Annotated in this window: 49 protein-coding genes and 1 pseudogene (1 of these 50 running past the window's edge); 40 read left to right on the forward strand and 10 right to left on the reverse strand. The window is 49.8% G+C overall.

From position 1 onward, the window contains the following. Positions 1-179 precede the first annotated feature (179 nt). Positions 180-365 carry a 50S ribosomal protein L28 gene (gene rpmB / locus LSE01S_RS04315; RefSeq protein WP_020088997.1) on the reverse strand — a complete coding sequence of 62 codons (186 nt, stop codon included), beginning with the start codon at positions 363-365 and terminating at the stop codon, positions 180-182. Positions 366-598: 233 nt separating this feature from the next. Here rpmB and LSE01S_RS04320 point away from each other — a divergent pair, with 233 nt between their 5' ends. The 25 genes and pseudogenes from LSE01S_RS04320 (at position 599) to LSE01S_RS04435 (ending at position 27,679) form a co-directional block, all read left to right on the forward strand. Continuing rightward, the gene (locus LSE01S_RS04320; protein ID WP_061776403.1) at positions 599-961 is read left to right on the forward strand and encodes an Asp23/Gls24 family envelope stress response protein; all 363 of its coding nucleotides are present in this window, start codon (positions 599-601) and stop codon (positions 959-961) included. A 32-nt stretch (positions 962-993) separates the two neighbouring features. Then, a complete protein-coding gene (locus LSE01S_RS04325; protein WP_061776404.1) occupies positions 994-2,679 on the forward strand; it encodes a DAK2 domain-containing protein in 1,686 nt (561 codons plus the stop codon). Positions 2,680-2,754: 75 nt separating this feature from the next. Further along, positions 2,755-4,788 carry an ATP-dependent DNA helicase RecG gene (gene recG / locus LSE01S_RS04330; RefSeq protein WP_061776405.1) on the forward strand — a complete coding sequence of 678 codons (2,034 nt, stop codon included), beginning with the start codon at positions 2,755-2,757 and terminating at the stop codon, positions 4,786-4,788. A 23-nt stretch (positions 4,789-4,811) separates the two neighbouring features. Next, positions 4,812-5,846 carry a phosphate acyltransferase PlsX gene (gene plsX, locus LSE01S_RS04335; RefSeq protein WP_061776406.1) on the forward strand — a complete coding sequence of 345 codons (1,035 nt, stop codon included), beginning with the start codon at positions 4,812-4,814 and terminating at the stop codon, positions 5,844-5,846. A 75-nt stretch (positions 5,847-5,921) separates the two neighbouring features. Further along, the gene (gene acpP / locus LSE01S_RS04340; protein ID WP_061776407.1) at positions 5,922-6,173 is read left to right on the forward strand and encodes an acyl carrier protein; all 252 of its coding nucleotides are present in this window, start codon (positions 5,922-5,924) and stop codon (positions 6,171-6,173) included. 248 nt (positions 6,174-6,421) lie between these two features. Next, on the forward strand, positions 6,422-7,117 hold the full coding sequence (gene rnc, locus LSE01S_RS04345) for a ribonuclease III (protein WP_061776408.1): 696 nt from the start codon (positions 6,422-6,424) through the stop codon (positions 7,115-7,117). A 12-nt stretch (positions 7,118-7,129) separates the two neighbouring features. Next, a complete protein-coding gene (gene smc / locus LSE01S_RS04350; RefSeq protein ID WP_061776409.1) occupies positions 7,130-10,684 on the forward strand; it encodes a chromosome segregation protein SMC in 3,555 nt (1,184 codons plus the stop codon). Further along, complete coding sequence (gene ftsY, locus LSE01S_RS04355) at positions 10,684-12,018, forward strand: signal recognition particle-docking protein FtsY (protein WP_061776410.1); 1,335 nt, start codon at positions 10,684-10,686, stop codon at positions 12,016-12,018. The genes smc and ftsY overlap by 1 nt, the downstream gene beginning before the upstream one ends. Before the next feature lie 42 nt (positions 12,019-12,060). Then, positions 12,061-12,756, forward strand: a complete 696-nt coding sequence (locus tag LSE01S_RS04360; RefSeq protein ID WP_061776411.1) for a hypothetical protein — start codon at positions 12,061-12,063, stop codon at positions 12,754-12,756. 421 nt (positions 12,757-13,177) lie between these two features. Continuing rightward, entirely contained in the window at positions 13,178-13,369 is a 192-nt protein-coding gene (locus tag LSE01S_RS04365; protein ID WP_061776412.1) for a hypothetical protein, read from the forward strand. 23 nt (positions 13,370-13,392) lie between these two features. Continuing rightward, entirely contained in the window at positions 13,393-13,536 is a 144-nt protein-coding gene (locus LSE01S_RS10915) for a hypothetical protein (protein ID WP_156470471.1), read from the forward strand. Between the two features lie 148 nt (positions 13,537-13,684). Next, entirely contained in the window at positions 13,685-14,026 is a 342-nt protein-coding gene (locus LSE01S_RS04370) for a putative DNA-binding protein (protein ID WP_061776413.1), read from the forward strand. A 19-nt stretch (positions 14,027-14,045) separates the two neighbouring features. Then, positions 14,046-15,488 (forward strand): signal recognition particle protein, encoded by a 1,443-nt coding sequence (ffh, locus tag LSE01S_RS04375; protein WP_061776414.1) that lies wholly within the window; start codon positions 14,046-14,048, stop codon positions 15,486-15,488. 355 nt (positions 15,489-15,843) lie between these two features. Then, positions 15,844-18,489, forward strand: a complete 2,646-nt coding sequence (locus tag LSE01S_RS04380; RefSeq protein ID WP_061776415.1) for a cation-translocating P-type ATPase — start codon at positions 15,844-15,846, stop codon at positions 18,487-18,489. A gap of 32 nt (positions 18,490-18,521) precedes the next feature. After that, positions 18,522-19,703: pseudogene (locus LSE01S_RS04385) on the forward strand (ATP-binding protein). Further along, positions 19,703-21,052 carry a vWA domain-containing protein gene (locus LSE01S_RS04390; protein ID WP_061776416.1) on the forward strand — a complete coding sequence of 450 codons (1,350 nt, stop codon included), beginning with the start codon at positions 19,703-19,705 and terminating at the stop codon, positions 21,050-21,052. The pseudogene LSE01S_RS04385 and the gene LSE01S_RS04390 overlap by 1 nt, the downstream one beginning before the upstream one ends. A 2-nt stretch (positions 21,053-21,054) precedes the next feature. Further along, positions 21,055-21,348, forward strand: coding sequence for a hypothetical protein (locus tag LSE01S_RS04395; protein ID WP_061776417.1), 294 nt, complete (start codon positions 21,055-21,057; stop codon positions 21,346-21,348). 87 nt (positions 21,349-21,435) lie between these two features. Further along, positions 21,436-21,711: a 30S ribosomal protein S16 gene (gene rpsP / locus LSE01S_RS04400; protein ID WP_061776418.1), complete on the forward strand. Its 276-nt coding sequence runs from the start codon at positions 21,436-21,438 to the stop codon at positions 21,709-21,711. Between the two features lie 9 nt (positions 21,712-21,720). Then, positions 21,721-21,981 (forward strand): KH domain-containing protein, encoded by a 261-nt coding sequence (locus LSE01S_RS04405; RefSeq protein ID WP_061776419.1) that lies wholly within the window; start codon positions 21,721-21,723, stop codon positions 21,979-21,981. A gap of 112 nt (positions 21,982-22,093) precedes the next feature. Next, positions 22,094-22,612 carry a ribosome maturation factor RimM gene (rimM, locus tag LSE01S_RS04410; RefSeq protein ID WP_061776420.1) on the forward strand — a complete coding sequence of 173 codons (519 nt, stop codon included), beginning with the start codon at positions 22,094-22,096 and terminating at the stop codon, positions 22,610-22,612. Then, entirely contained in the window at positions 22,612-23,391 is a 780-nt protein-coding gene (gene trmD, locus LSE01S_RS04415; protein ID WP_061776421.1) for a tRNA (guanosine(37)-N1)-methyltransferase TrmD, read from the forward strand. Before rimM ends, trmD begins: the two co-directional genes overlap by 1 nt. Positions 23,392-23,503: 112 nt before the next feature. Beyond that, positions 23,504-23,866 carry a 50S ribosomal protein L19 gene (gene rplS, locus LSE01S_RS04420; RefSeq protein WP_061776422.1) on the forward strand — a complete coding sequence of 121 codons (363 nt, stop codon included), beginning with the start codon at positions 23,504-23,506 and terminating at the stop codon, positions 23,864-23,866. 385 nt (positions 23,867-24,251) lie between these two features. Next, a complete protein-coding gene (locus LSE01S_RS11120; protein WP_061776423.1) occupies positions 24,252-25,034 on the forward strand; it encodes a hypothetical protein in 783 nt (260 codons plus the stop codon). 180 nt (positions 25,035-25,214) lie between these two features. After that, positions 25,215-25,541, forward strand: coding sequence for a MazG nucleotide pyrophosphohydrolase domain-containing protein (locus LSE01S_RS04430; RefSeq protein WP_061776424.1), 327 nt, complete (start codon positions 25,215-25,217; stop codon positions 25,539-25,541). Positions 25,542-25,684: 143 nt separating this feature from the next. Further along, positions 25,685-27,679, forward strand: a complete 1,995-nt coding sequence (locus LSE01S_RS04435; protein ID WP_061776425.1) for a KUP/HAK/KT family potassium transporter — start codon at positions 25,685-25,687, stop codon at positions 27,677-27,679. Positions 27,680-27,984: 305 nt separating this feature from the next. On the opposite strand, the gene yjeM is transcribed toward LSE01S_RS04435, so the two are convergent. Beyond that, positions 27,985-29,496, reverse strand: coding sequence for a glutamate/gamma-aminobutyrate family transporter YjeM (gene yjeM / locus LSE01S_RS04440; protein WP_061776426.1), 1,512 nt, complete (start codon positions 29,494-29,496; stop codon positions 27,985-27,987). Between the two features lie 53 nt (positions 29,497-29,549). Further along, the gene (locus LSE01S_RS04445) at positions 29,550-30,965 is read right to left on the reverse strand and encodes a C69 family dipeptidase (protein WP_061776427.1); all 1,416 of its coding nucleotides are present in this window, start codon (positions 30,963-30,965) and stop codon (positions 29,550-29,552) included. Between the two features lie 285 nt (positions 30,966-31,250). Between LSE01S_RS04445 and LSE01S_RS04450 the strand changes: the two genes are divergently transcribed. From LSE01S_RS04450 to LSE01S_RS04470, 5 genes are all read left to right on the forward strand, one after another. Further along, a complete protein-coding gene (locus tag LSE01S_RS04450) occupies positions 31,251-32,135 on the forward strand; it encodes a YitT family protein (protein WP_061776428.1) in 885 nt (294 codons plus the stop codon). 22 nt (positions 32,136-32,157) lie between these two features. Beyond that, positions 32,158-35,286: a type I restriction endonuclease subunit R gene (locus LSE01S_RS04455; RefSeq protein ID WP_061776429.1), complete on the forward strand. Its 3,129-nt coding sequence runs from the start codon at positions 32,158-32,160 to the stop codon at positions 35,284-35,286. Beyond that, positions 35,283-36,932, forward strand: coding sequence for a type I restriction-modification system subunit M (locus tag LSE01S_RS04460; RefSeq protein ID WP_061776430.1), 1,650 nt, complete (start codon positions 35,283-35,285; stop codon positions 36,930-36,932). Before LSE01S_RS04455 ends, LSE01S_RS04460 begins: the two co-directional genes overlap by 4 nt. After that, positions 36,929-38,119 (forward strand): restriction endonuclease subunit S, encoded by a 1,191-nt coding sequence (locus tag LSE01S_RS04465; protein ID WP_061776431.1) that lies wholly within the window; start codon positions 36,929-36,931, stop codon positions 38,117-38,119. Before LSE01S_RS04460 ends, LSE01S_RS04465 begins: the two co-directional genes overlap by 4 nt. A gap of 156 nt (positions 38,120-38,275) precedes the next feature. After that, positions 38,276-39,193 carry a site-specific integrase gene (locus LSE01S_RS04470; RefSeq protein WP_061776432.1) on the forward strand — a complete coding sequence of 306 codons (918 nt, stop codon included), beginning with the start codon at positions 38,276-38,278 and terminating at the stop codon, positions 39,191-39,193. Here the strand turns inward: LSE01S_RS04470 and LSE01S_RS04475 are convergent. Continuing rightward, entirely contained in the window at positions 39,186-39,725 is a 540-nt protein-coding gene (locus tag LSE01S_RS04475; protein WP_156470472.1) for a restriction endonuclease subunit S, read from the reverse strand. The two genes, LSE01S_RS04470 and LSE01S_RS04475, sit on opposite strands and share 8 nt — an antisense overlap. Positions 39,726-39,807: 82 nt before the next feature. On the opposite strand from LSE01S_RS04475, the gene LSE01S_RS04480 reads away from it, so the two are divergent. From LSE01S_RS04480 to LSE01S_RS04495, 4 genes are all read left to right on the forward strand, one after another. Then, positions 39,808-40,311, forward strand: coding sequence for a restriction endonuclease subunit S (locus LSE01S_RS04480; RefSeq protein WP_082622346.1), 504 nt, complete (start codon positions 39,808-39,810; stop codon positions 40,309-40,311). 326 nt (positions 40,312-40,637) lie between these two features. Continuing rightward, entirely contained in the window at positions 40,638-40,826 is a 189-nt protein-coding gene (thmT, locus tag LSE01S_RS04485; RefSeq protein WP_061776434.1) for a 2-hydroxymuconate tautomerase, read from the forward strand. 175 nt (positions 40,827-41,001) lie between these two features. Then, positions 41,002-42,504 (forward strand): glycerol kinase GlpK, encoded by a 1,503-nt coding sequence (glpK, locus tag LSE01S_RS04490; protein ID WP_061776435.1) that lies wholly within the window; start codon positions 41,002-41,004, stop codon positions 42,502-42,504. 118 nt (positions 42,505-42,622) lie between these two features. After that, complete coding sequence (locus tag LSE01S_RS04495) at positions 42,623-43,786, forward strand: ArgE/DapE family deacylase (protein WP_061776436.1); 1,164 nt, start codon at positions 42,623-42,625, stop codon at positions 43,784-43,786. 45 nt (positions 43,787-43,831) lie between these two features. Here LSE01S_RS04495 and LSE01S_RS04500 read toward each other — a convergent pair whose 3' ends face one another. Continuing rightward, on the reverse strand, positions 43,832-44,644 hold the full coding sequence (locus LSE01S_RS04500; protein WP_061776437.1) for a Cof-type HAD-IIB family hydrolase: 813 nt from the start codon (positions 44,642-44,644) through the stop codon (positions 43,832-43,834). Between the two features lie 214 nt (positions 44,645-44,858). Here LSE01S_RS04500 and LSE01S_RS04505 point away from each other — a divergent pair, with 214 nt between their 5' ends. After that, positions 44,859-46,223: an RsmF rRNA methyltransferase first C-terminal domain-containing protein gene (locus LSE01S_RS04505; RefSeq protein WP_061776438.1), complete on the forward strand. Its 1,365-nt coding sequence runs from the start codon at positions 44,859-44,861 to the stop codon at positions 46,221-46,223. 54 nt (positions 46,224-46,277) lie between these two features. Here LSE01S_RS04505 and fni read toward each other — a convergent pair whose 3' ends face one another. The 4 genes from fni to mvk are packed head-to-tail and all read right to left on the reverse strand — an operon-like array spanning position 46,278 to position 50,357. Beyond that, positions 46,278-47,315, reverse strand: coding sequence for a type 2 isopentenyl-diphosphate Delta-isomerase (gene fni / locus LSE01S_RS04510; RefSeq protein WP_061776439.1), 1,038 nt, complete (start codon positions 47,313-47,315; stop codon positions 46,278-46,280). A gap of 10 nt (positions 47,316-47,325) precedes the next feature. After that, positions 47,326-48,399 (reverse strand): phosphomevalonate kinase, encoded by a 1,074-nt coding sequence (locus LSE01S_RS04515; protein ID WP_061776440.1) that lies wholly within the window; start codon positions 48,397-48,399, stop codon positions 47,326-47,328. A gap of 24 nt (positions 48,400-48,423) precedes the next feature. Beyond that, positions 48,424-49,407 carry a diphosphomevalonate decarboxylase gene (gene mvaD / locus LSE01S_RS04520; RefSeq protein ID WP_061776441.1) on the reverse strand — a complete coding sequence of 328 codons (984 nt, stop codon included), beginning with the start codon at positions 49,405-49,407 and terminating at the stop codon, positions 48,424-48,426. Further along, positions 49,407-50,357: a mevalonate kinase gene (gene mvk / locus LSE01S_RS04525; RefSeq protein ID WP_420843292.1), complete on the reverse strand. Its 951-nt coding sequence runs from the start codon at positions 50,355-50,357 to the stop codon at positions 49,407-49,409. The genes mvaD and mvk overlap by 1 nt, the downstream gene beginning before the upstream one ends. A 231-nt stretch (positions 50,358-50,588) precedes the next feature. On the opposite strand from mvk, the gene LSE01S_RS04530 reads away from it, so the two are divergent. The 5 genes from LSE01S_RS04530 to LSE01S_RS04550 all read left to right on the forward strand — a co-directional run bounded on the left by LSE01S_RS04530 (position 50,589) and on the right by LSE01S_RS04550 (position 57,283). Continuing rightward, a complete protein-coding gene (locus tag LSE01S_RS04530; RefSeq protein ID WP_061776442.1) occupies positions 50,589-53,429 on the forward strand; it encodes a helicase C-terminal domain-containing protein in 2,841 nt (946 codons plus the stop codon). 48 nt (positions 53,430-53,477) lie between these two features. Next, positions 53,478-53,981 carry a cell wall elongation regulator TseB-like domain-containing protein gene (locus LSE01S_RS04535; protein WP_061776443.1) on the forward strand — a complete coding sequence of 168 codons (504 nt, stop codon included), beginning with the start codon at positions 53,478-53,480 and terminating at the stop codon, positions 53,979-53,981. A 21-nt stretch (positions 53,982-54,002) separates the two neighbouring features. Beyond that, positions 54,003-55,184, forward strand: a complete 1,182-nt coding sequence (locus tag LSE01S_RS04540) for a pyridoxal phosphate-dependent aminotransferase (protein WP_061776444.1) — start codon at positions 54,003-54,005, stop codon at positions 55,182-55,184. A 31-nt stretch (positions 55,185-55,215) separates the two neighbouring features. Further along, the gene (gene asnS / locus LSE01S_RS04545) at positions 55,216-56,511 is read left to right on the forward strand and encodes an asparagine--tRNA ligase (protein ID WP_061776445.1); all 1,296 of its coding nucleotides are present in this window, start codon (positions 55,216-55,218) and stop codon (positions 56,509-56,511) included. 73 nt (positions 56,512-56,584) lie between these two features. After that, positions 56,585-57,283 carry a DnaD domain-containing protein gene (locus LSE01S_RS04550; RefSeq protein WP_061776446.1) on the forward strand — a complete coding sequence of 233 codons (699 nt, stop codon included), beginning with the start codon at positions 56,585-56,587 and terminating at the stop codon, positions 57,281-57,283. A 146-nt stretch (positions 57,284-57,429) separates the two neighbouring features. On the opposite strand, the gene LSE01S_RS04555 is transcribed toward LSE01S_RS04550, so the two are convergent. Continuing rightward, positions 57,430-57,671: the end of a transglycosylase domain-containing protein gene (locus LSE01S_RS04555; RefSeq protein WP_061776447.1), read on the reverse strand. The gene runs 2,038 nt beyond the window's last position; only the last 242 of its 2,280 coding nucleotides appear in the window; the start codon falls outside the window, past its right edge; the stop codon is at positions 57,430-57,432.

Raw genomic sequence — 57,671 nt, forward strand, 5'->3', positions numbered from 1 at the left:
AGGTTTCCATCAACACCAAATATTGTAGAGCCCGATTAATGAAAAGGACCACTCGCGAACGCCTCATCGGCGTCTTCGAGTGGTCCTTTAAAATTCTAGAAACGAAAAGTGCTAGGCAACAAAAAAAGGCCCAAACCGATTTCCCGGCTTGGGCTTTCCTTTTATAACCGTGGCTATCACTAGACGCGGGTTACTTTACCTGATTTCAAAGTCCGAGCAGAAATCCAGACCTTCTTTGGCTTACCGTCCACTAAGATGCGAACTTTTTGTAAGTTCGGCTTCCAAGCGCGACGACTTGAATTCAAAGCATGAGAACGCTTGTTACCGAAGCGCGTCCGCTTACCGTTGATAAAATCCTTTGCCATGGCGTAAACCCTCCTTTGTGGATTCATTACTTTTTAAAAAAGCAGTGCTTTTTACTCACCTGAATAATTTACCATACAATTTCCGTGAAATCAATGTTTTCTTTCAAGGAAATTTACTTGACACTTGTTTACCGTTAAGACGTGGTTTTTAGTCATCCTATTTCTATTTTGGGTCGGGTTGTGGTAAGATTAATCTCTGTTAAGATTCTAAATCAGACAAGGAGGCTATTTTCATGGCCGTAAAGATTAAGACTCAGTACGGAACAATTGATATTACCAATGAAGTGATTGCGACCGTAGTTGGGGGTGCCGCGACTGATAATTATGGTGTCGTGGGCATGGCAAGTAAAAATCAAATTCGTGACAACGTCAACGATATTTTACGCCGGGAGAACTATGCCCGTGGGGTCGTTGTTCGCCAGGAAGAAAACGGCGTGGCCATCGACGTCTACGTGATCGCTAGCTACGGAACCAAGATTTCCGAAGTCTCACGTAGTGTTCAATCTAAAGTTAAATACAACCTAGAAACAATGCTGGGGGTTACCGCAAACTCAGTCAATGTCATTGTGCAAGGGGTGCGGGTGTTGGCTGACTAGCCAGACGTACTGAAATCAAGGAGGATACTTAGTTGAAAGTAACAGAAATTACTAATCTTGAGTTTGGTAAGATGGTCCAGGCAGCCTCGCAAAAGCTAAACCAGAACGCAGATTTTATTAACTCATTAAATGTTTTCCCTGTGCCCGATGGGGATACCGGGACCAACATGAGTCTTTCACTACAAAGTGGGGCCAAGTACGAGCGTGATGCCGATACGGAGGCCGTTGGTGCCCTAGCGACAGCCTTGGCCAAGGGCTTATTAATGGGTGCTCGGGGAAACTCTGGGGTTATCTTATCCCAAATTTTCCGCGGTTTTTCCCGCAAGCTAGCTGATCTGAACACGTTGAGTGCTCAAGATTTGGCTGATGGCTTTGCAGCAGGGGCTGAGACGGCCTATAAGGCCGTTATGAAACCAACCGAAGGAACAATTCTTACGGTGGTTCGTGAAGGGGCTCAGGCCGGTTTAAATGCTGCTAAGAAGTCCGAAGATGTTTTGGTCGTCATGGATGCCGTTTACGAAGCCGCTAAGCAGGCTTTAGCAACGACACCAGACCTCTTGCCGGTTTTGAAACAGGTGGGGGTTGTGGATTCCGGTGGCCAAGGGCTGACCTTTGTCTTGGAAGCCTTCAATGACTCATTAAATGGACGGGTTTCCGAAAATGAAGAGTATAAGCCTGACGATGCCGAAATGAACGAAATGATTGATGCTGCGCATCATCAGAGTGTTCAAGGTAAGTTAGACCCTAACAGCATCAAGTATGGTTACTGTACCGAAATCATGGTCCGTTTGGGCCGTGGTAAGCAGGTTGACCATGACTTTGACTATGATACCTTCTATAACTACCTCGCCGATCTCGGAGATTCCCTGTTGGTGGTAAATGATGACGAAATCGTCAAGGTTCACGTCCACACGGAACATCCCGGGAAGGTGATCGCTTGGGGCCAAGAATTTGGTGACCTTGCCAAGGTAAAAGTTGATAACATGCGGATGCAACAGGAGACTATCATGGAAAAGGATGATCAAGCCCCTGCTGCCACACCAGCGCCTGAGGAAGAGATTTCAGATACTGCTATTATTTCGATTGCAGCCGGTGACGGTCTTGCAACGCTCTTCAAGAGTCTCGGTGTGACGCACGTGGTTAACGGTGGTCAGACAATGAACCCAAGTACGCAGGATATTGTTGATGCCATCAACAATAGTAAAGCCAAACGGGCCATTGTTTTGCCTAACAATAAGAATATCTTCTTAGCTGCTGAACAGGCGGCACAGGTTGCAAATATTCCCACGGTAATCGTTCACTCTAAGACGGTTTCACAAGGGATGACGGCAATGCTGGGCTACAATCCTGATTCAGAGCTTGATGAAAACCAGTCTGCTATGGAAGACAATTTGACAGCAGTTAAGAGTGGTCAAGTGACCCATGCCATTCGCGACACGCAGTTGGATGGTTTTGATATCAAGGAAGGCAACTATATGGGAATCGTTGACGGCACCCTTAAGGTGACGGAAGCGGATCTGTTACAGACAGCCGTTGAAACGGTCAAGGCCATGTTAGACGATGAAAGTGAAATTGTCACGATTATCTATGGCACGGACACGACCGCCGAAGTTGCCGATCAATTACAAGCGGCGGTTGCCGACTTGGATGACGACTTAGAAACGGAAGTTCATGAGGGGGACCAACCGGTTTACCCATTCTTGATTTCGGTTGAATAGCAAGTAAGTACGAAAAAGATTGGGCGATTAGGTCCAGTCTTTTTTTCGCATTAATGAGGAAGGGAGTGAAGGTACATGCCGAGCTTAAGCGATAGCGTCAGCGTTTTAGCCGGAGTCGGCCCTAAACGAGTGGCCGCCTTGAAGGAGCTAGATATCGGTAACATCAATGATCTATTGACCTACTTTCCGTTTCGTTATGAGGATCTCCAAGCAAAGGATCCCAGTGAGTTAACGGATCAGGCGAAGGTGACCCTGAAGGGAACGGTAGCAGTAGTACCGGTGTTGACCCGCTTTGGTCGTAAGAAGAATCGGCTGAACTTTCGGTTGCTTATCGATGAGCACACCATCATTCCCGTGACGTTTTTCAACCAGCCATGGCTAAAGGATCAGCTTGAAGTAGGGGCGGAGGTAGTTGTTTACGGTCGCTTCGATGCTAAACGGCAGAGTTTGGCGGGTATGAAGATTCTTGCCAGTGCGAACAATGCGATGGGGTCGATCTATCCGGCCAACAAGTCTATTCGCCAGGGAACCATTAAGCAACTGGTTGAAGCAGCCTACGACCAATATTCGGAGAAGATTGTTGACCTCGTTCCGGAACCCCTCCGTGATCAGTACCATTTACTTCATCGTCGCGAAATGATTCACGACATGCATTTTCCGGCGGACGATGCGGCGGCTCAGGCGGCTCGCCGCACGGCTAAGTTCGAGGAATTTTATCTCTTTGAAATTCGGCTGCAGATTGTTCGGCAACAGGACCATACGCTGCACGGGCAGCCGTTGGCGTATGACCTGACGGCATTAAAGGCCTTTATCGATTCATTGCCCTATGAGTTAACGGCCGCACAAAAGCGAGTGGTTAACGAGATTTGTTTTGATCTGAAACGCCCCGTGCACATGAATCGCTTGCTTCAAGGTGACGTTGGGAGTGGGAAAACGGTGGTCGCCGCGATTGCGATGTATGCGGCGATTACCGCCGGGACCCAAGCCGTGCTAATGGCACCAACGGAAATCTTAGCGGAACAACACGCCGATAATCTGGCCAAGTTGTTTGCTGATTTTCCGGTTAACGTGGCGTTGCTAACCGGGGCGACCAAACCGGCCGCTCGGAAAACACTGCTGCCACAGATTGCCAATGGGACGGTTAACTTAATTATTGGGACCCATGCATTGATTCAACCCGAGGTGAGTTACCACCATCTCGGATTAGCGGTGATTGATGAACAACACCGGTTCGGCGTGAACCAACGACGAGCACTGCGGGAGAAGGGGCAACAGCCCGATGTTTTGGCGATGACGGCGACGCCGATCCCCCGGACGTTAGCGATCACGGCATACGGCGAAATGGACGTCTCGGTCATTAATGAATTGCCAGCCGGTCGTCAACCGATTAGGACCACGTGGATTCGCAGTAATCAGGTGGATTCGGTCCTACGTGAAGTTAAAGCAGAGTTGAGTACCGGATCACAGGCCTACGTGGTCACGCCGCTGATTGAAGAATCTGAAGCGGTGGACATGAAGAATGCCGAGGCCATCTACGACCGGTTTAAAGCGGAGTTTGAGCCCACCTATCAGGTTGGCCTCTTACATGGCCGTATGAAAAATGACGAGAAGAATACCATCATGGCGGACTTCAAGGCTAATAAGTTTCAGGTGTTGGTCGCCACGACGGTGATTGAAGTTGGGGTCGATGTCCCGAACGCGACCTTGATGCTAATCTATGATGCCGATCACTTTGGCCTGGCACAGCTCCACCAGTTGCGTGGTCGAGTTGGTCGGGGACAGAAGGCGTCGGCTTGTATTCTTATTGCCGATCCCAAAAATCAGTTGGCGATTGAACGGATGACCACCATGACCAATTCTAATGATGGTTTTGTCCTCGCACAAAAGGATTTGGAATTACGGGGTCCAGGTGATATTCTTGGAAGAAAGCAATCGGGTGTGCCAGACTTCAAGGTTGGCGACCCGGTGGCCGACCTAAATATTTTAAGTGTGGCCCAACAAGCTGCCAAGGAAACGGTAGCCGCGCCCAATTGGGACGACAAGGATGCAAACTTACCGTTGGTCGCATTCTTAAGTACAACCGCCCATCAGAACAGCACGATGGATTAGGTTGATGATAAAGGAGAATTAACATGAAAATTGCCGTTGATGCCATGGGTGGGGACTACGCGCCTGCCGAAATTGTTAAAGGAATCGAATTAGCCCGGGATGCTTATCCGGATGTTGAGTTCCTGTTATTTGGTCAGGAAGCGGCGGTGAAGCCTCTGATTAAAAATTCGGACCGCATCCAATTTGTTCCCGCGACAGAAACCATTACGATGGAGGATGAGCCCGTTCGAGCCGTGCGGCGTAAGAAACAATCCAGCATCGTTTTGGCGGCCACGGCCGTCAAGGAAGGCCAAGCGGATGCCTTCTTTTCCGCTGGGAATTCAGGTGCCGTCTTGACCGCTGGTCTCTTGATCGTTGGTCGGATCAAAGGGATTGATCGACCGGGTCTGACCACGACCTTACCCGTCCTACGGAAACCAGACCAGAGTAGTTTTGTGATGCTGGACGTGGGGGCCAACGCCGACACGAAAGCCTTTAACGTGGTCCAATATGCTATTATGGGCCAGTACTATGCTCAGTCCGTGATGCACGTTCAGCAGCCCAGAGTCGGCCTGCTGAACAACGGAACCGAAGCCGATAAGGGTGACAAGAATCATCGGGCTATTCATGACGCCTTGGCTCAGATGAGTGAGATTAACTTCATTGGTAACGTCGAGTCACGGGAATTGTTGAATGGCGCTGCCGATGTGGTCGTGACCGATGGCTTTACCGGGAATGCCACGTTGAAAGCCATTGAGGGGACCGCCCTCTCGATGCTGAAGCTCATCAAGGGTGAGATCATGAGCGGCGGCTTGGGCGGCAAGATCGGGGCCAGCATGTTAAAACCAGTCTTTGGCAAGGTGCGGTCTGCGATGGACTACTCGCAATACGGTGGGGCGGTTCTGTTAGGCCTGAAGGCGCCCGTGGTCAAGACCCATGGTTCCTCTAAAGCACCAACGGTAAAGAATACCATTGGGCAGATTCGTGAACTGGTTGCGAGCCACAGTGCTGATCAGTTAGTTAGCTACTTTGACCAACACACCGACGAGATGGCTGCGTTGAAAGAATCCCTGAAATAACGGGGCTGAATTGGCTAGACAAGGCCGGTTAAAACGGTTAGACTACTAATGAATACAACGAATGAGGGATTGCAAATGACAAGAACAGAAATTTTTGACAAGATCGCAGACATCATTGCCGATCGGTTTGAAACTGACCGAGATGGCATCAACGAACAACTAAACTTCAAACAGGATCTGGATGCTGATTCCATTGACTTTGTTGAGTTTGTTCTTGAATTAGAAGACACCTTTGGTGCTGAAATCTCAGATGAAGATGCTGAGAATTTAAACACCATTGGTGAAGTGGTTGACTACATCGTTGCCCACCAGAGTCAACAAAAATAAGTTTTGAGCGAGTCCGGGCCGCACCTTTTCGTCCCGGGCTTTTTCAATCTTTTTAGGACGGATCTGGGGGCCTTACCAGATGGTGTCACGGCTGTCAGTTTGAAAAATCTGGGAGAACCAATAGACGGTTAAGCTAGGCCGATCGATGCTCGTGTTAGCCGTACCCACCACGTTCCAGCCCCCAGTGGGCCGACCGGTAAGGTAATCTTTGTCATCGGTAAGAAATTAAGAAATGAGGGAATTTGCACGTGATTGCTGGATTAAATAAAGAATTAGAAGAAGTTTTTGATATTCATTTTAAAGACCAGTCGTTACTTGACGAGGCCTTTACCCAGGCATCGTATGTCAATGAGCATCCGAACCAGGGGCTGAAGTTTTACGAGCGAATTGAATTTTTGGGGGATGCGGTGATGCAGTTGGTCGTTTCCAATTACATTTTCCGACGGTATCCGAACATGCCCCAAGGACGGTTAACTCGGCTACGGGCGGCGATGGTGAACGAACAAAGCTTTGCTAGCTTTGCCCGTGAATGTCATTTCGATAAATACATCCGGCTTGGTAAGGGGGAAGAAAAGGCCCAGGCGCGACAACGCGATTCGTTACTTTGTGATATTTTCGAATCCTTTATTGGGGCACTGTACATGGACCAAGGCCTGGACAAGGTCGTGCCATTCGTCACGCGGGTCGTTTTTCCCAAGCTGGACGAGGGCCGCTTCGATGAGTTCTTTGACCACAAGACGGAATTACAAGAATTGGTTCAACAGCACGGCCCGGTTGAAATTGACTATCGGCTATTAGATGAAGAGGGCCCCGACAATGATCGGGCCTTTAAGGTCGCCGTTTACGTTGACGACAAGTTGTTAGGTGAGGGGCAAGGGCACTCTAAGAAGCATGCGGAACAAAACGCAGCACGACACGCCCTCGAAAATTTAGAAACGAAGTAGGGATGACAAGCGATGCGGTTAAAGACATTAGAAATTAGCGGATTCAAGTCCTTCGCGGATAAAACCCGTATTGACTTTTTGCCGGGAATGACTGGCATCGTCGGCCCCAATGGTAGTGGAAAGAGTAATATTTCGGAAGCGGTTCGCTGGGTCTTAGGAGAACAGTCGGCCAAGAGCCTGCGAGGGAGTAAGATGCCCGATGTGATCTTTGCGGGTTCGGCCGATCGCCACCCGCTGAACCGGGCGGCAGTGGCCATTACGTTTGACAACAGTGATCACTATTTAAAGAGTGATTATACCGAGCTGACGATCAGCCGGGTGTTATATCGTAACGGCGACAGCGATTACCAATTGAATGGGCAGAGCTGTCGGTTGAAGGATATTACGGAACTATTGATGGATTCGGGGATGGGGCAAGACTCGTTCTCAATTATTTCTCAAGGGCGCGTTGAGGCCATCTTTAACAGTAAACCCGAGGATCGACGGAACATTATCGAAGAAGTAGCGGGGGTTTATAAATACCGTAAGCACAAGGAAAAGGCACAGCGTGAGCTCGATGACACGATGGCTTATTTGAATCGGGTTGAAGATATCATTGCCGAGCTCGAGGGTCGCTTAGAGCCACTTGAAGAGCAGAGTAGTCTGGCTGAAGACTATTTGGACCAGCAGAAAAAGTTTGCTCTACTGGATCGGACCCAATTGGTGCGGCAGCTGCACACCGAAATGGATCAGAAACGGACCGTGGATACGGCGGTTCAGGAAAAGCAAACCCAGGTCGTCAATCATCAGCGATCCGAACAGAAACAGACCACAACGGTCCAATCGTTGAAACACCAACAGACTGATTTACTAGCCCAAAAGGATGCTCTCCAGGCGAAGTTGGTTTCGGCCACTCGGCTGGTGGAACAGTCTCAAGGACAGGTTAACTTGTCAGGTGAACAACAGCGGCATCAGGCCGAGCAACGGCAACAACTGGAGCAACAACTCACCGAGACGCAAGATCAGATCAAGGATAATCGCGATCAGTTGGCGGCGGTCCAAGAAAAGCTGACGGCGTTAACGGCCGAGATGGCCACGGTTAAACAGGCGATTCATGACCTAACTAAGGCCACTGATCCACGAGTGTTGGCAGATATTCGCCAACAGATTGAAAAACAGCGCAACACCTATTTTGACCAAAAGCAACAGGTGGCCAACTGGCGCAATGAACAACAGTATTTGCAACAGGACCAGGAGCGACGGCAGCAAGCCGGTCAACGGGTCCGCCAACAGTTAACAACGTTGCAGAGCGATGCGACTATGGCGACCGACGCAGTGGCTGAGTTAACAACGCAGGCCACGACGATGAAGAATTGCTTGAATCAGGCTGAACAGGATCTGGATGCCGAAGCCGGCAATTATCAGCGAGTAGACCAGCAGTATCAAGGGTTGCAACATAATTGGCAATCGGCCCTAGAGGTCTACCAACGAGCCCAAACGAAAGTAGCTAGCCAACAGGCGGCGTCTGCCGAATACGGCGGATTTTATCAGGGCGTGCGGGCAATTTTGAAGCAGCGGGAACGGTTCCGGGGCCTACTCGGAGCAGTGTCAGAATTGTTGCAAGTGCCGGATCGCTACACGACCGCTGTAGAATTTGCACTTGGTGGTCAGCTACAACAGGTGGTTGTCGATGACGAGACCACGGCTAAGGCCGCGGTTGGATACCTGAGAAAACAACGTGCCGGTCGGGCCACCTTTTTGCCACTCAGTACGATTCGCGGTCGTCAGATTGACCGCAACACTCTCAGTTTGCTACACAGTATGCCGGGGTACTTGGGGATCGGTAGCGATCTGGTAACGATTGACGCCCAGGCGCAAGTGATCCTGCAGTATCTCTTGGGAACCACGGTCTTTGCTGCCAATCTGGACAATGCCGTGGCCATTAGCCAACGAATTCATCATCGTTATCGCGTGGTTAGTCTAGGCGGGGATGTTGTGAGTGCCAGTGGGGCCATCACCGGTGGTCAAACCAAGCAAAATCATAGCAGCGTGTTGCGCCAACAACAGGAGTTACAACAACTCGAAGGCTCAATTAAGCAGATGAAGCAGCAATTGGCCGAGCAAGAGACTAAGATCAAGGCCCAGCGGTCACTTCTAATGGACAGCGAGAAGCGGCGACAGGACTTACAGGCCACAATTAACGAACGCCAACCACAGTGTCGGCAACTGGATGATCGGTTGGCCAATGCTCAAACGACGGCTGATCAAGCCCAACGTAAATTGGCTGCAGCCCAGCTTGAGATTAAGCAGGCGACGGCGGAAGATGATGATCACAAGGCCACCGAGCTGATTGAACAAATCAAGACTGGTGAGGCTGCAATTGCCGAGACGGCGGTTAGGGTTAAAGAGCTCCAAGCGCGGCTAGCGACGTTAGGAACCGACCAGGAAGCGCAGCAGGCCACTTTAAGTCAGAAACAGGCTTGGTTAGCCGGCGCCAAGGAGCGGCGACAACAGCAGTCGGCGACCGTGCAACAGTTAACGTCTGACGAAGCAGCCGCTAACGACCGTATTCAGAACCTGCGGGATCAGTTGACCCAATTGGACCAGCAGCACGCATTGACGCCGGCTGCTGCCCAGGACCAGCTGAAGGCGGCCCAGGTCGATCGGCAGCAAATTGAGGCAGATCTAGCGACGACCAACGACCAGCTGACTACGGTTAATGATGACCTGGCGGCTGCAGAGACAGCTAATCAACGAACCAGTGGGCTCCTGCAACTCGCCAACGATGATTTACAGCGGGCACAAGTTCAACAGACTCGCTTGGCGGCTCTGATTGATCAACAACAAAATCAGCTGTCCGAGAAATATTCGCTGAGCTTGGCGGCTGCCGAGAAGGACGTGAGTGATATTGCGCCCGATGATCTAGCCGTTCAATTAAAGTTATTGAAGCGGGGCCTCGATGAGATTGGAACGGTCAACGTTCATGCGATTGATGAATATCATGAAGTGAAGGAGCGTTACGACTTTCTGACGCAGCAGCGGGATGACCTGCTGACCGCTAAGGATCAGTTGACCACTACGATGACGGAGCTCGATGATCAAGTGAAAACGCGCTTCAAAGCTAGTTTTGACCAGATTGCGGCGAAGTTCACGGCCACCTTCCGGCAGATGTTTGGTGGCGGGACGGCAGAGCTAGTGTTAACTGATCCCGCTGATCTGTTAACCACGGGAATCGATATTATGGCGCAGCCGCCTGGTAAGAAGTTCCAAAACATGGGACTCTTGTCTGGGGGCGAACGGGCATTGACCGCCATTACCCTGTTATTTGCTATCTTACAGGTACAACCCGTGCCATTTTGTATCCTGGATGAGGTAGAAGCGGCCTTGGATCCGGCTAACGTGACCCGTTTCGCCCGTTATATCCATCAATTCCAAGATCAAACTCAATTCATTGTCATTACCCACCGTAAAGAAACCATGGTTCAAGCCGATATTTTGTACGGTGTGACCATGCAAGAATCCGGCGTTTCCAAAATGGTCGCCGTTGATCTTGACCAAGAAACCACCACGGAAAGGAAGCCATCTTAATGGGATTATTTGATATTTTTCGGCGCCGGGCCAAGGAAGAACCGAACAGCCAGGCCGAGAATGAAACGCCAGTCAGTGAAAACGATGCCGCCACTGAAGCACCGGTAGCTAGCGAGGCTACTGAAACGAGTGAGACGACCAGTGAAGCGACACCCGCTGTTAGCGAAAGTGAGGCAACTGAACCGGTTAGCAAGAGTGAAACCGATGCGATCAGCGAGTCCACGTCTGACGAATCAGAGCCAAGTGAAACAGCTACTAACGAGACCGTTACCACTAGTGCGGCCGAAGATTCTACGAGTGACACCTCGGAGAGTGAAGCACCGCTTGAGGAGTCTGAGGCCGAGCCAACACCGGTGGATGAAACCGAAACGCCCGTCGAAAAGACCGACGAACAGCTCTACGACCAAGGATTAGAGAAGACGCGAACCACTTTTGGTGAGCGACTGAACGCCTTACTGGCCAACTTCCGCCATGTTGACGAGAGTTTCTTCGATGACTTGGAGGAAACTTTGATTGGAGCCGATGTTGGGTTCGACATGGCCGTCAAGTTGAGTGATGAACTGCGTGACGAAGTTAAACTTCAAAATGCTAAGAAACCGCAGGATGTGCAAAACGTCGTCGTTGAAAAGCTGGTTGAAATCTATGATGCCGCCGGAAACGATGAGCGTACCACGTTGAATATGGCCGAGTCCGGGCCCACGGTGATTCTGTTTGTTGGGGTTAACGGGGTTGGAAAAACCACGACCATTGGTAAGATGGCCAACCGGTACCATGAGGCTGGCAAGAAGGTGTTACTGGCTGCTGCGGACACGTTCCGGGCCGGTGCCACCGAACAGCTCGATGTTTGGGCTAAGCGGGCCGACGTGGATATTGTGACGGGGAAACCCCAATCGGATCCGGCTGCGGTGGTGTTTGATGCCGTACAAAAGGCCAAAAAAGAGGATTATGACATTCTCTTTGTCGATACGGCTGGTCGGCTTCAAAACAAGGTTAACTTGATGAATGAGCTGTCGAAGATGAAGCGGATAATTACCCGTGAAATTCCGGCGGCGCCACATGAAGTGTTACTGGTGTTGGACGCGACGACCGGGCAAAACGCCTTGACGCAAGCGAAGTTATTTAAGGAATCCACCGATGTCACTGGGATTGTGTTGACCAAGTTGGACGGAACCGCCCGTGGGGGGATTGTCCTGGCCATTCGCAATGAACTTCACGTTCCCGTGAAGTTCATTGGCCTAGGTGAACAAATCTCTGACTTGCGGCCATTTGACCCGAATGAGTTTGTTTATGGCTTGTTCAAGGGCCTCATCGATGTTAATGCTTTGAAAAAATAAGGCTAAAGTTTTGGGAAAATCCAGGAGCTGGGGGTGTGGCTGATGAAGAAGCGCCGATGGTTGGTTATTGGCGTTGGCCTCATCGTTTTCTGCCTTTTCGCGGGAATGCTTATTTCGGATATTGAGTTTCTGGTTGAAAATGACATCGATCACTGGGATTTTAAGGTGCTGCTGTTCTTGGGCCTGACCGGGGTTGGATTACTCTTGGCACTGGCTTCGGTGATCATGAATAAGTTCTTTAGTCGACACCTCGTCGTGCCAGTCTTCCTCGTTATTTTGATTTTAGGCGTCAGGGCGTTGCCGGTCCGGTGGGGTGACTATCGTAAGGTGATCTATCCGATCAGCGACTCGGAAGTGGAGCGGGTCTCCCGGCTCAAGTTGAGCCAGGATGATGAGCATCTGATCTACTTGTACCGGTCAGACAACCAAGCGTCTATTCGGTTCATGTCAAAGATGAAGACTTATTTAAAGACCGGTGATCAGAGCGTCTACGCCTATGACCTGACAAAAGCCCAAGCGAAAATGACGACCGGGCAGTATTCAGCGCTTATCAAGCGGTTGGGGGTCAACGCGCTTCCCGCCATTGTTTTCAGTTATCGTGGTTTTAAGCATAGTAGACCGTATGCGGTTACCTTTAACGCCATTAACGAGCAGACGAGGTTTTCTAAGCTGAAGGCCTATTTGGATGGTGATCGGGAGAAAACTTCTGGACCGGGAATTGTTTTTAAAGGCAGCTAACGTTAACGATTCAATTGAATAATGTTAGTTGAATGCTGGCATAATGAATGGTGTCCTTAGAAATTAGGGACGCCATTTTTTTGGTGAAAGAAACCGGTTGCCGTCTAGCGACACACTTGGTGGATTTTTTAAGTTGGGTGGTGGAGTTGGCCTTTATTTTAAGGTGGACCTAAGTAAAAATGCGAACGCGGTCGTTAGTGTCGGGGTGTGTAGCGATCATGAACGCTGGCTTTGAGCTGATGACTGGCGAAGACTTTGGCTTAATTGATTCCAAGCCAAGTGAAGGCTTAAAAGGTCAGTGATGGAGAAGCTTTAGGTGACAATTAACTGGCGGGTCTTGGATGATGAGGTGAAGATCGCCCGTTTATTTAAAGCCAGAGACTCGGTTATCTAACTGTCACGGCTAGGGAGAAATTATCTTATGAAGAAAATCGTTCAAGCAAGGCTGATTCTAGGCGTTGGTGCGGGGCGTGTCGGTGTGACTAGCATCACGGCATCTGCCAACAGTCAGTATTCGGCTAAGCGGACCAAATCAGTTCGCTTGGTCTGGCGAAAGAGCATGAAACGTCATGCCATGACGGCCACAAAAGGGGCCGGTATTCACGGCATTTAGCGATTCGTTATAGTAACAACGACGTGACCCCATCGGCGGGGTATCCCGCCGCAAAGCAGGCCCAGTATCGGGGCTGGCGCATTGGTGTCCGGACTCAGATCAACAATGAGTGGGGTGAAGACATCTCTGAAGGTGACGCTGCTACTTACCTAGCACCAGTCAAATAATTAAGCGATTTTTATTTTGACGAAGCAATTCCTTAAAACGAGGAGTTGCTTTTTTATCGTTTACCGGTCAAGTCCGCGAAAAAAATTGACGCGCCCGGTAAAAATCGGTACTCTAGTAGAGTGTGTAACTATGTGGGAGGACCCCAGTATGGAGCTTGAAAAAAACAATCGAATTAATTCCTTATTTGCGTTCTACCAGCCGTTACTGACTGCAAAGCAGAATAACTATATGCAGCTTTACTATGGGGACGATTATTCCCTGGGTGAGATTGCGGAGGAATATAGCGTCAGTCGGCAGGCGGTGTACGATAACCTGCGACGGACCGAGAAAATTCTCGACGACTACGAAGAGAAGTTGCATCTCTTCCAAGAATTTACCGCCAGAAATGACCAAGCGGATGAAATTCAGGCCTATGTGGCCCAAAATTATCCGCACGATGGCAAGCTCAATCGGCTCGTGGCGGGCTTAGAAAATCTAGAAGAACAATGAAAGTTAGGTGGCAAATCGAATGGCGTTTGAAGGTTTAACTGAACGACTACAAGGCGCGATGCGTAAGCTTCGTGGCAAAGGTAAAATTTCCGAAAAGGACCTCCGCGAAACCATGCGGGAGATTCGGCTGGCCCTCCTAGAGGCCGACGTTAACTTCACGGTTGTCAAAGACTTTGTGAAGCAGGTTCGTGACCGGGCGATGGGGGCCGATGTCCTCGAGGGGTTAAATCCGGCCCAACAAATCGTTAAGATTGTTGACGAAGAATTAACTAAGACCATGGGGGACGAGGCCGTCTCCTTGAACAAATCACCCAAGATTCCAACCATTATCATGATGGTCGGTCTTCAAGGGGCTGGTAAGACGACTACGGCCGGCAAGCTGGCACTGAAGTTAAAGGACGAAGAGCATGCCCGGCCATTAATGATTGCGGGCGACGTTTACCGGCCAGCTGCCATTGACCAATTGGTTCAGGTAGCCGAGGGCATCGATGTGCCGGTCTTCCAATTAGGAACCGATGTCAACCCGGTAGAAATTGTTCGGCAAGGGTTGGCCCAGGCCGCCGAGAACCATAATGATTACGTGATCATCGATACCGCTGGTCGTTTGCAAATTGACGAGCAACTGATGAACGAATTGAGTGAAATTAAAGATCTGGCTCATCCCGATGAAATTCTGCTGACGGTTGATGCCATGACCGGTCAAAATGCCGTGGCTACTGCCGAAGGGTTCAACGATAAGTTGGATGTTACGGGGGTTGTCCTGACCAAGTTGGATGGCGATACCCGTGGTGGGGCCGCACTGTCTATTCGGGCCGTGACCGGCAAGCCAATCAAGTTTATTGGTCAAGGTGAAAAGATGACCGACTTGGACGTCTTCCATCCCGACCGGATGGCGTCTCGGATCCTGGGGATGGGGGACATGCTATCCCTGATCGAAAAGACCCAGAAGGACTTTGATGAGAAGCAGGCCAAGGCCTTAACGGAGAAAATTCAGGAAAATTCCTTTGATTTCGATGACTTCTTAGACCAATTGGAGCAGATTCAAAAGATGGGGCCCATGGAAGAGATCATGAAGATGATTCCGGGCATGGCGAACAATCCTGCCCTGAAGAATGTTCAAATGGATCCTAAAGACATGGACCACTTAAAGGCGGTTGTCTACTCGATGACCCCCCAAGAACGAGCCAATCCCGATGTTCTGAACCCTTCACGGCGGCGACGGATTGCGGCTGGTTCCGGTCGTCCGGTACAGGCGGTTAATCGGATGATTAAGCAATTTAATCAGATGAAGAAGACCATGAACCAGATGTCAAAGGGGAACATGGCCGGCGTCGAACAGATGATGGGCAGTGCCGGTGGCAGTGGCCTGGGTGGTCGGATGCAGAAGCTGGCTTTGAACCGGATGTCACGACAAATGAAGAAGAATAAGAAGAAACGTTTGAAGCGTAAGAAGCGCCGTTAACCTAATGGTGTTGGTCGTGCAGGTTCTTAATTGGCGGCCGGCGTGAGAACGAGGTAGGGCAGTGACCACGGTCATTGTCCTATTTTTTAATAAATCAATAATGTTAACCATTTAATCGCTTTTTTGTAGACTGAGCAAGGAAACTCCGGTATAATTCTGGTTATAGAAGCTACATAAGGGAGTAACTAGCAGACCTCTGCGGCAATATCGTCAGCAAGAAGCCATTCCGGTATTGTCTTAAATAGTGAGACTTATGGGCGTCCACAATTATTTTTGTGTGCGCGCGTGGGTCTCTTTTCTTTTCCGCTGAATATGGAAAAGGAGGCCGGCCGGACACGACAGGAGGAATGGATTAATGAAACAACCAATTTACCAACGGACGGTGGCGGACCTCTTAGAGGCCTTACAGGTCACCGAACAGGGTTTAAGCGAGCAGCAGGTGCAGGAGCGACTGGTCAAGCAGGGTAAGAATGTGTTGAATCAACAACAGACCAGTTCGCTATTACAGAAATTTTTGGCTCAGTTCAAGGACTTCATGATTATCGTGTTATTGGTGGCAGCGCTGATCGCCGGGATGACGGGGGAAGTGGTCGATGCCATTATTATCTTGGTAGTGGTTGTTTTGAACGCCGTCTTTGGTGTCTTTCAAGAGGCGAAAGCAGAAGAGGCCATCAACGCGTTAAAGGAAATGTCGGCGCCTAACGCGTCGGTTCGTCGCGGTGGTGAGATTGTCACCGTCAAAAGTGAGGACCTGGTTCCTGGTGATGTGGTACTGTTGGAGGCCGGCGACATTATTCCCGCCGACCTGCGCCTCATCGAAGTTGCCTCGCTGAAGGTTGAGGAGTCCGCATTGACCGGTGAATCCGTGCCGGTGGACAAATCGGCCGACCAGTTGGACACAGCGGACCTGGCCATTGGTGATCGCACCAATATGGCCTTCATGAACAGTAACGTCACCTATGGCCGGGCAACGGGGTTAGTTGTTGCAACCGGGATGCAGACCGAAGTTGGTCGAATTGCCGGCATGATCGAAGCCGCCGATGAGACGACCACGCCACTGCAAGCAAACTTAACCCAACTTGGGAAATCATTGACAATTTTAATCTTAATCATCGCCGCCATTGTCTTTGGGATGGGCATGTGGCGCCAGACCGAGAGTTTGGTTGATATGTTACTGACGGCCATCTCCTTAGCGGTGGCGGCCATTCCGGAAGGCTTGCCAGCTATTGTGACCATCACCTTAGCTTTGGGGACGCAACGAATGGCTAAGCGCCATGCGATCGTTCGAAAATTACCGGCGGTTGAGACGTTGGGGAGTACGGACATTATTGCCTCGGATAAAACCGGGACATTAACGCAAAACAAGATGACCGTGGAGAAGGTGTACCGGAATCTCCAGTTGGTCGATGCCCATAAACAGCATTTTCAACAGACGGATCGGCTAGCGCAGGTCATGATTCTAAGCAACGATACCAAGGTGACCACGGAAGGCCTGACGGGTGATCCAACCGAAACGGCACTGGTTCAATATCAGTTAGACCAGGACTTTTCGGTGGATCAGCTCTTAAGCGCCATGCCCCGTGTTGGTGAAATTCCGTTTGATTCGGAACGTAAGCTGATGACCACGGTGCATCCCTTGGCTGACGGTCGTTACCTGATTGCAGTTAAGGGGGCGCCCGATGAATTGTTGAAGCGCGTCACGCAGATTGAATTGAAGGACGCGGTTTACCCGTTGGAGACGAGCACGCGCGAACAAATCCTGAACACCAACCATGATATGGCGACGCAAGCCTTACGGGTCTTGGCGTTTGCCTATCGAATTGTGCCGGATGTTCCGACCGACTTAACCAGTGCGACAACGGAACAGGACCTGATCTTCGCTGGGCTGGTGGGGATGATTGACCCCGAGCGGCCAGAGGTGGAACAGGCCGTGGCCGATGCGAAGTCCGCCGGGATTCGGGCGCTCATGATTACCGGTGACCATCGTGATACAGCGGCTGCAATTGCCACGCGACTTGGAATCATCGACAAGGGCGAAACCGATGCCGTGATTACCGGGGCTGAGCTGGACGACATGGATGATGCGACCTTTGCCAAACGTGTCGGGGACTTTGCCGTGTATGCCCGGGTTGCACCAGAGCATAAGGTGCGGATCGTCAACGCTTGGCAGCGCCACGGTAAAGTGGTTGCCATGACCGGGGACGGGGTGAATGATGCGCCGGCATTAAAGGCGGCCGACATTGGGATTGGCATGGGGATTACCGGGACCGAAGTTTCTAAGGGTGCTAGTGATATGATTCTCGCTGATGATAATTTTTCCACGATTGTGGTGGCAGTTGAGGAAGGTCGTAAAGTCTTCGCTAACATTCAAAAGGCCATTCAGTACCTGTTATCCGCTAATCTCGGGGAAGTCTTGACTTTATTCATGATGACCATGTTAGGTTGGCAAATCTTGGCGCCCGTTCACATTCTCTGGATTAACCTGGTGACCGATACGTTACCGGCCATTGCCCTGGGGATTGAACCCATGGAAAAGAATATTATGCGGCAGCCGCCTCGTGGTCGGCAGTCCAATTTTTTCTCCGGGGGAGTCTTAACGGGAATCCTGTATCAGGGACTACTCGAAGGGGTAATTACCCTTGGGGTGTACTGGTTTGCCATCACGTACCCCGTGCATTCGGCCGCTAACTTGGCCCATGCTGATGCCTTAACCATGGCGTTTGCCACGTTGGGCTTGATTCAACTTTTCCACGCCTTTAACTCCAAATCGATCCACGGGTCGCTGTTCACGGTTGGTTTGTTCAAAAACAAGTTTTTCAATTGGGCGATCCTGATTGCCTTTGGCTTGTTGGCCGCAACCATTCTGATTCCTGGATTAAATGGGATGTTCCACGTCACCCACTTAGACGGGCATCAATGGGCCACGGTCCTGGTGGCTTCCTTCCTAATGGTCGTGATCGTGGAAATCGTTAAGTTCTTCCAGCGTCGCGTGTTAAAATAAAACTAATAATCGATTAGAAAGAGGCGACGACGGTGTCTTTAACCTATCAAACGTGTTTACAGGCAGTTGAAGTGGTCCTGGCGAGTGGGAGCGTACCCACCATCGTCGGTGAGGCTGGGATCGGCAAGTCGGCCCTGGTGGCCGATCTGGCCGCTAAACGACATGCCAAGCTGTTCACCACGGTGGTTAGCCTGGTGGAAAAGGGAGATCTGGTAATCCCGGTGCCGCCACTGACGACGGATTCGTTTGTACAGACGGACGATTACGGTTCATTAGCCGATGTGCAGTTTGGTTATTCACACACCCTAGTTGCCATGATTCGCCAAGCCGAGGCCCATCCCGACCAGGAAATTATTTGGTTCCTGGATGAATTTAATCGGGGGACGCAGGCGGTCCAGAGTGAATTAATGAACTTGGTCTTACAACGCCAGATCAATACGCTAAAGTTACCACGCCAGGTGCACTTGATTCTGGCTGAGAACCCGGACGCGACCATGGCTGGTTTTGAACAGAGCCATTATGGGGTGACGCCGGGGGATGCCGCCATCGCCGATCGGACGACCCGTCTAATTTTGCGGGCTGATACGCCGAGTTGGTTAGATTGGGCGACCGCAGAAGTCGCGGGACAGCCGCGGATCGACCCGTTGGTGACAGCCTATTTGGCCGAGAATCCCGGCGACCTGTACGTGGCGACGACTGGCACCATGGCCGACGATGACCTGCAGCCAACGCCGCGGGCCTGGGAACGGGTTTCACGGGCCTTACGGCAGGTTGACCGGGAGAATCTCTGGGGTCACCTCGAAATGTTGACCGCGATTTTACAAGGAAACTTAGGCATCACGGTGGGGATGGCCTTCGCCGGTTATATCAGTGAGCAGCGCCCCGGATTAACGGTCGAGCAGGCCTTTCAGGCTGAGGATGCGGTGGCGACCTTCACCGACTTAGTACCCGCACAGCAGCAACAGATTTTACAGTTGTGTCTCGCTGCCGGAGCAGATTGGCCATTGACGGTCGCAGCTAATGCGCGTCGGTTCACTGAACTCCTGGAGGTGTGCCCACCGGATGGTCAGTTTGCGGTTGCTCAGTTAATGGCCGATGAGCCAGATCTACTCGAATAACTGGCTGACCAGGTTAGCATGATGCCGGCCGTTGCCGGACTCTATCAGTTATTGACCAAGATTGGTCAACGGAGTAGCCAGATCGAGGTGTCCTAATGGCTAATTTAAGTCAAAATTTACGTGAACTGGCGACCTTGTCACCAGCACAACAAACGACCGCGACTGGTAAACTCTATCGTGATGCCGTGATCTATCTGCTGCGGACCGATCCCTTTTATGGGCGTGTCCTCAGCCGCCTCAATGTGACCACCACTGCCCAGCAGCGGTGGCCTTTGGCGTTGGTCAGCACGGCCAATGAGTGGCAGTTACGGTTGGGTAGCCAGGCGTTGGTCGCGAGTCGTTGGACGGGGCCACAAATGGTGGCAATGTTGCGGCATACGGTGTTGCATCTCCTGTGGGGGCACCCAGACCGGTATGCCGATCAGCAAGGGCCTAAGCAGGCCCCACTAGTTCGGTGGGCAACGGACGCAGCGGTCAACGACTACCTGACGGATTTGCCGGCGGGGGCGGTGACCAGCGCCGCGCTAGCTCGGCTTTTAGAACACCCGGTAGCACCGCGCCAGGACTCGGCGATCTATTTAGATCAGCTACGACGATGGCAAGCAGCCGCACCGGTTGGGACCGATCAACGTGCCAGTAGCATTGGCGGAACTAAAGCCGATCCGGATGCGGCCATTGGGACCACTGTGCCAGGGTCGGTTGTTAGTGAACAGGACGGTCACGAAGACTGGCAGACGGGGACGATTACGACTGCAACCAATCGTGAACAGTGGCGTTCTCAGCTCTTTCAGAATGTTAGTGGGTCCTTATCGACCAAACAACGGGGAACGCTCCCTGGGGCCATTCAGGCAGTCTTAACGCCGATGGTTGCGGCGCGTCCTTTAGACTGGCGGTCGCTGCTGCGGCGCGGCCTCGGCCAGGTTCCGGCCGGTCGGCGTCCAGCCTATGGTCGCTTCAACCGCCGGCAACCGTATCGCATGGAATTACCCGGGACCCTGGTCCAAACATGGCAGAAGATTGCGATTTTTGTGGATGAGTCTGGCTCCATGGGGAATGCTGAAATTAGTTATCTGCTGGGGCAGATTGCGACGATCCTGGCGGTCTATCCAGCCACAGTCACGGTGTATCCGTTCGATACGCAGGTCCATGAGCAATCAGCGTTTACGCTCGAACGTCGGCCCACGACTTTGCGAAGAACCGGCGGGGGCGGTACCCGATTTCAGGCGGTCCTCGATGCCTTGCCCCGATTAGTTAGTGGGCAGCCGGGGGAGCTGGTTATTATTCTTACCGATGGTTTCGGCGAGAATACGCTTCGCTTAACCGCACCGGCCACCTTTCTATGGCTACTAACCAGTCCGGTCGAAAAATTTTCGGTGAGCCACGCGCCGGGGACCGTGATTAGTCTAACGAACGATCCGCAGTGGCAGGCCCTAAGGAGGCAATGAAGATGACAACTTTAACCGCAAATGAATTACGAGCGCTGCTGAAACAGTCGGCGGCCTTCAAGAATGCTCAGGCGATTCTGGCTGACGAATGGGGTGCTCGTGCGGAAGAGAACCCGTTGTTTCGGGCCCCAATTAGCGTCGCCGATCTGCAGTTTGCCAAGAATCTGCAGGCCACGGGAGTCAGTCAACGCGGCGTCGACTTTGAAGATTACGCTGCCGTTCAGGATTGGATTGCGGCGAATCGCCAATTTTTAACCGAAACGGATCTGGCTTGGTTGCAACGGCCGTTTGATTAATTTTAAGGTGTAAAGAAAAAACCCTTTACATCATATCCAGAAACTGGTATATTATTACACGTTGAAAGAAATACAGGAGGTGTCTACATGTCAGTAAAGATTCGTTTAAAGCGGATGGGCTCAAAGAAGCGTCCATTCTACCGGGTTGTGGTTGCCGATTCACGGAGCCCTCGTGACGGTCGTTTCATCGAACAAGTTGGAACGTACAATCCAGTTACCCAACCAGCAACGATTACGTTAAAGGAAGAATCTATCATGAACTGGTTGAACAACGGTGCTCAACCTTCAGATACGGTTAAGACTTTACTCTCTAACGCTGGTATCATGAAGCAATACCACGAAGCTAAGTACACTAAGAAGTAGTGATTAGCGATGACCGATTTTAAGGCACTAATTCTAGCAATTGTTAGCCCACTCGTTGAACATCCCGAAGACTTGGTGGTCACACCGGTTGAAACGGATCGTTTCTACGAATATCGGTTAGCCGTCCACCCCGATGATGTCGGTCGTGTGATTGGCAAACAAGGCCGTGTGGCGCAGGCAATCCGTACGATCGTCTATAGCGTCCGCGTGCAAGGTAATAAACGGGTGCGACTCATCATTGATGACCGCCCGGCAAAGACTCTCGAGTGAGGCGGCGACGTTTCCCTCGAGTTTTTTGTATCCAAAGATAAATTAGCCGTGCTGACCAGACGAGATCGGTCAGGACACTTAAAAAATTATGAATGAAGAGGAGGCCGGTAACATGGCTTATTATACGGTGGGAACTATCGTTAACACCCATGGGATTAAGGGGGAAGTGCGGGTCATTGCGACCACAGACTTTCCTGAAAGTCGTTTTGCAGTGGGTTCGACGCTCTATACTTTTCAGTCAGGACAGACCCAGCCCGTGTCGTTAAGCGTGGCATCGGTGCGTAAACACAAACAGTTTTACTTGTTGAGCTTTGACGGCAAGCCTTCCATTAACGATGTCGAGATTTACAAGGGGAGCACGCTCAAAGTCACCGACAATGAGTTGGAAACGGGTGACCTGCGGCCAGGCGAATACTACTACCATCAAATTGTTGGCTTGAAGGTGGTCACTGAAGATGGCGAGGAACTGGGTAAGATTAAAGAAATTCTGGCACCCGGGGCCAATGATGTTTGGGTGGTTGACCGGCCAGGTAAGGACGACTTGTTATTACCCAAGATTGACCAGGTGATTAAGCATGTCGACTTAGACGCTGGTCAGGTCACGGTTGAATTGATGGAGGGACTCGAGTAATGCGGATCGATGTTTTAAGTTTATTTCCAGACATGTTCTCTGGTCCCATGCACGATTCCATCGTGGGTAAGGCCATTCAGAACGGTCATTTGACTATGCCGGTCACGAACTTTCGGGACTACTCCACTAATAAGCATGGTAACGTTGATGATTATCCCTTTGGGGGTGGCGCGGGAATGTTGCTCCAGCCGCAACCGATCTTCGATGCTTTGAAGGCTACCGAGGAACAGGCCGCGGCTGAAGGTTTACCCAAGGGTCGCGTGATCTTACTCGATCCCGCCGGGGTAACCTTTAACCAACACGTGGCGGAGGAGTTTGCTCATGAGGAACATTTAACCTTCCTGTGTGGCCATTATGAGGGCTATGACGAACGCATTCGGACATTGGTGACCGATGAGGTGTCCCTGGGCGACTTCGTGCTGACAGGGGGCGAATTGGCCTCGATGGTCATGATCGATGCCACGGTTCGGCTGTTGCCAGGTGTCTTGGGGAACGCCGAGTCGGCGCCGGGAGATTCATTTTCCTCAGGGTTGTTGGAATACCCACAATACACCCGTCCAGCCGATTTCCGGGGGATGACCGTGCCGCCAGTGCTAACGAGTGGTGACCATGGTAAGATTGCCGAATGGCAGCAAAAAGAGGCCCTCCGCCGGACCTACCAGCGCCGGCAGGACCTAATCGATCACCGCAAGCTGACGGCAGAACAGAAGCGTCTGCTAGCGGATGTTCGGATCGAGGAAGAAGAACGCCAGGCGGCAGCTAAGGAGTCAAGAAAATAATCTTTACAGGCATATGCTGATATGGTAAACTTGTCTTTGGCTGTTTAGCCACAAAAACAACATTCCGCTGTCGAAATAGAGAATGAATGTTGGCGAAAGGATAGATTAAATTATGCGCCAAAACAATTTGATTGCTAAGATTAACCAAGAACAATTACGGGACGATGTTCCTGATTTCCGTGCTGGTGACACTGTTCGTGTCCACGCCCGGATCGTTGAAGGTACGCGTGAACGTATCCAATTGTTTGAAGGGGTTGTCATCAAGCGTAAGGGTGCCGGTATCCAGGCAACCTATACTGTACGTAAGATGAGTAACGGTGTCGGTGTTGAACGGATTTTTCCATTAAACTCCCCACGAGTTGCTCAGATTGACGTTATTCGTCAAGGTCGCGTACGTCGTGCTAAGTTGTACTACCTCCGTGATCTTAATGGTAAGGCTGCGCGGATTCCAGAACGCCGTCGGGCTGCTAAGTAAGTCACACTTAAAACATCAATCCGTTGAGGTTGGTGTTTTTTTGTTGATTTGAAAATTTTTGTGAAATAATCCTTGACGATCATCACTTTGTCGTGTATAGTTGTCTATTGGAGTTTAAGAGATGCTAATAACGTGATTCAGAGAGATTGGTTAGCAAGCCGGAGTTTCTTAGATTTTAAAAGTTGTCCGCTCATTCAGTTGGAATGAGGGACGACTTTTTTTGTCGACAGATTTAACCGCAGTGGTGATGACCGATTCAGTGGACTAGGCTATGGTGTCGAAGGTAGCGTTTGATTATCGCTTGAAATGGTTCGATGCACATCGGTTTTTATCTTCAACTATTTCGCTGTGAGTGCTAAACTAGACCACAGTGGGAGGGATTCATATGAAAAAGATGATTCAGGCACTGGCCGTTCTGGTTGCCGGTGCTGGCGTATTGGGTGTGTCGAGTGTGACGGCTTCCGCAAATAGCCAATATTCGGCGAAGCGGTCCAAGTCGGTTCGGTTGGTTTGGCGTAAGAGTATGAAGCGTCATGCTATGCGAGCCACGAAAGGTGCCCGGTATTCGCGGCATCTGGCGATCCGGTATAGTAACAATGATGTTACCCCAACGGTAACATGGTATACGGATGCTCACGAGAAGCTCTATAAGAAAAACAAGGGGCACAATGCCATTTACTACCACGTCAAGAGTGCTGATGGCACCTTGCAAGGCTGGATCTGGCGAGGGTATCTGAAGAAGGTCTCTAAGAAGACGACCACACCTAAGGTGGTGGATACATCGGCCGATTCTGGTAAAACCGTCAATGACATTGCCATGACACGGTATTTGTTCCCTAATTCCATCTATGATGCTAAGTTGAGGGATGCGGCAAATAACTTCTTGGCTATTGATGAATTTTCTGCCGTGACTGATATGCGGGATGACATGAGTCGCCAAGTAGCCTTCTACACGCCATTCAAGACGATGAAGTACATTGACTTTCAGAGTAAGGATCCTAACAGTCTGAAGTCAATCGATGCCGCTTTGACCGCTGCCGGGTATGATGCCAAGACTAGAAGCACGACCTACAGTGGCTGGTACGTCGGTGGTAGTCTGGTTAGTTTGGATTCCTCGTATGAGGGAATTGAACCTGGCGAAGGGATCATCTACTTAATTCAAAAGTAATCAGTTAAATCAAGTGTTGTGAGCGTTCAATCCCAGTGATGGATTGAACGCTTTTTTGTTGGGCACCGGTTGCTTGGTAATCAGGTAAAGATAAATTTGTAAGACGTGACAACCGAGGATTCAGTCGAGCGGTGGTAATCTAGGATGAACGACGTTAGTGCAAGAGCATAGGAGGTTATGATGGACTTAACAACACATCAGGAGTGGTTGGTTCGTTTCTATCGAAGTCGACAATGGTATCAGTACTCACCCTTTATTCGCTTGAATTTTTTGACGGAGGAAGTGGGTGAGCTGTCCCGGGCCATTCGGGCGATCGAGATTGGCCGTGATCATCCGGGGGAAGCTGACCGGACGTCGGCAGACCTGACCGCTAATTTGGAAGAAGAACTGGGAGATGTCTTGGATCAGGTTTTGATTTTGAGCCATAAGTTTGGCGTGAACCCAGAACGCCTCTTGGCTGCCAGTGAACAGAAATTACGGGCCCGGTTTGACGAATCAGGGATTTAATGGTTATCCGGCGTTAGTGATTTGTCTTTGATTCATTTTGGTCAGAATTAGATCAGTCACTTACTCAAGTGCTCACCGTTGCTTGGGTTTTGGCAAGGACAACTCTATCATATGCAGTAGCATCAAGTTAGGGGGGTCTAGCCATGAAAATGACGACAAGGTCGTTATCCGGCGTGGGCATGATCATTACTTTAGGGATTGTGTACGGGGACATTGGAACCTCGCCGCTCTATGTCATGAATGCCATCATCAGTCAGTCGGGGCATCAGGGAGCAGCCGCGACCACACCGATTATGTTGGGGAGCATTTCATTAATCTTTTGGACCTTGATGCTAATCACGACGATTAAATATATTCTGTTGGCTATGCGGGCCGATAACAACCATGAAGGCGGGATTTTTGCCCTATATGCCTTGGTTCGGCCACACGCTAAATGGTTAATCTTTCCAGCCCTGGTCGGCGGGGCAGCCCTACTAGCCGATGGGACGTTAACTCCGGCCGTGACTGTCACATCTGCGATTGAAGGATTAAAGGGCCAGACGTTAGGGCCCTTACACTTTAGCACCGGACAAGGTTGGGTCCTGTTAGTCGTTACGGGGATTCTCTTAGGTTTGTTCCTGGTTCAACGGTTTGGAACGGAAATGATCGGTTGGTCATTTGGACCACTGATGTTGATCTGGTTTAGCTTCATTGGCATCGTGGGTCTGCGCAACCTGTTGGCGATGCCAACGGTCCTGCGGGCCCTGTCGCCAGTGTACGCTATCACGTTTCTCTTCAGTCCCGTTAATCGCCACGGCATCTTCATCCTGGGAAGTATCTTCTTGGCCACCACGGGGGCCGAGGCCCTATATTCCGACATGGGGCAAGTGGGCAAACAAAACATTTATGGCACGTGGCCATTCGTTTACCTAACGCTCATGCTGAGTTACTTGGGCCAAGGGGCCTGGGTGATTCGCCATGGTGCTGAGATGGCCGTCAGCAGCCCAGCCAATCCATTCTATGCAATGGTGCCCGGACGCTGGCAAATCTTTGCGATCGTGATTGCCACGGTGGCCGCCATTATTGCCTCGCAAGCGTTAATTACCGGATCATACACACTAGTCCACGAAGCGATTAGCCTGAAGCTGTTACCGCGGTTACGGATCAAGTTTCCTGGTAACGTGAAGAGTCAATTATATATCGCCACAGTGAACTGGATTCTCTGTGCGGTAACGCTGTCCATTGTTTGGTACTTCCGGACCTCGGACAACATGGAAGCCGCTTATGGCTTGGCCATTACCGTGACGATGTTAATGACCACGATGCTGCTACATGCCTTCCTGATGCAAAAGCATCACCGGGCATTGGCGCGGGTGTATGTCATTAGTTTTGGTCTGTTGGAAAGTTTGTTCCTGTTAGCGAGTCTCGCCAAGTTCGTGCATGGTGGGTACGTGACGTTGCTGATTACCCTGCTTATTTTGACCGTCATGGTCTTCTGGTACTACGGCAATCTTCGTCGTGATGCCCACCTGGCCGAAACGGAAGATGTTTCGCTCTCGGAATTTTTGCCGCAACTCGAGGCTTTAAGCGCCGATGATGGGATTCCGTCATTCTCGACGAATCTGGTCTATTTGAGTCCGGTCACCAAGGACTATCAAATTAAGCGAGCCACGATTTACTCCATCTTAGACCAACAACCCAAGCGGGCCCGAGTCTACTGGTTTGTGACCGTTAACGAGGCGGACACGCCATACGAATGTTCCTACACCATCGACACTCTGGGGACCCGGAACGTGATTGATGTCCAACTCTACTTGGGCTTCAAGAAACCCCAACGCTTGAACGTCTATCTGCGGCAAATCGTGAACGACCTATTGGACGAAGGCTTGATTGATGATCAAACACCACCTTATTCCAGTATTCCGTTCCGGCGGGTCGGGAACTTCAAGTTTGTCATGTTGAATCAACAATTCCAAGACCTCGGGGTCCAAGGCGAAATGTCTACCTGGGATCGACTACTGATTGGCGGGCGGTTGTTATTACAACGAATCACGTTATCGCCAACGCGGTGGTACGGCTTGGAATTCAGTGATGTTATCGAAGAACGGGCCCCGCTGTTCATCGGTCAACAACCCGATCGAACCTTGCGTCGCCGGTAAGCCTTGCACCCAGCAACCTTTCCTTGGTTGGTGGGTGTTTTTGTGTGGTTGGGGGGACCGCCGTCTCCGACCGCCAGTGCGGGTGTTCGCTGTGGAGACCGCCACCAGCCAAAAGAAGCTTTGATCAATTGGCTTTAACCCCCGGCGCAAGTGGGTAAGGGCTGGGCTATCGTAGTCACCAATTGTATGAGAATATTCTTCGGTAACTGGGGGAGTTTCCTCGGATAATAAACGGGGTAAGTTTATCAGAGCCATAATTTTGGCAAAAAAAGGGTGCCCACAGCGGGCACCCTTTGATCGTTAAATTAGTTTTCGTCAGAAGCCGTCTCGGTAATATCATTGCGCTTTTGGGCGTTGTGATAGAAGATCCAAGCTACGGCACCGAAGAAGATCGGTCCGATAATCGTCCAGAAGGCGGTCATATAGTCATGTTCCAACATTGGTTCCAGACAGGTAAAGCCGATCCCACCAACCAGAACGATCAGAACCAACGTGACAATGACGTTGGTCCAGAGTCGACTGGTGAAGACTTCGAATGGTCGGTCCAGGTCCTGACGCTGCTTGAAGAATGGGAAGGCCCCAATCAAGAAGAGGTAAGGGAAGGACGTTGAGACGTTAGCCATGTCGGTCAGAATCAAGTAAAACTTATTTGCGGCAGAACCCCCGAAGGCTACCAAGAAGATGAAGACGGCTACCACGATGGCTTGTAACCACATGGAGAAGGCCGGCAAACCAGCCTTGTTTAATTTCGTCATCTTCTTAGGCCACAGTTTTGGAGAAGACCCCATGATGAAGGACTTCAATGGGGAGTAAACCAGCACGAAGAAGGAACCTAAGTAAGCCATGAACATGCTTAGTCCGGTGAAGCGGGCTAAGAGTTGGCCCATGGTAGCGGCGGTGCTAGCGGAAAGGTGCATGGCCTTTCCTAAGACTAGTCCGAGGTTATTCATCAGGACGTAAGAGATGTTCCCCAGGTTAACTTCGTCACCACCTAGTACTTGGTGCCAGTTGGTGCTGATCCCCCACATGAAGATGGAGAGGGAATACATGATGGTGATGGCAATCGTTGAAATGATTAACCCCTTAGGAAATGTCTTTTCCGGCTTGTCCATGCTATCGGTAATCCCACCCATGGATTCCATGCCGGCATAGGCGAAGACCGCATACGTGATGAAGGAAAGCAGGGCTAGTGGGGATGAGAAACCAGGATTTGGTGAGCTAACGAAGCTGTGAATCCCGTGAATTGGTTCGGCGAGTTGGCCACCGTTTAGGAACCAGATGACGATGCTGGCCACGAAAAAGACCCCGGTCAGGAACATCACGAAGAAGCCCCCGAGTGAAGAAATCTTGGCGATGGAGTTCATCCCCCGTGTCGCGAAGAAGGTCACGGCCAGGATCCAGAAGATGCCGAGTAACCCGACCGTTTGTGTTGAGGATAAGCCTAAGAAGGACCAGGTCTGTGTTTGGTCACTCCCAGAAATTAACGTGGAGAGTGGAATCCAAACCTTGGTGGAAGTGGATAACATCCAGATGATCCATGAGGATAACCAGATGAAGGTCCCAATGAACGCCCACTTTTCACCGATGGAACCAGCCAACCAAGAGTAAATTCCTCCCTTGGCCTCCTTGAAGGCGGACCCATATTCGGCCAGCATCAAGGCACTTGGCAAGAAGAACAATAACGCAGCTAAGATGTACCAGATAATACTGGCGTAACCCATTTGGTCATAAGCAACGGTCGTGTTAGCGAAACCGTAGATGGCCGAAAAAATCATTAAGATCAGGCTCGAAACGCCGATCTTTTTTTGCTTTCCCATGATGATATCTCCCATTTATAGTGAAGCCGCTCAATTAGCGACCCCCACCTTGTTTATAGATTTAGGTCCTGGTGATAGTTCAGCGGACCAAGGTCGGTGGCCTGAGTGATTAAGGTCGCGGCCAGCTCTCGGTAACGCCGAATTCCCAATGCGGCGTTGGCGAAGGCTTGTTGCGTTAAGAAATGGTTCAGTTCGGGGCCAGATAATTGACTGCCAACTTGATCCGTGTGTTGGACGGATTGCTTGAAGGCGATCCGCAGATCCTTTTGAACGGCGCTGACGGTTGGCCAGGCCTCGTGATAATGAGCATCGGTCAGGACGCTCACCAGCTTGTAGACCCAGTAAGCCGACTCGCTGTCATAGGTCTCGGTTCCCAGATGATACGCATCTGGTGTGCTGTCAATGCCGGCGTAGAAGGGTACGTAGACACTTTGAGCGGCGACGCCCATGGCTAACCACTGAATACCAGCCAGGGCGGGGTCCAGGTTGGGTCGGACCTGCAAGACGTGTGATTCCTGGGTCTTGGCCAAGCTGATTGGCCGGAATGCCGTTCGTTGTTCGGGCGAACCGGACCCAACGGGATCGTAAGGTGTTTCCTCATAGTGACTACTTAAGAAAGCCTGGGCATCGTCAACACTCAGTAGCCGATCGGCATACTGAATAAACGGTAAGTCAAATGCCTGGGGTTCTTGAACAACACTTGGGGTCAAGATCTTTTGCCCATACCAAACCCGTGGGGTGTTGTAGTACAGGTCGGATTGGTCTTGGGTCCCAAAGATATCCCGCCAAATGAATTGATTGCGATGCGGATTCAAGTGATTGTCGGCAACAAACTTTTGCAGGTCGCGGGCAAACATGAAGTTATCGGCATCGTTGAAATCGATGGCTTGGATGGCCATTTGATTGGCAACCACGGTGTACCCGTTGGCAGGGATGCGTTGGGCAACCCAGTAGTGGCCAGCACCCGTTTCCAGGTACCAGGCCTCCTGTTGGTCGGCGAAGAGAATCCCGTTTGATTCGCTGGTTCCGTAGTGTTCAATCAATTGACCTAGGCGAGCGACCCCTTCGCGAGCGGTATGGATGTAAGGCAAGACCACGGTAATCATGGCCTCTTCACCCAAACCATCCTTAACCAAAGGATCGGCACCTAAGACGCGCTCATTTGAATAGGTACTCTCGGTACCGCTCATGGCGACGCCAAATTCGTTGAAGCCGTCCTCTTCGAACAGGCCATACTTAGCCGTCCATTCGGGCGTGGCCGTATATTTCGCAGCGTGCAGGGGTAACGGCATGGTAAAGCCATTATCCTGACTGACAAAGGTTTGCGGCGTGGTTGCGGTCGTTGCTGGGTGAACGACGAAGTGTTTTGGCCAAGCGGCCTTGGCATCTTCGTTACGCCCAATGATGACAGACCCGTCGGTGGTTGCCCGGGGGCCAATTAAAATACTCGTGCAAGCCGAATAGTTCAAACGGAGCGCTCCTCTCTTTAATGAATAAAATTACGTTTTCTATTCTATCATGTTTCGTGGAAAACCGGGACTTTTCGGCAGAATTTGCATTGAATTATTTATATTTTTTGGATATTCAAATATTTATACATTTTAAGCTAATATATTCATTAAAAAACTTAAACGACTTAAAGAGTCGTCGCGAGAAACGAGGGAATCATTTGGGGAAGCCCAGAAAACTTGAGCCATTTAACCATTAAATTAGGTATAATGATGGGAGCAACGTTTCTGGAAAGGGCGACAGTTATGGGTAACAAGCAGCAGCGCGAGCTGGCTAAACAGTTTTTGATCATGGTCATGTCTTCAGTGGTTAGTGCCATTGCACTGAACGAATTCCTGGTACCAGGGAAGATCTTCTCGTCAGGAATTAATGGGGTTTCACAGATTATCGCCACGATTCTTCAGATGGTGAACCTGCACGTGAGCACGGGGTGGTTCATCCTGCTCTTCAACATCCCAATTGGCCTGTTAGGCTGGTTCAAGGTTGGTCGGCGCTTCACGCTGTATTCGATTATCGTGGCGATCTTGACCTCCGTACTGACGATTGTCGTGCCCGTACATAATATTTCGAATAATCCACTATTAGCGGCCCTATTTGGGGGAATTCTTTCCGGTGTTTCGATTGGGTATCCCTTGAAATATGGCTTCTCGACCGGGGGGATGGATATCATCGCCGTCGTCTTGGAGAAAACCACTGGTCGAACAATTGGAACCCTCATGATGATGATTAACTTGACGATTGTGGTGGTGGCCGGGTTTATGTTTGGCTGGGAGAGTGCGCTATACACGATCATTTCCATTTACGCGATGTCTCGCGTCGTCGATGGCATTCATACCGGGCATCAGAAGTTAACAGCCTTCATCGTGACCAGCCACAAGCAAACGGTGGTTGATGAACTGAACCGCACGCTGATTCGGGGGATCACGGTGTTGCCGTCCACGGGTGCCTATACCGGCAAGGAAAATAACGTGCTGATGGTGGTCATTTCTCGTTATGAGCTGTATGACCTGGAGCAGGCCGTCAAGGAAGTCGATCGCCATGCCTTTGTTAACCTGGTCAACACCATCGACATTGAAGGAAACTTTATTAGTCAGTCGGAACAGCGGGAAGCGAAGCAGGCCCAGCAATAGAAAATTGAGAGGATTGACAACAATGGACGCGGAATTAGATTTTGAAAACAAGTTGATTGGTTACCTTGAACAGATTGGTGGGACCAAGCAATGGCAATACGTGCCGGATATTACCCAGACGGAACAGTTATGGGCTAATTTTAAACAGATTCTTGAAAAAAATAATCAGGATAAAATTGATGAACCTTTGAGTGATAACGAGTTTGCGCAGGTAAAAAAACAAATTGATGATTTGGAAACGCCCTATTTAGCTGGAAAGTTTTTGTATGGACTGAATGGAGTTTCCCAGGTCGAAATTGACATGGATGACGGTCGTCATATCTTCCTCACAGTGTTTGATCAGGCCAATGTGGGGGCCGGAAATACTGTCTATCAGGTGGTGAATCAGATTGAACGGCCACATAAGTTGGCTGGCTATCGTGACCGGCGCTTCGATACCACGTTGTTGATTAACGGACTACCAATTATTCATATTGAAGAAAAGGCCGCAAATCATAATGTTACAGAGGCGCTGAACCAGATGGAACAGTATGCCACTGAAGGGCAGTTCACAGATATTTATTCCACGGTGCAAATTCTAATTGGGATGACGCCGGACGATACCCGTTATATGGCGAATACGACGGCGGATAAGTTCAACTTTGACTTTGCCTTTCACTGGCAGCGGGAAGATAATAATCAACCTGTTATGGACTGGCGAGACTTTTTGAATCGGATGTTGTCGATTCCCATGGCGCATCAGATGGCGACTAACTATATGATTCTGGATGGCACCCAGCATCACCAGATGTTAAAGGTGATGCGGCCATATCAGGTGTATGCGACGCGCAAAGTTATTCAACAGATCAACGAGGCTAGTTTTAATTTGGATAGTCAAAAGCTGGGATATATCTGGCATACGACCGGTTCAGGGAAGACCATCAGTAGTTTCAAAACAGCTTGGTTGGCTTCAAGGCTACCCAATGTCGATAAGGTCGTCTTCATTGTGGACCGGATTGCCTTGACTCAACAAACGGTTGATAATTATTCCGCCTACGATCCGGATACCAATGATGAAAATAAAAATGGGGTTGTTACGGACACCGCGAACGTCAGCGTTCTTGGCCAAAAAATCCGGCAAAAGGGCGGCGGCATCGTGGTTACATCGATTCAAAAGCTGGATCGACTGGTTCAACGGGCTAACTTTAAGAAGCCCGATCAACATATCGTATTTATTGTTGACGAAGCGCATCGTTCGACCAGTGGTGACATGTTGCAACGGGCGAAGGCCGGCTTCCCCCATGGTGCCTGGGTCGGCTATACTGGGACGCCAAGTTTTGACGGCATCACGACGCAGGAGATCTTTGGGGACTTACTTCATGCCTATACCATTCGTGAGGCCATTGCGGATCGAAATGTCTTGGGATTTAAGGTCGACTTCAACACGACGCTGTCGGAGGATGTGTTGAAGGAACAATATTTACCCGCCTTCTATCAGGAGAAACATCCTGACTGGACCCAGGAACAGATTAAATACAAGATTGACCATTTATCCCGTGAAGATATGGATGATTCCGTTAATTCCGGTGTCTATGATGACAATGACGATCATGTTAAGTTGGTCGTCGATGATATTCTAAATAAGTGGCGAAACCGGTCCGTTTCCGGTCGTTACAGCGCCATGTTGACGACCCATGTTGGTGGTGGGAAAGCCTCGTCACCCATGGCAATTAAGTATTTTGAGGAGTTCCAACGGCGGAATGCCGAGCTTCCCGCTGACAAACGGCTGAAGGTCGCAGTGACATTTAGTCAGGATAATTCCAATGGCAATCATATGTTGCAGACCAACCAGGGCTTGCACAATGCAATGGCGGCCTACAATGAGCTATTTGGAACGGCCTTCGGGGATGATACTGTAAGGGAATATACCGAGGACGTGGTGTCTCGGTTGAACCGGAGTATCAGTACCGATCCCGAGGATTATCTAAATATCGTGATTGTTATTGACCAGTTGCTGACGGGGTTCGATGCCCCATACTTGAATACCCTGTATGTCGACCGGACCATGCAGGGAGCTAACTTGATTCAGGCGTACTCCCGGACCAATCGGATTCAGGATATGCAACAGAAGCCTTATGGCCGAATCGTTAACTATCGTTGGCCAGCACAGGCTGAGAAGCTCATGAACGAAGCCTTGCGGACATATGCGGACCGGAATTCGGCGAATATTCAAATTGGACTGCCAAATGTTGATAAAGGCGGTGGGGGTGTTATTGCTCCAGATGTTGGCGCGACAAAGGACCAGGCCAAAAAGCTTGTCAAACAGTTAGCAGAACTGACGGATGGTTTTGACCATATCTCCGCCAGTGAGGCCAAGCAAGACCAGACCTTGGACCTGTTAAAGCAATATAATCATGCGATGGCCCTGCTAAAACAGGACGATTCATATGATTATGACCAACCGGATAAGCTCTTGGAAAAGATTGGAATTACACCGGATCAAGAAGTTCGACTAACCAATACAATTGCTAATAACTTAACAGAGGCCATCGTTGGACGTCATCCCGACAACAACATCAACTACGGTGATTTTGATTTGCAGATGGAACATGTCAATGAGGTCAAGGTTAATTATGATTACCTTGAAGAACTGATTGCACAATTCCTGAATGAAACCAATGATGGCGATCAAGATGCCGCAGATGAAACTTTTGGTAAGATTAATGATATGGCTGATCAACTGACTGACCGTCAATATGGTCAACAGGTTAAGCGGATGGCTGCGGATATTCACAACGGTCAATTGGACCATGACTTGGTCTCGGAGTATCCCGTCAAGTCTTCGTCAATTAAAGGAATCTTGGCGGAACACAATCAACGGAGTCGGCGGACTGTCATTTTGGCTTTTCGGCAAAAGTGGGGACTGGTCGATGCCGAGGGTGTGAAGGACGAGATGAACTTGATCCTGGATCGGCACATTACGGGTAACGATGACTTGAGTGAGAATAACGAACTGACGGATATTATTACCAAGGGTCAGCGCTATTACAAGACGGATGCGACGGATAAGAGTATTCAAGTCTTGTCAAAGATTAAGTATCGTAATCAACTACGGAGTGAATTTACGAAATTCGCCGACCAAATCAATCAAGAATTTAAGGAGCAACTATGAGTAAAAGAGAAGAAGCACAAGACATGACGTCGCGGTTGTGGGCCATGGCCAATGATCTGCGAGGAAATATGGATGCCAGTGAGTTCAGAAACTATATCTTAGGATTCATGTTTTATCGGTATCTCTCGGAGCATCAAGAACAACACTGGATTAAATCCAAAGTTTTTGATGTTGCAGAAGGGCAGTCTGTAAATGATGCCTATACGGCAGCGGTTGCTGAAGATGGGGTTGACGACTATCTAGAAGATGCTGCGAGTGAACTAGGGTATGCGATTGCCCCAGAGTTCACTTGGCGGACGATTACGCAAAAGGTGAATGACAGTCAGATAAAGCCTTCTGATTTTCAAGATATGTTTGATGAATTTGATAAAAACGCTCAATTAAACAGCAATTCACAACAGGACTTTCGTGGGATTTTTAACGATGTTAACTTGGGGAATTCACGGCTGGGCAATTCGACGGTTTCACGGGCGCAAGCGTTGAGTCAAATCGTTCAGTCCGTGGATACCTTTGATTACAATGATGAGGCAGGTCACGACATCTTGGGGGATGTCTATGAATACCTGATTGCAAAGTTCGCAGGTAACTCCGGGAAAAAGGCCGGAGAATTTTACACGCCGCATGAAGTTTCCAAGGTTTTGGCTCGTTTGGCCACACTGGACGTTCAAAGTGGCAGTAGTCAATTCAGCGTTTACGACCCAACCATGGGGTCCGGATCGCTGTTGTTAACCGTTCAAGAAGCGTTAAATGAACAGGGGGATCATGACCGGGTTCACTTCCATGGCCAGGAATTGAACACCACAACCTATAACCTAGCACGGATGAATTTGATGATGCATGGGGTGGAATATCAAAACATGGATCTTCGAAATGGGGATACGTTAGAGTCTGACTGGCCAGACGGAACCGATGCCGATGGTGTCGATCATCCCCGGAGCTTTGATGCCGTGGTTGCTAACCCGCCATACTCTAGCAAGTGGGACAACAACGCGAACAAATTGAAGGATCCGCGTTTCAAGGATTATGGGAAGCTGGCACCGGCATCGAAGGCGGACTTTGCCTTCCTCTTGCATGGTCTTTATCACTTGTCAGATACCGGGAAGATGGCGATTGTCTTGCCACATGGAGTCTTGTTCCGTGGTGCTGCCGAAGGAACGATTCGCAAGGCCTTGATTCAAAAGAATTATTTAGATGGGGTTATCGGAATGCCGGCTAAATTGTTCTACTCTACTTCAATTCCGACAACTGTTTTGGTATTTTCAAAGCACAAGACGACGAAGGACATTTTCTTTATTGATGCGTCGCAAAATTTTGAAAAGGGTAAGAATCAAAACTACTTACGGGATCCGGATATTGATAAGATTATCGATACCTATGTGAAGCGGGAAGATGTCGACAAGTATGCCCATAAGGCTGAGTTGGCAGAGATCGAAGAAAATGAATTCAATCTAAATATTCCGCGTTACGTGGATACTTTCGAGGAAGAATCGCCTGTAGACGTTGATAAGTTAGTTGCGGACATGCAGGAAACAGATAAGCAGATCGATGAATTACAGAGCAGTTTAAGTGAGATGCTGGATGATTTAGTTGGTCAAGACGCTGACGCTCAACAGCAGCTTGAGGCTCTTAAGAGGATTTTTAAATGATGGAGAAGAAAAAGCAAATGAATCCACGGATCCGGTTTAAGGGATTTGGGGATGATTGGGAGCAGCGTAAGTTGAAACAGATTGTCACGTTACTAAAAGATGGAACACATGCATCGCATGCTGAAGGCGCAGCTGCATTTCTTTTAAGCGCTAAAAATATTTATTCCGGAAGGGTTCATTACGATAACTCAGATAGAATGATTAGTTTTAGTGATTACGAAGATATTTATAAGGGCTACACCTTGAATGAGGGAGATCTGCTCTTGACATGTGTTGGTTCGCTCGGACGAACTGCAATATTTCATAAGAGTAATGTCCTTATTGCGTTTCAAAGATCGGTGGCAATCATTCGAGGAGACTCAGAAATATCGAATGAATTTTTGAAATATGAATTACAAACTGATGATCTTCAACAACAGATCAATTCTAAAGCAACCTTGTCGGCTCAGTCAGGAATTTACTTGGATGACATTGGGAACCTAGAAATTTTGTTTCCGAGCTTAAATATGCAATCGCGGCTCGTGGATACTTTACGTAATATTGATTCCCTTATCGCTGCCAATGAGAAAAAGGTAAGACAATTAAAACTACAAAAAAAGTTGCTGTTGCAAAGACTTTTTTCGGTAGAATGGCGATTTAAGGATTTTAAGGACCCTTGGGAGCAGCGTAAGCTAGGTGATATTGTTAAAATTACTATGGGACAATCACCACTGTCAAAAAATTATACTAGTAATCCTAGCGACCATATATTAGTTCAAGGTAACGCGGATATTAGCTCTGGAATGGTGAAACCGCGAGTCTGGACCACCCAAGTAACTAAGACTGGTGATAAAGGAGATGTTCTTTTAAGTGTGAGAGCCCCAGTTGGTGAAGTTGCAAAAACACAATTCAACATTGTTCTTGGAAGAGGTATGGCAGCCATCAAAGGAAATGAATATATCTTTCAGATGCTGAAGTATTTAAAGGAAATAGACTTTTGGAGCACTAAAAGTACCGGTTCAACATTCGATTCGATTAATTCGAAAGACATTAAGAACGCTGAAATTGTAATCCCTGTAAATCTGAATGAAGTAGGTATGTTAGGAACACTTCTATATCAATGTGATTCCCTTATCGCTGCCAATGAGGAAAAGGTGGAACAGCTTAAACAAGTCAAGAAGTTTTTGATGCAGAATTTGTTTGTTTAATATTTATTCAATCAAGTAGGCTACACACTGCGGTTGAGCGACAGTGACTGGATGTTGTGAGCTATTTTACTGGCACTTTGAATATTCACTCAGATATAAAAGAGTTGATTAATCGATTAAAGATTAGTCAACTCTTTTAGTTTTGGGGGAATGGATATGAACAATACTCAAAGGTTTTACCAATACTTCAGCCAGTGGATGGAGTTGTATAAGCTGGGTGCGGTCAGGTCAGTGACTTATAAAAAATATGAGATGACTGCCAAACAATTAACAAAATTAGCACCAGAGTTGAAGATGTCAGAACTTACTCGATTGAGTTATCAGCAACTTTTGAATGACTATGCTGAAACACATGAACGTCAGACGACAATGGATTTTCATCGCCATTTAAAAAGCTCGTTGTTAGATGCGTTGGAAGAGGGCCTGATCAGTCGGGATCCAACTAGGAAGGCCATTATCAAGGGGACGCCGCATCAGCAGCATAAGATTAAGTATTTACATCAGTATGAACTGCAAGCACTCCTAAATGAATTGCATCTTGAAGGTGAAGTGAACTGGGACTATTTTATTTCGCTAATTGCCAAGACTGGCTTGAGATTCGCGGAAGCTTTAGGAGTCACGCCAGAGGATTTTGACTTCGCTCATCAGACCTTAACGGTGAATAAGACTTGGGATTATAAATCCAGTGAAGGCGGATTTGCGCCAACCAAGAATGATTCATCTGTACGAAAAATCCCCTTAGACTGGCAAAGTGTGATTCAATTTTCTCAATTAACAAAGGGGCTGCCAGAAGATAAACCGATATTTGTTAATGGCAAGATCTACAATGACACAGTGAATCATTATCTTGAGAGACTTTGTAAACGGGCACAAGTGCCGGTAATTTCGGTTCATGGGCTTAGACATACACACGCTTCTCTTTTGCTATATGCGGGTGTTAGTATTGCTTCAGTTGCACGAAGATTAGGCCACTCTAATATGACTACGACACAACAAACTTATTTACACATTATTCAAGAACTTGAGAATCAAGACAATGATAAGGTGATGAAACATTTGGCCAGTCTTATTTAGTTAATATGTTTTTTCTTAAGTGAGCTTCTGTTGGTAAACATGACCACAGATGCTTATTTTTGTCTGGTCGTTCATTGGCAGCGATAAGGGAATCCATGTGTGAAAGAAAAAAGCTGATTGCATCCTGTTCTCTTTTAGTCGTTGGAATTGAGAAAACAAACTGGCCGTATTCATTGGAATTTATTCCTGGCTGTCCCGATCGTTGTGAATAAATCTTTACAAATTTCAAATATGACTTAGTTAGTGTCTGTTGGAAAATATAACGTGGGTTGTATTCCTTCTTTGTTCGTTGACAAATTAAAAAGCCCGCAAAATAAGCCTTTCCGATGTCTGAGGTATAAATAAATGTTTTTCCAACACTGGCACCTGTCCTGGCAAACAAAATATCACCGTCTTTAAGCAAGTATGAATCATCAGCATTGTTCAAAGGACTCTTAATATCGCTCAAGATAATTTGATGGGAATCTTCATCGATATCAGTAATCCTTATATATTTGTTTATTCCGTCATATGTCGTTGCAGCCGTATTCATTCCATAAGATAGACTATCGGAGACCTCTTGAAGCTTACGCTGCTCCCAAGTAAATGGAATAAGTTGAAGCGTTGGGGCAACGATTACCTGGGAGCAGCGTAAGCTTGGTAGTTTATTACAAGTTCATTCAGGAAGAGATTATAAAGAACTTGGTAATGGAACAATACCCGTTTATGGAACTGGTGGTTATCTTACAAGTGTTGATTCTTGTTTGTCAGAAACGGATGCAATTGGTCTCGGTCGAAAGGGAACAATAAACAAACCGCAATTTTTAGAAGGTCCTTTTTGGACAGTAGACACACTGTTTTATATGACCCCCAATAGGAAGATGAATTTATATTTTCTTTTCACATTAGTTTCAAAAGTTAATTGGCTTCGATATGATGAGTCAACTGGTGTTCCTAGTTTGTCAAAGTCTACAATTGAGGCAGTGCTTGTTCATACTCCAGAATATGAAGAACAACTTAAAATAGGTGTGCTTTCCCATCATGTCGATTCTCTTATCGCTGCCAATGAACGACAGCGTGTGCTGATTAAAAAAGGATCAATAGAAATCATGCAGCTTACTATTATTAATATTCTATAATTTGAATCAGAAGTTTATAATGGGAAATCGGCAATTTCTTCAGAGAATAATCTCAAAAAATTGGGCGCTTGGTGTGAAATCATTCCCCGGTATTGTAATTTGCATTAAAACTCATCAAATCTCTCAAAATGCCTAGATATTCATTCAATCCTCCAGGTAATATTTACTGTCCACCCACAACAACTTAGTAAATCAACCAAACAATCATCACTGAGAGTTATTGCTCCAAAAATTCAATGAATCTAACAACCATTTCCAGTTGTTCCACCCCAAATTTCTCGGTATAATAGCCTTATCAAAACCAACCAAAGAAGGGAATGTCAACTATGCCAATCGTAAACATTGACCTGATCGCTGGCCGATCACAGGAGCAGCTTAAGGCTTTGGTACAAGACGTCACCACCGCTGTTACTAAGAACACGGGCGCTCCAGCAGAACACGTCCACGTGATTTTACGTGAGATGCAACCGGACCGTTACGGGGTTGCGGGTGTCCTCAAGAGCGACGAAAAGTAAAAACATTTCCGAAAACTTATAAACCGCCACCATCGCTGATATTTCGGCTTTGGTGGCGGTTTCATTTGTAAAATCGTTTGGCTTGATCGCAAGTTTTCGGTATACTGGGAACCAAGTGCGATATCACGGCATTAATAGGCCGTTGCTAACAACGAATGAATGGAGAGTCTAAACGATGAATGATCAACAATACATGATGGCAATTGACGAAGGGACGACGAGTACCCGCGCTATTTTATTCGACCGGCACGGCCAAATTGCAGGGCAGGCACAGCGTGAATTCCATCAATATTTCCCCCAACCAGGTTGGGTCGAACACGATGCCAATGAAATCTGGAATGCAGTTCAATCCGTGATTTCGGATGCCTTAATTGATTCAGACGTCCAACCTTACAAGGTCCGTGGGATTGGAATTACCAACCAACGGGAAACCGCCATTATCTGGGATAAGAAGACTGGCGAACCCATCTACCACGCGGTGGTTTGGCAATCTAAGCAAACCAGTGAAATCGCCGACCAATTGAAGGCCGACGGCTACGAAGACATGATTCACGAAAAAACTGGGTTGGTGGTGGACTCCTACTTTTCCGCGACTAAGATCCGTTGGATTCTGGACCACGTTGAAGGGGCTCAGGAACGCGCTGAACGCGGCGAACTACTCTTTGGGACCATTGACACCTGGATCCTCTGGAAGCTCACTGGCGGCCGGGTACATGCGACCGACTACACCAACGCTAGTCGGACCATGCTTTACAACATCAATGATTTAAAGTGGGACGATGAAATCCTGAAGATTTTGAACATCCCAGCTTCCATGTTACCCGATGTTCGGTCTTCATCCGAAATCTATGGTTACACTGCTGGGTATACCTTTAGTGGGGTGCAAGTGCCAATCGCCGGGATCGCTGGGGACCAACAAGCGGCCTTGTTTGGCCAAACGGCCTTTGACAAAGGGATGATCAAGAACACCTATGGAACCGGGGCCTTCATCGTGATGAATACCGGTGATAAACCAACAATTTCCCACAACGGGCTCTTGACGACCATTGCCTATGGGATCGATGGCAAGGTTACCTATGCCCTCGAAGGGTCCATCTTCGTCGCGGGTTCAGCCGTTCAATGGTTACGTGATGGGATGCGTTTCTTTGAGCACGCCAGCGAATCTGAAAAGATGGCGGTCGATGCCAAGACGACCGGCGACGTTTATGTGGTCCCAGCCTTTACCGGGTTGGGGGCACCATACTGGAACCAAGAGACACGTGGGGCCGTCTTTGGCTTGACGCGTGGAACCACGCGGGAACAATTCGTGCGGGCCACGGTCGAAGCGATCGCCTATCAGACGCGGGACGTGGTCGACACGATGACCAAGGAAACCGGATTAAACCTGCAATCCCTGAGCGTTGACGGTGGGGCCGCTAACAACGACTTTTTGATGCAGTTCCAAGCGGATATCCTGGATACGCCCATCAGACGGGCGGCCATCAATGAAACCACGGCGTTGGGTGCGGCCTACCTGGCCGGCTTGGCCGTTGGTTTTTGGCCGGACCTCGATGCCATTCGCAAGATGCACAAATCCCGTGATGAATTCACGCCACAAATGGCTGAAGACAAGCGGAAACGTTGTTATGATGGTTGGCAAGCCGCAATTTCGGCAACCCAAGCGTTCCATCAAGATTAAAATTTGGGCACGACTCGTCAGGAGTCGTGCCTTTTTGGTCAGGCCAATCGTTTAAGGGAATGGCGTTGGTATTGTCTGAGTTAGTGGATATAAGAAGTAATTAAAGGAGGCATTGATCATGTCAATTTTTACCGATGAACAGAAGATTCAGCTTCTGAGTGATTTGGTTGCAATTCAGTCGGTCAACGACCATGAGGAACGGGTGGCCACCTATTTACAAAAGCTTTTTGCCGATTATGGTGTCGAAGCCAAACTTATACCGGTTGCTGCTAACCGGGCGAACCTCGTGGCCGAAATTGGTCAGGCGGGGCCGGTCCTGGGACTCTCTGGTCATATGGATGTGGTTTCCCCCGGTGAGGTCAGCCAATGGTCCAGTGATCCCTTTACGTTAACTGAACACGCCGATAAGTTGATTGGGCGTGGGGCCGTCGACATGAAGGCGGGGCTGGCCGCCATGGTGATTGCCATGATCGAGTTACATGCGGCCGGTCAACCTAAGCAGGGACGGATTCGGTTGATGGCGACCGTGGCCGAAGAGGTGGGTGAACTTGGTTCACAGGTGTTCTATGAGCAAGGCTATATGGACGACGTCTCAGCTTTACTGATTGGTGAACCCAGTGGCTACAATTTATTCTCGTCGCATAAAGGTTCGATGGATATCAAATTAACTTCTCGCGGCCAGGCGGCTCACAGTTCGATGCCGGAATTGGGGGCTAATGCTATCGATCCACTACTAGCTCTGTTGTATCAGGCCAACCGGGACTTTCGCCAGACCGATCGGCATAATGATTTTTTGGGTGACCTGACCTTCAACACGACCGTTTTTAATGGTGGGAATCAGGTCAATTCAATTCCGGAAACCGCGACGGCCGAAATAAACGTCCGGACAATTCCAGAGTTCGATAATGATCAGGTCACCACGGCGCTTCAACGACTGGTCGATCGTGCTAATGGTCAGGGGGCCCAAGTTGAAATGGCGGTCTACATGTCTCAGAATCCGGTACAGGAGCCCAAGGATTCGCCGCTTAGTGACTTGGCCGCCAGGATTGGGGCGCCATTCGCCGGGGGTGTGATTCCCAAGTTGGCCTTGCCCGCGGTGACGGATGCGTCGAACCTGTTGAAGGACAAAGGCCACCAATTTCCGTTTGTCGTCTTTGGTCCCGGTAACGAGAGTGCCCATCAAGTCGATGAGTTCGTGGATCGGCAGATGTTCCTCGATTTTTCCACCTTATATCAGTCATTATTTGTCGCCTATCTGGAAGACAAAAGAATTTATCGCTAGCAAAACAGCCGACATCATCGTGATGTCGGCTGTTATACGATACAGTTATTCAGCTAGTTTTAGGTAGTCCGTCAGATAATTGGCCAACCCATCATGATCATTGTCGAGAGCGGTCATGTCATTTGCTAGGGCCTTAATCGGGGCGGTAGCATTTTGCATGGCCACGCCCCAGCCGGCATAGTCGATCATCTCGGAGTCGTTGTGCTCATCACCAAATGCGATGATATTGCGTCGTTGCACGTTGTAATGGTGGGCCAGGAACTCGACTCCGGTGGCCTTTTGAACGCCCTTAACGCCCAATTCAACGACTGAGTTAGGCCCACCCCAAGGTGCGGCGTCGATTTCATCATCGAAATTGGTGCGCAAGTAATCCAGCAGCCCTTGTTGCTTGGTCCGGTCAACGGCAATGGTGAGGCTAGTGGGATTATTGTGAAGCGATTTCTGATTAAGGATCTGATTACTTTGAAGTTGAGTAGGGAAGAAACCGACCTCGACGGGTTGATCACGAACAGCGAGAAAGAGGTCCTTACCTTCGGCGGCAATCATGTGAATGCCAAGCTCCTCACGATGTTGGAGCAGGTCAAAGGCGATCTCGCGATTAAAGGTATATTGATATTCATCTGCGGATTGCTGATGAGGTACGTGACCTAAGCTTCCATTAAAGTTAATCATGGGGCCCGTCAGCTTTAGGTCGTCGTAAAAGTTCGCAGAGATCCGGTTAGGTCGCCCGGTGACAATGCTGACGATGTGACCAGCCTCGCGAGCGCGGGTCAGGACACTCTGGGTCTTAGCGGATATTTTGGCTTGAGAGTTGAGAGTCGTACCATCGAGATCGATGGCAATAAGTTTTCGTTCCATGCGGCGGCACCTCACAATTATTTTTTTGAAAAACGTGTGAATCAATCATCCTAATTTACCATATTTTCTGAAAATAAGCGACTATTTAATTTGGTCCTAAAGGGTAGAGGAGTCCTTTAGAAACGCGTATAATAAGTCGCGGAAAGTTTTTGTAGGAAAAGATAATTGTTATATACAAATAATTAGTTGCAACTAACAAAATGGAGCGATGATCGTGAATTTACCGCAAGACTTTATAATAAAATATCGGAGCCTGTTGGGTGATGAGGCCGAGGACTTTTTGGCCAGCTTTGATCAGCCAAGTACAACGGGGTACCGGGTCAATCCGAGTCACCGGAACTTGCCGGCCAGTGTGACGGCGGCTAAGTCCGTTCCTTACGAACCCTGGGGACACTTTGGCACGGTTAAGGGGCGCTCACTAATGCATCAGAGTGGTGCCGTCTACAGTCAGGAACCTAGCGCGATGTTTGTGGGTGCGACCGCCGCCCCGCAACCAGGCGATAAGGTTTTGGACCTCTGTGCGGCGCCCGGTGGTAAGACGACCCACCTTGCTAGCTATCTGCAAGGACAGGGGCTGTTAGTTACCAATGAAATTAATCGCAAGCGCGTCAAGGTCTTAGCCGAGAACGTGGAACGCTTTGGGATTCGGTCCGCCGTCATCCTAAATGAGTCGCCAGACCGGTTGAGTCCCATTTTTCCGGATTTCTTTGACAAAGTGTTGGTCGACGCACCGTGTTCCGGTGAGGGCATGTTCCGTAAGGATCCGGCTGCTATGCAGTATTGGTCCTTAGACTATGTTCAGGAGTGCGCTGACCGACAGCGGGAAATTATGACCGAAGCCGTTAAGATGGTTAAGCCAGGCGGGCAGTTAATCTATTCAACTTGTACGTTTGCGCCGGAGGAAGACGAACAGATGATGGCCTGGGTACTTAAGACCTTTCCTGATTTTCATCTGGCCCCAATCACCAAGCTTGGTGGTGTGAGTGATGCCCGGCCCGATTGGGCCGACGGCAATCCGGAATTGGCAAACGGCGCTCGGCTGTTTCCCCAGCGGATGGCTGGTGAAGGGCATTTCGTGGCTAAGTTGGTCCGTGATGCGGGTTCGGCAATGACAGTCCGTGGGACTGCCGATCTAGGACAACGTCTGACCAGCGAACAGCAGGGGCTGTGGCGCGACTTTGCACAACAGGTCATCGGGCAACAGCCCTTTACCGATCTGGTGACCGTGAAGGATCAACTCTTTGCCGTGCCCGCGGGACTCCCGGATTTGAAACGGCTACACGTTTTTCGTCCCGGTCTGCACCTGGGAACGTTTAAAAAGAATCGGTTCGAGCCAGCCTATGCTTTAGCATTAGCCAGCGCTGACTGGGACCTGAAGCGGTCATTGGCGATTGCCGATGATCAATGGCGTGCTTGGGTTCATGGTGAAACCTTTACCCTCGATGAAGCCCCGGCTAAAGGCTGGTACCGGTTAACCGCCGCCGATCAACCGGTGGGCTTCGGTAAAGTCGTGGGCCAGACGGTGAAAAACTTCTTTCCTAAGGGTCTGCGGTTCATGGTTTATGAAACTGATGAGTAATTAAGACCAAAGGAAGGCCCACTACCAACGACTATTGGTAGTGGGCTTTTTGTATTAGTAAATTAAATGCCGTTGGTCGCAATAGTTGAGTAAAGTTGGGGAAAGGAGCAACTGTTCTTGTCCAAGACTAGTCAAATCCCGGTGGCCCAGCAGGGTCATAATCCGTTTCAGATCGGTCTGCCAGTTTGTCAACAGGTGACTAGTTGTGGCCTCGTCGGTTGTCAGCAAGGTATGTAAGATATGACCCGCACTCCCAACCATTTGGGCACCCAATGCCAAAGCCTTGGCAGCATCTAACGGCTGACGAACCCCGCCAGTCGCAATGACGGCGAGTTCGGGAGTCGTTTGCGTCTCTAACAGTGATTCAACGGTCGATTGACCCCAGTCGGCCAGGTAGCTGAGCTCTTTGTCCGGCCGCCGGAAGTTTTCGATTCGGGCAAAGTTTGTGCCGCCACGGCCACCCACGTCCACGTATTGAACCCCAACTGCAATCAGTCTTTCAAGGGTCTCACGTGCCATGCCGAACCCAACTTCCTTCACGATGACGGGAACATCCAGCGCAGAAACGATATTGCCAATGTTATCCAGCCAGTGGAAGTCGCGGTCACCTTCAGGCATGACCAACTCCTGTGCCGTATTGACGTGAACCTCGAGTGCATCGGCAGCCAGCATGTTCACGGCCGTTTGGGCGGCGGCCACATCATGGTTAGCACCAATGTTGGCAAAAACAATGCCGTTGAGATTATTTTCTCGGAGTGGGGTGAACGTCTTAATGGCAGCGTCGTCTTTTAAAGCAATGCTTTGGGAACCACTGGCCACAGCCACGCCACTGTCAGCCGCGATCCGACCAAGGGCAGCGTTGATTTTACCGGTACGCGGGCTGCCACCAGTCATCGCTTCAATCAAAAAGGGATTCGTCAGAGTCAAGGGACCAAATTTCGTGGTCAGACTAACGTCGGCCAGGCCCATTTCGGGCAGACTCTGATGGACGAATCGTAGTTGGTCAAATTGGCTGTTGGCTTCGGTCGCGTAAAATTTTTCGGCTAAGGAGAAGTGTTCATCCTTACGATGGGCATGACGTGAGATTTCCATGATGAGCTCCTTATTCGATCACGTGATGGACGTTCAACTTTAGTGGCTCGATTCCACGAACCTGCCATTCTTTCAGAAGATGTGCAAGGTTATTGGCGGCATCAATGATGACAATACCGCAATCACCGCCACCGGCACCGGAAGATTTAGCGGCTCCGCCAACTTGAACGGCGATGTCACACATCGTCTTCAACAGGGTGGTTTCGATAGTGACGTGGCTGAGCCGGGCTAGTCGATTCAAGAGATCCCGGTTTACTGCGATCTCGTGTTGAATGGCGGCGAGGTCTTGATTGTGGAAGCCATCAATCATGCGGTGTAAGCAGTCACGACTCTCGTCGAGGAAGGCGTGATATTCTTGACGTTGCGTTGCCTTGAAGATGGCAACCTTATCCACGAGGTGTGAGGTGGAGGCGGGGGTTCCCGTCCATCCAATCATTAATTCCAGTGATTCAGGTGGTGTTAAAAGTTCGATCTGTAGACCGGGCCAGGTCGTGGTTAAGAGGTCGTTCAGGGATAGTTCCCGGCGAGCGGAAGCTAACCAATCGTGATCGAAGGCCTGGTAAGCAATCCAGCCCCCGTAAACGGAGGCGGCAATGTCTCCCAGTGAGCCGTTTCCTTGAACATCCAAGTGGGCAATCGCCGCCAATTTGAAGAGGCGGTCCTTGGTCATTGGAATATCGTAGAACTGGCAGAGCGCCTTGATGGTGGCGACGGTGACGGCAGCGGAAGAACCTAAACCGTATTTTTTGCCGTCGGCACTATCCAGGTCGCTATTTACGTTAAGGTGATACATTGCTAGGGGCTTACCCAAGACTTGGGCGTATTGCTCCGTGAGTCGGATGGCCGATAGGATGTAATGAAATGGATTATCACGATTGTCAAAAACGAGCTCGGTTCCCTGGCGTTGCCAGTAAAGGGAGTTCTCTTGATATTGCTTAGAGGCGATCCGGCCGTAATCTTGGCTGGGGGTGATCGTCACGGTGACGAACTGGTTAAGGGCAACGATAATTGCCGGATAACCAGGCTCCACCACCGCATATTCGCCAGCAATATATAGTTTTCCGGGTGCTTGCGCGGAAATCAAAAAATCAGGTCCCTTCTCGTACGGTTAAAATTTAGCTGGTGAGCTCAGAAATTGGATTCCCGGTCCGGGATGAGCCACGATAACATGTTCGGGGCCGAATAGATCGGCCATGGTTTGCGTAATTTTAGGTAAGTCTGCGGTCTGGCAGAAAATCTTGACGTTAGGTCCCGCATCTAACGTGTAGTAGCAGGCCGTCCCAGCAGCGCGAAGGTCCTGGACGGCCTGCATGGTTATCAGACTGTCACCATTCAAATAGGTGAAAGGAGGCTGGGCGCTCAAGGTCAGGGCGTGCATGCGCATGGCATTGCTTTCAAGAATCTCACCCATTTGCTGGAAGTCGTGTTGGGAAATAGCTGGCCGAATGGTAGTCAGGTCGCGAGCCACGACGTCTTTCCAGGCGGGATAGAAGGGTGAGGTGGTCACGCTGCTCTGCATCCCTTGGCGTGAACTAACCTTTTTCTGATGGGCATTTAAAACCAAGGCCACGACGGCAATCGGCCAATCAACTGCCTCATCGATTGGATGGGCAACTGAGGAGGCATCGTCGGTGCCCGCCGTCCATTCGGCAAACCCGCCGAAGATGGACCGGGTAGCGGAACCCGATCCATGACGGGCCAGGCGAGACAGCTCGGTTCGTGTAAGGTTAAGTCCGGCGGCACGACTGGCAGCACCGGCAAGTGCCGCGAAGGCAGACGCCGAAGAGGCTAGACCGGCTGCGGTCGGCACGTGATTGGTAGAATTGACCCGGGCAAAGTTACCGGTGGGCCGAACCAGATCCAAGAAGCGCTGCACTTTACCACTGGCTTGTGACGAAAGCCGTTCGCCGTTCAACGTGACTTCGTCGGCGGTGAGTGTCGGATCAAATTTAACCGTAGTGTCGGTATAAAACTGGTCGAGCGTTAAGGATAGGCTACTAGTTTGCGGTAACATCCGGTCCGTGTCGGCTTTACCCCAGTATTTAACCAGGGCAATGTTGGTATGTGCGCGTGCGGTGGCGGCAGGGGTCATCAGTGTTCCTCCTCAGTTTCAAAGGCTTCAATCCAGGCTTGGGTCGCGCCGGCATCTGTCAGGGCTTGTTGAACGCGCTGCGTTGTTTCCCAGTCGGCACACAGGGCAATGAGGCAGCCACCCATGCCACCCCCGGTTAATTTAGCGCCTAAGGCCCCGTTGACACAAGCGACATGGGTCAGTTTGTCTAATTCCGGCGAGCTAACGCCGAGGCCCTTCAGTTCATGCTGGGCGGCCGTCAGGATGGTTCCTAACCGGTCGAGGTCAGCACTAGCCAGCGTGGACCGGGTTTCGGTGGTTAAATGTCCCAATGTTTCGATTTGGTCGGTCGTCGTTTGCGGCATGGTCGTCTTGCGCCGCGCGACGGCAGCAACCGCTTTGCCGGTTTGGCCCTTAACACCGCTGTCCGCGATGACCAGATAACCAGGAAGATTAAAGGGGATCTGTAGGCTCTCGTGACCCGGAATGAACCAGATAGGGTCGTGTGAGCTCACGGTTGCGGCATCGATACCACTGGGATGCCCATGGGTAATCTTTTCGGCAATTGCGGCTGTCGTCAGCAGCTGCTCACGATTCAACGGTCGGTCGAAGAATTGGTACATGGCCCGTGTGACCGCAACAGCTACCGCGGCCGACGATCCCATCCCCCGTTCGGCTGGTAGGTCACTGGTAATGGTCATTTCAAAGGGCACGGCAGTTGCGTCAAAACGATTTAACAACGTTTGAATTAATTTGGCGGTACCGGAAAGGTTTTGGCCCATCTCGGTCAGTGGACCGTCGAAGTACCGGCTGTGCAGTTGCTGACCGGCGTCGGTCTTCGTTAGGGTAACTCGGGTCGTGACGGAGGGTAAGGGCAGGGCAATCGCTGGTTGGTGGTAAACCACGCTATGCTCACCGATCAAAATAATTTTGGCATTACTCGTGCCCGTTACCGTTCGTTTCAACGCCATCCGCTCGCTTTCTTCTGAATTTATCTACCAGAATATCATACTCTACTGAATACAGTTGCGCTAGTTATGCTAGTTAAAATCCTGGGAAACGGGGCAAAAGTTAACTCTTTCTATAGAAAGTTTTGTTAAAGCCGGCACGTCAACGTGCGTTGAACGTGGCGCTGGCTTTCTAAGTGGTGTATCATAGTGCCAGTTATAATCGCAAATTGTGCAGAAATTGGTGAATATATTATGGATAAAGACACGGTTTATGCAGTAGTGGATATTGAAACTACTGGAACCAGTGTGACAGATGGCGACCGCATTATCCAAGTCGGGTGCGTCTTCGTCCAGCACAACCAAATCATTAATCATTTTGAAACGGATGTGAACCCGCTCCGCGAGATTCCCGCGGCGATCTCACGCTTGACCGGGATCACGAACCAACGGGTTCGTCACGCTCCGCTCTTTGACGATGTTGCGGGGACGTTGTATAGCCTGTTGACCAACACGGTCTTTGTCGCTCACAACGTCAATTTTGACCTACCGTTTATTAACGCCGAGTTTTCCCGGGTCGGTTATCCGGAATTAGGGATAGCCGCGGTGGATACGGTGTCCATGGCGCAAATTTTACTGCCCACGGCCACGAGCTTTCGACTCCGTGACTTGAGTGGGCTCTTTAACATTGAACACGATAATCCTCATTCTGCGGATAGTGATGCCAGTGCCACGGCCGAACTCTTTATCTTTTTATTCCGACGGCTTCGCGCGTTGCCAATGATCACGCTGGAACGCATGATTGGCTTACATCCAGAGTTGCCCCGACAGACCGCGGATCTTTTTGGGGTGGCGCAACGGTTAAATGAAGCGAAACCGCGAAAGTTACCGGATTACCTCTATATTAAGAACGGGCTAGCGCTACGTAAACCAACGCCCCCAGAACCAGCGACGCTGGCCGAGCCACAGAAGTATCCGAAGACCAAGAAGCAAAAGCAACGATTGATGCCGGATAATCTGGAATGGCGGCCCGAACAGGCGAAGATGATGAATTATATTTACAATAACTATTCCGCTGCGGACCAACATCCGGTTAAACAGATGATCGTTGAGGCCCCGACCGGGATTGGCAAGAGCCTAGGATACCTGTTGCCCATGGCCTACTTGGGTCAGATGGGGCGGCCGGTGGTAATCAGTACGGCCACCACCTTATTGCAGGAACAGTTGCTGGATCAATCGGTGCCATTATTAAAACAAATTGTGCCATTTACGGTCAATGCGGTTCTGATTAAAGGTAGCCGACATTATTTGGACTTACAACGATTCGCCACCACCTTAAAGTTAACGGAAACCTCGAAGCAGACGCAGCTACTCAAGCTACGGTTGCTGGTTTGGTTGACCATGACCACAACGGGGGATCTTGATGAACTGCATTTGGCTACGTATCGGGCCCCATACTTTCAAGAAGTGATTCATGAGGGCACGGTCACCGAGGATAATCCATTCTTCGATGATGACTTTTTGCGGCGCCGGGACCAGCAGATGGCCCAGGCCCAGATTATTATTGTGAATCACGCCTACCTGAGTGAACACGCCCTGGATTTGGGGGAACGGCTGCAACGACCGTATCTGGTCGTCGACGAAGCCCAACATCTAGCCGACAACACCCTGCGGCAACGCCGAACCCAGGTGAAGTTTTCCCAGCTAATCAATGCACTCCATCACGTGCAACGCGATGTTAGCCGTGAAATTGGTCCCAACCTCCTGTCCCTGTTTGCCGAGGATGGTGAAGCCACGCTTAGTTTGCGGGAAATGCTAGCGATCAGTCAAACATTGGAACATCAATTGAGTCAGTTAGTCGGTCAACTTTTCATACGCTTTTTAGCTAATAAACGGTTGCGCAATCACAACCAGATTATTGAAGAATTGATTTCCGTTGAGGATTTACGGCAACAGCTGGATCAGGGACAATCGATTCCCGACATCCAAGCGGCGACCGATAATCTCCTGGCGGCCCTGGGCAGTTTGCGGCAACGGTTTGACCAGCAGCAGGACCGCTTTTCGGCCAATGAACGCTATCTGTTTGAACAGGTCGACACACAGATTCATCAATTTGACGATCAAATGGTTCGCTTACTGACTATTTTAGAACAGGTCAGAGACCACAAGCCGGCAAGTCTATTCTGGTTGACCATCAATCATATTGGCGATCGCAATAGCTTACAACTGGCAAGTGGCTTACTGGCCACGGAGGGCTTCATGCGCCAGCACCTCTATGCGGGGTTCCAGCCGGTCTTGTTGACGGGGGCGACATTATTCTCATCTGGGCGGTCACAGTACGTGCTCGACCAGTTTGATTTGGACCGGGAGGCAACCGTGACCCATCGGATGCGGTCCAGCTTCGACTATGCCAATCAGGCGGAGTTATTAATTGCCAATTCGGGTCCCAACCTGAGTCGCGTGTCACCGGATGACTACGTGGATTACTTGGTGGCGGCCATTACCAAGACCGCGGGTGCCGTGAACAAACAAACGCTGGTCCTCTTCAATTCCTTGTCGGTCATCGAGCGGGTTTACCAGCGCCTGGTGGGTCGGACCGAGTTCGCAAAGCGTGAAATTTTTGCCCAGGGAATCAGCGGCAGCCGAGAACGAATTGCTAAACGGTTTGCAACTAGCCACGGTGCTATCTTGTTAGGTGCAGCTAGTTTCTGGGAAGGGATCGATCTCCCCGCGGAACAGCTAGAACTACTGATCGTCACCCGGTTGCCGTTCGACTCGCCTGAGCGCGTCTTCGTCAAGGCCAACTACGACCGCTTGACAGCGGCGGGAAAGAATCCGTTCTACAATGCGGCCCTGCCGGCAGCAACCTTGAAGCTGCGTCAGGGAGTGGGCCGCTTAATTCGGACGCCAACCGATCGTGGCGCGATTGTGATTCTCGATCACCGCGTCGTTGAACAACGGTATGGTCAGAGTATTTTGCGGGCGTTGCCAAGTGACCTGTCGAAGCAGACCGGGAGCATTGACGAGATTGCGACGAGCTTGGTTAAATTTTTCGAAAAAAAGCCGAACAAGCCGCAGACGCCTCCTGAAGTCTGATATAATTTAAAGAGATTAAATTTGATAAGGGAGTACGATGGAAAATTGATGAGACAACAATATCAACGGCGCCAACGACCACACCATTGGGTTCTACTGGGAATCTTAGTGGTCATCCTGGTGCTCTTGTTGAGCGGCGCAATCATTATTCATAAGGCAACCAAGCCGCTAAGTATCCAGCAGGACAAGGCGGAAACCGTGGCACAGAAGTCCGGACACCTAACCACCACAGACAAGTTCTACTGGACGAATCTGGGCGCAACTTACTATACGGTTTCTGGTCAGAATAAAGCCAAGCAAAGTGTCTACGCCATCGTACCGAAGTCTGGTAAGGATGTGACGGTCGTCCAACAGAATGCTGGTATCACGCGAAATGCGGTGCTAGAAAAAGTCTGGCAACGTAACCCCAAGAAGGTTTTGGGCGCGGCACTGAGCATCTTTAATGGTAAACCGGCTTGGCAGGTTAGCTACCTGAATAAGAGCGGCAAACTCTGTTACATTACCTATCAATACAGTAACGGAAAGGTTTTACAGCAAATCTCTAATATCTAGCACAAATTGAGGAGGTCAACTATGCAAATTTCAAAACGAGCACAGGCAGTTCAACCTTCGGCAACCTTTGCAACGGCCCAAAAAGCCGATGCAATGCAGGCCACTGGGGTTGATGTGATTAATCTTTGTATTGGGCAACCGGATTTTCCGACGCCTAGAAATATTAAGGATGCCACGGTTGACGCTATTCGGGCTGACAGTGTCGATGGTTATACCGCAACGCCGGGAATTATACCATTACGGCAGGCCGTGATTGACCACATTGTGGCTCCTCAAGGTGAGACGGGTTTTACTGCCGACCAAGTTGTGGTGACCACCGGGGCTAAGATGGCGTTCTACGCGCTATTCCAGGCTATCCTCGATCCCGGGGACGATGTGTTAATCCCGGCACCCTATTGGGTTAGCTATGGGGAACAGGTGCGACTAGCTGGTGGCCAGCCGATTGAGATTGCGCCAACGAGTACCTTCAAGGTCACGCCAGACCAATTGGCCGCGGCCTTGACGCCGCAGACCAGGGCCGTTGTACTGAATTCGCCCCAGAATCCAAGTGGGGTGGTTTACACCCGCGCCGAGTTAAAGGCTATTGGTGAATGGGCGGTTGCCCATGACTTATTAGTAATTGCTGATGAAATCTATGGCGAATTATTGTATGATGGAAATACGCCAGCCCCCTCGATGCTGGGGATTGATCCGACCATTACTGCCAATGTGGTGGTGATTAACGGGGTTTCCAAGACTTACGCGATGACCGGGTGGCGGATTGGTTTCTTAATTGGTCAACCGGCTGTGGTCGGTGCGGTCAATAAGGTGCTGTCCCACATGACAGGGAATACCGCGGCGGTTAGCCAAGCGGCGGCTTTAGCAGCTTTAACGGGCGACCAGTCGGCGGTGACCACCATGCGGGCGGCGTTTAAGGAGCGATTAGACACCATTTATCCGTTATTGATGGCAATTCCGGGTTTTGATTTACCCTTAAAGCCTCAGGGAGCTTTTTACTTATTCCCAGAGGTCACGCAGGCGATGGCGCAGAAACACTGTGCTACGTCGGCAGAGTTCGCTGATCTCCTCCTAAATGAGGCCCACGTGGCCGTTGTTTCGGGAGAAGCGTTTGGTCTTGCTAACCATATCCGATTGAGCTATGCCACGGATTTGGCAACCCTCAAACGGGCCATGCAGCGAATTAACACATTTATGCAAGAATAAATAAAAATTGTTAAGAGATGGAGGAATTGACTTGGAACAGATCAATATTATTGATGCTAGCAAACACGTTGACGAAAAAGTAAAGATTGGTGTTTGGCTAACCAATAAGCGTTCAAGCGGTAAGATTGCCTTCCTACAGTTACGTGACGGGACCGCCTTCTTCCAAGGCGTTGTGCTTAAGAAAGCTGTAGACGAAGCCACATTTGAATTAGCCAAGGAACTCCGCCAGGAAACCAGCATGTGGATCACCGGGATCATTCATCAAGACGACCGGTCCCACTTTGGTTATGAAATCGAAGTTGAAGGCATTGAAGTCATTGGGGAAAGCGAAGACTACCCAATCACACCTAAGGAACACGGGGTAGATTTCTTGATGGATCACCGTCATTTATGGCTGCGTTCATCCAAGCCTCATGCACTGATGCGGATTCGTAACGAAGTTATTCGGGCAACCTATGAATTCTACAACAAGGAAGGCTTCACCAAGATTGATTCACCAATCTTGACGGGGAGTGCTCCTGAAGGGACCACCGACCTGTTCCATACGGAGTACTTTGATCGTGACGCTTACCTGTCACAATCTGGTCAACTCTATGCCGAGGCTGGCGCTATGGCCTTCAACAAGGTCTTTACCTTTGGACCAACGTTCCGGGCAGAAAAGTCTAAGACTCGTCGTCACTTGATTGAATTCTGGATGATTGAACCAGAAATGGCCTTCATGCACCAAGAAGAAAGCCTGGAAGTTCAAGAACAATACGTGGCCTTCTTGGTTCAAAACGTCATCGACCACTGTGCCGCTGACCTGAAGACCTTGGGTCGGGATGTGGATGTCTTGAAGAAGTACACCCAACTACCTTACCCCCGGATCAGTTACGATGAAGCCATTGACCTGTTGAAGCAAAACGGGTTTGACTTAGAATGGGGCGTGGACTTTGGTTCACCAGAAGAAACCTTCCTGGCCGACCACTTTGACAAGCCGGTCTTTGTACTAAACTACCCTAAGGCGATCAAGCCATTCTACATGAAGCCACACCCAACGCGGGACGATGTTTACATCTGTGCCGACCTGTTAGCCCCAGAAGGCTACGGTGAAATTATTGGGGGCTCCGAACGGGAAGTCGATTACGATCTCTTGTTAGAACAAGTTAAGAAGGCTGGTCTGAACACCGACGATTATAGCTGGTACCTTGACTTGCGGAAATACGGTTCCGTGCCACACTCCGGCTTTGGGATGGGACTTGAACGGTTCCTGACCTGGATTACCGGTGAAGAACATGTTCGTGAGGCAATTCCATTCCCACGTTTGCTTAACCGGATTTACCCTTAATTATTTGAAATGTCAAACGGCCGCCTCACTTTTTGTGGGAGCGGTCGTTTGTTAGTCAGAGGAGGTTTAGCCCATGGATGATTTTATTCATCGCTATATTGCGGCTGGTCAGACCAGCATCGCTAACTATCTCATCGATCACTATCGTGAAGTGGGGATGAGTAATGACCAGTTCTTAATTTATCTGCAGGTTCGCCGCCAAATCGATCGGGGGGATGAGCTCCCGGATGCCGAGATTTTGGCGCAGCGCTTAGGCTGGGATAAGTCACGTGTCTATCAGGTGCTGCACGAATTGATTTCAGGCAAGCTGATGAGCATTGCCACGGTTACCAATTCGCAGGGGCAGAAGCAGGATAGTTATGACTTTAGCCTACTGACGGACAAGCTGAGCCATTTGGCTGCTCAGGAAACCCGTCAGACCGTTCAGAAGGCGGCCACGACTGACCGAGCCACCGTGTTCAATCAGATTGAAACGGAGTTTGGGCGGCCCTTGTCACCGCTGGAGATGGAAAGTATCAACCAGTGGCTGGATGAGGACCACTATCAACCGGAGTTGATTCAGTTGGCCTTAAAGGAGGCCGTTCTCAGTCAGGCCTACAGTCTGAAATATATGGACCGGATTCTGTTGAGTTGGGAAAAGAAGCATTTGACCACCGCTGTGCAGGTGCAACGGGAGCGCGAACGGCAGGAACCGCGCCGATCCAAGGCGCCAGATTCCGCAGCTAATACGGCAATTCCCGACGTGCCTATCTTTAAGCTGACCGATCGTTAGTCTCCGAATAATTGAATTTTCAGAAGGGATGTTACCAGTTTGATGGCTGGTGGCATCCCTTTTGTGATCTGATCGGCTGGTCAATAAAAAAAGTCCCCCACAATTCAACGTGAATTGTGGGGGACTCGTGGTGAACTCAAGCAAGATTAACTATTATCGTCCTTGTTCGTGGTGGCACTGGACGTATCGGTGGAATTGGTATTGTTATCGTTACCCGTTCCGCCACTTGGCTTTTGTTCCGTGTTAGCGGATTCTTTGCTACTGCTAGACTCAGTGGTTGAGGCGTGTGATGAGCTACTGTTCGTCGTCACTTGGTTATTGCTACTGTATGCCGATGAGCTAGTAGTGTTGGTTGACCCGTATTGGCTAGTGGCCGTGGTATCGCCAA

The sequence above is a fragment of the Levilactobacillus senmaizukei DSM 21775 = NBRC 103853 genome (assembly GCF_001592085.1).
Taxonomy (GTDB): domain Bacteria; phylum Bacillota; class Bacilli; order Lactobacillales; family Lactobacillaceae; genus Levilactobacillus; species Levilactobacillus senmaizukei.

What these genes read in the sequence shown, in the direction of transcription:
- rpmB (WP_020088997.1), bottom strand. Translation starts at nt 365, where the DNA reads ATGGCAAAGGATTTTATCAACGGTAAGCGGACGCGCTTCGGTAACAAG.
- LSE01S_RS04320 (WP_061776403.1), top strand. Translation starts at nt 599, where the DNA reads ATGGCCGTAAAGATTAAGACTCAGTACGGAACAATTGATATTACCAAT.
- recG (WP_061776405.1), top strand. Translation starts at nt 2,755, where the DNA reads ATGCCGAGCTTAAGCGATAGCGTCAGCGTTTTAGCCGGAGTCGGCCCT.
- plsX (WP_061776406.1), top strand. Translation starts at nt 4,812, where the DNA reads ATGAAAATTGCCGTTGATGCCATGGGTGGGGACTACGCGCCTGCCGAA.
- acpP (WP_061776407.1), top strand. Translation starts at nt 5,922, where the DNA reads ATGACAAGAACAGAAATTTTTGACAAGATCGCAGACATCATTGCCGAT.
- smc (WP_061776409.1), top strand. Translation starts at nt 7,130, where the DNA reads ATGCGGTTAAAGACATTAGAAATTAGCGGATTCAAGTCCTTCGCGGAT.
- ftsY (WP_061776410.1), top strand. Translation starts at nt 10,684, where the DNA reads ATGGGATTATTTGATATTTTTCGGCGCCGGGCCAAGGAAGAACCGAAC.
- LSE01S_RS04360 (WP_061776411.1), top strand. Translation starts at nt 12,061, where the DNA reads ATGAAGAAGCGCCGATGGTTGGTTATTGGCGTTGGCCTCATCGTTTTC.
- LSE01S_RS04365 (WP_061776412.1), top strand. Translation starts at nt 13,178, where the DNA reads ATGAAGAAAATCGTTCAAGCAAGGCTGATTCTAGGCGTTGGTGCGGGG.
- LSE01S_RS04370 (WP_061776413.1), top strand. Translation starts at nt 13,685, where the DNA reads ATGGAGCTTGAAAAAAACAATCGAATTAATTCCTTATTTGCGTTCTAC.
- ffh (WP_061776414.1), top strand. Translation starts at nt 14,046, where the DNA reads ATGGCGTTTGAAGGTTTAACTGAACGACTACAAGGCGCGATGCGTAAG.
- LSE01S_RS04380 (WP_061776415.1), top strand. Translation starts at nt 15,844, where the DNA reads ATGAAACAACCAATTTACCAACGGACGGTGGCGGACCTCTTAGAGGCC.
- LSE01S_RS04390 (WP_061776416.1), top strand. Translation starts at nt 19,703, where the DNA reads ATGGCTAATTTAAGTCAAAATTTACGTGAACTGGCGACCTTGTCACCA.
- LSE01S_RS04395 (WP_061776417.1), top strand. Translation starts at nt 21,055, where the DNA reads ATGACAACTTTAACCGCAAATGAATTACGAGCGCTGCTGAAACAGTCG.
- rpsP (WP_061776418.1), top strand. Translation starts at nt 21,436, where the DNA reads ATGTCAGTAAAGATTCGTTTAAAGCGGATGGGCTCAAAGAAGCGTCCA.
- LSE01S_RS04405 (WP_061776419.1), top strand. Translation starts at nt 21,721, where the DNA reads ATGACCGATTTTAAGGCACTAATTCTAGCAATTGTTAGCCCACTCGTT.
- rimM (WP_061776420.1), top strand. Translation starts at nt 22,094, where the DNA reads ATGGCTTATTATACGGTGGGAACTATCGTTAACACCCATGGGATTAAG.
- trmD (WP_061776421.1), top strand. Translation starts at nt 22,612, where the DNA reads ATGCGGATCGATGTTTTAAGTTTATTTCCAGACATGTTCTCTGGTCCC.
- rplS (WP_061776422.1), top strand. Translation starts at nt 23,504, where the DNA reads ATGCGCCAAAACAATTTGATTGCTAAGATTAACCAAGAACAATTACGG.
- LSE01S_RS11120 (WP_061776423.1), top strand. Translation starts at nt 24,252, where the DNA reads ATGAAAAAGATGATTCAGGCACTGGCCGTTCTGGTTGCCGGTGCTGGC.
- LSE01S_RS04430 (WP_061776424.1), top strand. Translation starts at nt 25,215, where the DNA reads ATGGACTTAACAACACATCAGGAGTGGTTGGTTCGTTTCTATCGAAGT.
- LSE01S_RS04435 (WP_061776425.1), top strand. Translation starts at nt 25,685, where the DNA reads ATGAAAATGACGACAAGGTCGTTATCCGGCGTGGGCATGATCATTACT.
- yjeM (WP_061776426.1), bottom strand. Translation starts at nt 29,496, where the DNA reads ATGGGAAAGCAAAAAAAGATCGGCGTTTCGAGCCTGATCTTAATGATT.
- LSE01S_RS04450 (WP_061776428.1), top strand. Translation starts at nt 31,251, where the DNA reads ATGGGTAACAAGCAGCAGCGCGAGCTGGCTAAACAGTTTTTGATCATG.
- LSE01S_RS04455 (WP_061776429.1), top strand. Translation starts at nt 32,158, where the DNA reads ATGGACGCGGAATTAGATTTTGAAAACAAGTTGATTGGTTACCTTGAA.
- LSE01S_RS04460 (WP_061776430.1), top strand. Translation starts at nt 35,283, where the DNA reads ATGAGTAAAAGAGAAGAAGCACAAGACATGACGTCGCGGTTGTGGGCC.
- LSE01S_RS04465 (WP_061776431.1), top strand. Translation starts at nt 36,929, where the DNA reads ATGATGGAGAAGAAAAAGCAAATGAATCCACGGATCCGGTTTAAGGGA.
- LSE01S_RS04470 (WP_061776432.1), top strand. Translation starts at nt 38,276, where the DNA reads ATGAACAATACTCAAAGGTTTTACCAATACTTCAGCCAGTGGATGGAG.
- LSE01S_RS04475 (WP_156470472.1), bottom strand. Translation starts at nt 39,725, where the DNA reads ATGAATACGGCTGCAACGACATATGACGGAATAAACAAATATATAAGG.
- thmT (WP_061776434.1), top strand. Translation starts at nt 40,638, where the DNA reads ATGCCAATCGTAAACATTGACCTGATCGCTGGCCGATCACAGGAGCAG.
- glpK (WP_061776435.1), top strand. Translation starts at nt 41,002, where the DNA reads ATGAATGATCAACAATACATGATGGCAATTGACGAAGGGACGACGAGT.
- LSE01S_RS04495 (WP_061776436.1), top strand. Translation starts at nt 42,623, where the DNA reads ATGTCAATTTTTACCGATGAACAGAAGATTCAGCTTCTGAGTGATTTG.
- LSE01S_RS04500 (WP_061776437.1), bottom strand. Translation starts at nt 44,644, where the DNA reads ATGGAACGAAAACTTATTGCCATCGATCTCGATGGTACGACTCTCAAC.
- fni (WP_061776439.1), bottom strand. Translation starts at nt 47,315, where the DNA reads ATGGAAATCTCACGTCATGCCCATCGTAAGGATGAACACTTCTCCTTA.
- mvaD (WP_061776441.1), bottom strand. Translation starts at nt 49,407, where the DNA reads ATGACCCCTGCCGCCACCGCACGCGCACATACCAACATTGCCCTGGTT.
- mvk (WP_420843292.1), bottom strand. Translation starts at nt 50,357, where the DNA reads ATGGCGTTGAAACGAACGGTAACGGGCACGAGTAATGCCAAAATTATT.
- LSE01S_RS04530 (WP_061776442.1), top strand. Translation starts at nt 50,589, where the DNA reads ATGGATAAAGACACGGTTTATGCAGTAGTGGATATTGAAACTACTGGA.
- LSE01S_RS04535 (WP_061776443.1), top strand. Translation starts at nt 53,478, where the DNA reads ATGAGACAACAATATCAACGGCGCCAACGACCACACCATTGGGTTCTA.
- LSE01S_RS04540 (WP_061776444.1), top strand. Translation starts at nt 54,003, where the DNA reads ATGCAAATTTCAAAACGAGCACAGGCAGTTCAACCTTCGGCAACCTTT.
- LSE01S_RS04550 (WP_061776446.1), top strand. Translation starts at nt 56,585, where the DNA reads ATGGATGATTTTATTCATCGCTATATTGCGGCTGGTCAGACCAGCATC.